Source organism: Aminobacter aganoensis (genome assembly GCF_014206975.1).
In the GTDB taxonomy this organism is placed as follows: domain Bacteria; phylum Pseudomonadota; class Alphaproteobacteria; order Rhizobiales; family Rhizobiaceae; genus Aminobacter; species Aminobacter aganoensis.
Genome location: NZ_JACHOU010000010.1, coordinates 57672 through 114852 on the forward strand (window position 1 = coordinate 57672; position 57181 = coordinate 114852).

Genomic DNA, 57181 nt, shown 5'->3' on the forward strand with positions numbered 1-57181 from the left:
ACTGCTGGTGCTGTCGATCGATCTGGTCACCGGCTTCTGCGGGGTGGCCACGCTCGGCCATGCCGCCCTCTTCGGCGCCGGCGCCTACGCCTCGGGCATCGCCGCCGTGCATTTCGGCATCACCGATCCGCTGCTGATGGTCGTCGTCGGCGCCTTCGGCGGTGCCGTAGCCGGCGTCGTCTCAGGCGCCGTCATCCTGCGCGGCCATGGGCTGGCGCAACTGGTTCTGTCCATCGCCGTCGTCCATCTGTTCCACGAGGCCGCCAACAAGGCCTCCGCCTATACCGGCGGCAGCGACGGCCTGTCCGGCATTGCGCCCGATCCGGTGTTCGGCCTATTCGCCTTCGACCTCTGGGGCCGCACGGCCTATGGTTTTGCCGTCGCGCTGGTCGTCATCGCCTTCGTCGTGCTGCGGCTGATCACCCGTTCGCCCTTCGGCATGCTCTGCCGCGGCATCAAGGAGGATCCGATCCGCATCCGCGCCATGGGCGCTTCGGTGCAGGGCACGCTGCTCAAGATGTATGTCATCTCAGGCGCCGTGGCGGGAGTCGGCGGCGCGCTCAACGCCATCTCGACCCAGGTCGTCGGCCTCGATTCGCTCAGCTTCACGCTCTCGGCCGAAGCGCTGGTGATGCTCGTCCTCGGCGGCACCGGCTCGCTCTATGGCGCGCTGATCGGCACCGTCAGTTTCATGTGGTTCGAGGATTTCGTCTCGGCCGCCAATCCGTTCCACTGGCTCACCATCGTCGGCGCGCTTCTGATCGCCGTGGTGCTGTTTGCGCCGCGTGGCCTCTATGGCACGGCGCTCGCGCTTGTCGATCGTTTCCGGAGGACGGGCAAATGACTGCGGTCTTCCAGGTCCAGAACCTCAACAAGGCGTTCGGCGGTCTTGCCGTCACGCAGGACGTGTCGATCACCATGAATCCGGGCGACCGCGTCGCCCTGATCGGCCCCAACGGCGCCGGCAAGACCACCTTCGTCAATCTCGTCACCGGCCATCTCGAACCCGATTCCGGCAAGGTCCTGCTCGGCGGCAACGATGTCACCTCGCTTAGCCCGACCTTGCGTGTCCGCCAGGGCCTCGTCCGTTCGTTCCAGGTCACGCGCCTGTTTCCCGACATGACCCCGGAGGAGCATCTGGCGCTCGCCGTCATGCAGCGCACCGGTCGCACCGGCGCGATCTTCGGCCACTACCAGGCCAAGCCCGACGTCATGGCCGAGGTCGCCGAATTGCTGCGCACACTCGGCCTCGACCACATCGCCACCCGCAAGGTCGCCGAGATCGCCTATGGCCAGCAGCGCCTTCTGGAGATCGCATTGGCATTGGCGCTCAGGCCCAAGGTGCTGCTGCTCGACGAACCGGCTGCCGGCGTGCCGCAGAGCGACACCCCGCGCATCGAGGCCGCCCTTGCCGGCCTGCCCGCCGACCTTGCCGTGCTGATGATCGAGCACGACATGGATCTCGTTTTCCGCTTCGCCAGGCGCGTCATCGTGCTCGCCGCCGGTGCCATCATCTTCGACGGCTCGCCGGCGGACGTCACCAGGGACGCCCGCGTCCGCGAAGCCTATCTCGGAAGCTACGCCAATGACCGCAGCGCCGCTTGAAGTCGCCGACCTGAGCGCCGGCTACGGCCCGACGCGGGTCCTGGAGGGCGTCAGCTTCTCCGTGCCGGCCGGCGCGCGGCTGGCCGTGCTCGGCCGCAACGGCATGGGCAAGACGACGCTGCTTGCCACCATCGCTGGCCAGACCAGGCGCTATGGCGGCTCGATCCGCCTCGGCGGCACCGATCTCAGCAGCCAGGAAAGCTCGGCCCGTGCCCGCAGCGGCCTCGGCTACGTGCCGCAGGCGCGCTGCATCTTCCCCTCCCTGACCGTCGAGGAAAACCTCTTCGTCGGCCTCAAGGGCCGCGACCGGTCGGCGATCGAGGAGGCCTACCAGATGTTCCCGCGGCTCAAGGAGCGCCGCCGGAACCTCGGCTCCCAGCTGTCCGGCGGCGAGCAGCAGATGCTGTCCACCGCCCGCACCATCCTCGGCAAGCCGACAGTGCTCTTGCTCGACGAGCCGCTGGAGGGGTTGGCCCCGGTCATCTGCGAGGAGCTGATGACCGCGTTCTCGCATCTGGCTTCCGGCGGCGAGATGACCGTTGTCCTGGTCGAGCAGCGCATCCAGAGCGCGCTTGATTTCGCCGACCACGCCATCATCCTCGAGCGTGGCCGGGTTGCCTGGTCCGGCACGCCGGCGGAGCTGTCCGCCCGGCCCGAGGTGGTGGAAAAGCTGCTCGGCGTCGGCGGCCTGCACTGAGCCGCCGGAAGGCTCCGGCTACCCGGCTGCGGCCTCCGCCGCCTCGGTCGTCGGTGTTGCCTCGCTTGGCTCCTTGATCCTGAACCAGGCGACATAGAGCGCGGGCAGGAACAACAGCGTGATCGCCGTGCCGGCCAGGATGCCGCCCATCATCGCATAGGCCATCGGCGCCCAGAACACCTCGCGCGCGATCGGGATCAGCGCCAGCGAGGCCGCTGCGGCCGTCAGCGCGATGGGGCGCATGCGGTGTTCCGATGCCTCGATCACCGCGTGCCATTTGTCGGTGCCGGCGGCGATCAGCTCCTCGATCTGCACGATCAGGATCACCGAGTTGCGGATCAGGATGCCGACCAGCGCCAGCACGCCGAGAAGCGCCACGAAGCCGAGCGGCTGTCCGGTCGGCACCAGTGCCGCCACCACGCCGATCAGCCCCAGCGGCGCCACCGCCACCACCAGGAACAGCCGCTGGAAGCTCTGCAGCTGGATCATCAGTACCGTTGCCATGATGAACAGCATGATCGGCACGACCGCGACGATCGGACCCTGGCTGTTGGCGCTTTCCTCGACCGAGCCGCCGGTCGCCACCGCATAACCCGCCGGCAGCTTGGCGGCGAAGGCCTCGACCGCCGGCTTCAGCTCGGCAACCACGGTGTCGGGTAAGGTGTTGCCGACCATGCCGGCTTTGACGGTGATCGTCGGCATCCGGCTGCGCCGCCAGATCGTCGGCTGTTCCAGCTCGTAGCGGAAGTCGGCGACGGTCGCGAGCGGGATCGCCTCGCCGTTGCCGGTCGGGATCTGCAGGTTGCGCAGCGTCTCGATCGAGCCGCGCTCGACGTCCTGGGCCCGCACCACCACATTGATCAGGTAGGTCGCGTCGCGCACCTGGGTGATCGCCACCCCGCCGACCACGCTGTTCATGGCGCTGGCGATATCCTCGGAGGTGATGCCGAGCTGGCGTGCCTTGTCCTGCAGCACCTCGACCTTCAGCACTCGCGATGGTTCGTTCCAGTCGAAGCTCGGCGCCTGCAGCTTGGCATTGGCGGAGATGACGCCCGCCAGTTGCTGCGACAGCGTCCGTACCGTCTGCACGTCGGGACCGCTGACGCGATATTGCACCGGCCGGCCCACGGGCGGGCCGAGTTCCAGCGTCTTGACGAAGGCGTCGGTGCCCACGAACTGCTCGCGCAGGATCTTCTCGATCGCCGGCTGCACCCTCTGCCGCGCCTCGAGATCCTTGGTCACGATGACCGTCTGGCCGAAATACGGGTTGGCCGGCTGCACGTCATAGGCCAGCACGAAGCGCACCGCGCCCTGGCCGATGTAGGAGCTGAAGTGGTCGATGTCGGCGTTGCCCTTGAGGGCGACGTTCTCGAACTGCTCGATCTCGGCGCGCGTCTCGGCGATCGAGCTGTTCTGCGGCAGGTTCCAGTCGACGATCAGTTCGGGCCGGTCCGACGGCGGGAAGAATTGCTGCTGCACGAAGGTCAGCCCGACCACCGACAGCGCGAACAGGACCACGGTCGCGATGATGGTCAGCCAGTGACGGCGCACCGCCCAATTGAGGATGCGGGAAAAGCCCGCGGCAACGCGCCCCGGGCGCTCGTCGTGCTTTTTCATCGTTGCCGGCAAAAGCGTGACGCCGAGCAACGGCGCAAACAGCACCGCCACGATCCACGACAGCAGCAGCGACACCGCGATGACCACGAACAGCGTGTAGGTGTATTCGCCGGCCTGGCTGCTGTTCAGTCCGATCGGCACGAAGCCGGCGACGGTCACCAGCGTGCCGGTCAGCATCGGAAACGCCGTCGAGGTGTAGACATAGGTCGCCGCTTTCCGCAGCGAGTCGCCCACCTCCAGCCGTGCCACCATCATCTCGACCGCAATCATCGCGTCGTCGACCAGCAGGCCGAGCGCGATGATCAGCGCGCCGAGCGAGATGCGTTGCAGCGAGATGCCCATATAGGCCATGACCAGGAAGGTGATCGCCAGCACCAGCGGGATCGACAGCGCCACCACGAAGCCGGCGCGCATGCCCAGGCTGATGAACGACACGGCGAGCACGATGGCCACCGCCTCGAACAGCGCCCGCGTGAAACCGGAGACGGCATGCTCGACGATGGCCGGCTGGTCGGCGACCTGGTGCACGCCGACGCCGATCGGCAGTTCGCCGGTCACCTCGTGCATCAATTCCTTCAGCGCCTCGCCGAATTCCAGCAGGTTGGCGTTGGGCTTCATGCCGATGGCCAGCCCGATCGCCGGCGCGCCATTGACCCGGAACAGCGAGGTCGGCGGGTCGACATAGCCGCGGCTGATGGTGGCGACGTCGCTCAGCCGGAAGAAGCGGTCGTTGACCCTGAGGTTGATCGCCCTCAGGCTCTCCTCCGAGGTGAACTGGCCGCCGACGCGCACCGCGATGCGCTCCGACCCGGCCTGGATCACCCCCGACGGCGCAATCGCGTTCTGCGCCTGCAGGCTGGCGACGATGGCTTGCTGGTTGAGGCCGAGCGCCGCGATCTGGCGGGTCGAGAATTCGAGGTAGATGACCTCGTCCTGCGCCCCGATCAGCTCCACCTTGCCGGCGTTCGGAATGGTCAGGATGCGGGTGCGCACTGTCTCGACATGGTCGCGCAGCTGGCGCATCGACAGCCCGTCGGCGGTAAAGGCATAGACATTGCCGAACACGTCGCCGAAGCGGTCGTTGAAGAACGGCCCCTGCACCCCTTGCGGGAAATTCGGCCTCAGGTCGTTGACCATGTTGCGGACCTGCACCCAGGTCGGCGCCACGTCGCGCGCCTTGGTCGTCGACTTGAGGTTGACGAAGATGATCGTCTGGCCGGCGGTGGTCACGCTGCGGCTGAAGTCCAGGCTTTCCAGCTCCTCGAGCTTCTTTTCGATCCGGTCGGTCACCTGCCGCGTCGTCTCGTCGACCGAGGCACCCGGCCAGTTGGCCTGGATCAGCATGGTCTTGATGGTGAAGCTCGGATCTTCCTCGCGGCCGAGGTTGAGATAGGCGAACACGCCGGCGATCGTGAAGATCAGCATGAAGTACCAGACCATCGAGCGGTGGCTCAGTGCCCAGTCGGAAAGATTGAAGCCCTTCACGCTATGCCCCCTCGTCGATCCTGACTTTCTGGCCTTCCTGGAGGCTGTGCACGCCCGCCGTCACCACGCGCATGCCCGCCTCGATGCCGCCGGCGGTGAAGCTGGCGCCGTCCTTTTCCTTGACCTCGATACCCCGCAGGCTGACGGTCGACGCTGCCTGGTCGACGACCCAGACGAAGCTCTTGCCGTCCTTCTCCAGAAGCGCCGACAGCGGCAGGTCGATCGCCTCGTCGGCCTTCGATACCGGGATCGCGGTGACCGTGGACCCCAGCCGGAAGGCTGTCGGCGGCTCGGTCAGCGCCAGCCGCACCCGTCGCGTCCGGGTCGAGGCATCGGCCTGCGGCGCGATCTCGCGGACATGCGCCTTGGTGCGCAGCGACAGCGCCGACTGCAGCGATACTTCGAATTCGGCGCCCTCCTTCAACTCGCCCGCCATCTGGTCGGGAACGTCCACCACCGCCTCGCGGGCGTCGGAGCGCGCCACAGTCACCACCATCTGTCCGGGCGACACCGTCTGCCCCACTTCGGCGCCGGTGGCGGTGACGATGCCGTCGAAGTCGGAGAACAGCCGGGCATAGCCGAGCTGTTCCTCTGCCTTGGCAAGGGCGGCGCGCGCCCGTTCGACATTGGCTGCGGCCGAATCGAGCGCCTGCTTGGCTGAATCGTAGACCGCCTGCGAGGTGTTGGATTCCTGGAGCAGGGTGCGCTGGCGTTCCTCGCTCGCCGAGGCGTTGGCAAACTGCGCCTCGGCGGTCGACAGGTCGGCGCGGGCCGACTGCATCGACAGCTCCAGCGCCAGCGGGTCGATGGCGGCGAGCGTCGTTCCCTTGGTCACCTGGTCGCCGACGCCGACATCGCGTGCCACCAGCCGCCCCAGCAGGCGGAAGGCGAGGTCGGCGGAAAATTCCGGCTGGATGGTGCCGGCGAAACCCTGCACCGTCCGTGCATGCGGCTCGACGACGACGGACAGCACCGGACGGATGACTTCGGCGGGAGGGGCCTGTTCCTGGCTGCAGCCGGCCAGTGCCAGCACGGCCATCATGGCCATTGGCAAGGGCGGCCTCACGGCGTCACCTCCACCACCTGGCCGGGGCTCAGCAACTGGCCGCCTTGCGCGACGACCGTCTGCCCCGCTTCCAGCCCCTTCGACACGACGACGACGCCGGAGGCGAACGACAGCACCTCGATCGGCACCATCGCCACCGCCTTGGTGCCGGGATCGACGGTCCACACGGCGGGCCTGCCGTTCTCCGACATCAGCGCCTGCCACGGCAGCATGATGGCCTGCTGCGGCTTGGCGGTGATCGTGCCCGTGATCGCCGCGCCGAGCGGCATTTCCGTCGGCGTGTCGGGCACCGCCACCTTGACGCGGATCGAGCCGGAAGCCGGGTCGACGGCGGGCGAGACCTCGCGCACCTGGCCCGTCGCCTCGATCCTGGGGTCGGAGATCAGGGATATCCTGACCGCCGGGGCAACCGGGGTACGGGCGACCATGGCCTCGTCGACATTGAACACCGCGTCGCGGTCGCCGTCCTCGGCGACGGTGAACACCGTCTGCGCCGCCTGAACCACCTGGCCGACCTCGATCGTCCTCGCCGTCACCACGCCGGACGCGCTGGCCTTCAGCTCCGTGTAGCCCAGGCGGTCCCGCGCATTGGCAAGCTGGCTCTGCGCGGCCTCGACCCCGTTTCGCGCCACGCGCAGCGACTGCTCCGCGAGGTCATATTCGCGCCGCGTCGTGAAGCCCTGGGCAAGCAGCGTCTTCTGCCGGTCGAACGCCGCAGATGCCTGCCGCAGCTGTGCGTCGGCGGAATCCAGGCTGGCCTGTGCCGCGCGCACGTCGGACTGCTGCTCCTGTGGGTCGAGCCTGGCCAGGACCATGTCCTTGGCCACGCGCTGGCCGACATCGACGGCTCGTTCCGAGACACGTCCGCCGACCTGGAACGACAGGCTGTTGAGCGTACGCGCGGCGATCACGCCGGTCAGCGACGTGGCCGGGGCGAAGTCGGACAGCTTCACCTCCACTGCGCGGACCACTACCGGCAGCCGTTCCGCCGCCTCCTGCTTCTGGCAGGCGGCCAGCGGCACTGAAAGGCAAAGGGCAAGAAGGACGAACGAGGAGGTCGAATGGGCGCGGGCAGGCGTTCTGCCATGCGTGCCTGACGGGTTCGGGTTCGCGGAAGTCATGTACATCCCCCAAAATCGTTCCCCCACAGGCTACGACGGAGATTGCGATCCGGCAACGGCAAGACGTGTTCCGGTCGGCTACGGGCGTCGGTCATCGTTTTGTGATCCTGCGCAGGCGCCATGGACTGGGAACCAGTACATTTCCCGAGCGTTCTGTTGGTCGCAATCAACCTCGGAGGTCGCCATGGATCGCCTGCTTTTCGACAGTCCAGTACAGATCCGCATCGGGCCGGAAAGCACCCAGCGCGAGGTCACGACCGTCAAGGGCGCTTATGAGGCGCTTGTCGACTGGCCGCATTCCAAGCGCAGCGGCCCGCTCTACCGCGAGGCGGTCGAGATCGTCTCCGCCGCGCTGGCCGGCACCCGCACGCGCGAGGCGGCCCGGCGGGCCTTCGTCGCCGCGGCCGACGAGATCGGCATTCAGGTCTGAGCCATCGCCGGCTTCCCGGCCGCGATCAGGGTCAGGCCGTGGCGAGCTTGGCCGGGGCGGGCTTGGCCTGCTGGGAGCGCTGGCTCAGCCAGACGCTGCCGAGCACCACCACCATGCCGAGGATCTGCGCTGCGCTCAGCGACTGGCCGAGCACCGACCAGCCGAGGATCACGGCGGTCATCGGGCTGAGGAAGCCAAGCGGCGACACCACCGACGGCTCCAGCTTGGCGATGCCCCGGAACCACAATATGTAGGTCAGTGCCGCGCCGATCAGGCCGAGCCAGGCGAGGCCGAGCAGGTTGGACATGGTCAGCGAAGGCAACGACGGCTCCTGCAACAGGGCGACGGGGAGGAGCAGCAGGCCGCCTGCGGTCAGCTGCCATGCGGTGAAGGTCAGCGGCGACACGGGCGGCTGCCAGCGGCGGCTGAGCACCGTGCCTGCCGCCATCGACACGGCACCGGCAAGACCGGCGGCGATGCCGATGGGATCGAGCGCCGCATTCGGCGTCAGGATCAGCAGCGCCACGCCGGCCATGCCGGCAAGCGCTGCGACGATCGCCAGGGGGCGGATCGGCGAGCCGAGCAAAGCGCGGGCAAGCAGGATGACGATCAGCGGCTGGATCGCGCCGACAGTGGCCGCGACGCCGCCCGGCAGGCGGTAGGCGGCGACGAACAGCAGCCACCAGAAGACCGAGAAGTTGAGCGCCCCGAGCACCAGCACACGGGCCCACCAGATGCCTTGTGGCAACTGCCGCACGAGCAGCAGCAGCAACAGGCCGGCGGGCAGGGCGCGCAACAGCGCCACCGTCAGCGGATAGCCGGCCGGCAGGAACTCGGTCGTCACGATATAGGTGCTGCCCCAGATGGCGGGGGCGATGGCCGTCAGCAGCAGGTCGGTGTTCCGGGACATGGGATTTATCTCCACATCAATAATCTTGATGTCAAGATATCCTATGTTCTCTTGACGTCAAGAGAATTTTTCCCGAAAGCTTGGCCATGGATCGCGTTGACGACATTCTCGCCCAGTGGAACCGCGAACGGCCCGACCTCGACGTCGCGCCGATGGGTCTGATCGGCCGCCTCAACCGTGTGTCGCAGCATCTCGGCCGCGAGATGGAAAAGACTTTTGCGGCCCACGGTCTGAACTATGCCAGCTTCGACGTTCTGGCGACGCTGCGCCGCTCCGGCCCGCCCCATGCGCTCTCGCCGGGCGATCTTTCGGCGGCGATGATGATCACCTCGGGCACCATGACCAATCGCGTCGACCAGCTGGAAAAGGCGGGTCTCGTCGAGCGCCGCCTCAACCCCGACGACCGCCGCAGCTTCATCGTCTCACTGACCGACAAGGGTTTTGCCATCATCGACGCTGCGGTCACCGACCATGTCGCGACCCAGACGCGCATCGTCGAAAAGCTCGCCCCGGAAGAGCGCGCCGTGCTGAGTGCGCTGCTCAGCAAGTTTCTTGTCGGTTTCGAGAGCGAGTGAGGCAAAGCAGGGCAAGAGCCGCAGCGTCCCCGGTATGGGCGCCAATCACCGCGCTGCCCCTCATCCCCTGCCGGGACCTTCTCCCCGTAAGGACGGGGAGAAGGAGGCTGGCCGCAATGCCTGCGCCCTCATAGGGGCAACGGGCTTTTTGAGAAGGGCGATGAAAGGCGCAACGATGACGCCCCCCTCTCCCCGTCCTTCACGGGGAGAGGGTAAGGGTGAGGGGCAGCTCCAGCTCCAGCTTCCCGGCTAAAAATTCAGGAAAACTCACCCCGCCAGCGCCTGCTCCAGGTCGGCGATCAGGTCGTCCCCGTCCTCGATGCCCGCCGACAGCCTGACCAACGAATCCGAGATCCCGATCTCGGCGCGCTTCTCCGCCGGGATCGAGCCATGCGTCATCAGCGCCGGATGCTCGATCAGGCTCTCCACCCCGCCCAGGCTTTCCGCCAGCGTGAACAGCTGCGTCCGTTCGAGGAAACGTTTTGTCCCCGCAAGGTCGCGGTCGAGGTCGACGGAGATCATGCCACCGAAATGATACATCTGCGCCTTGGCAATCGCATGCTGCGGATGGCTTTCGAGGCCGGGATAGATCACCCGCACAACGTCCTTGCGGCCTTCCAGCCAGCGCGCGATTTTTTCTCCATTGACCGAATGCCGCTCCATGCGCAGCGCGAGGGTCTTGATGCCGCGCAGCGCCAGAAAGCTGTCGAACGGCCCCGAGATCGCGCCGATGGCGTTCTGCAGGAACTTCAGCTGGTCGGCGAGGTCCTTGTTGTCGCCCACCACCACGCAGCCGCCCACCATGTCGGAATGGCCGTTGAGATATTTCGTCGTCGAATGCACGACGATGTCCATGCCGAGCTCCAGCGGCCGCTGCAGATAGGGGCTGCAGAAGGTGTTGTCGGCGACCGAAAGGATACCGTTGCGCTTGGCCAGCGCCGCCACGCCTTCGAGGTCGACGATGCGCAGCAGCGGGTTGGTTGGCGTCTCCACCCACAGCATCTTCGTCTCCGGCCGGATCGCGGCTTCCACGGCGGCGAGGTCGGTGAAGTCGACGAAGCTCACCTGCAAGCCCGCCGAGCGCTTGCGCACCCGTTCCAGCAGGCGGAACGTGCCGCCATAGATGTCGTCGGTGGCGACGATATGCGCGCCGCTGTCGAGCAGCTCGAACACCGTGCCGATCGCCGCAAGCCCCGAGGCGAACGCGAAACCGGCGGAACCGCTTTCGAGGTCGGCGATGGCGCGTTCGAAGGCAAAGCGCGTCGGGTTCTGGCTGCGGGCGTACTCGAAACCCTTGTGCACGCCCGGGCTCTGCTGGCCATAGGTCGAGGTCGCGTAGATCGGCACCATCACCGCGCCCGTCGTCGGGTCGTGGCTCTGGCCGCCATGGATGGTCCGCGTCGAAAATGCCAGCCTGTTCTTCTGCGTCGTCATTTTGTCCGCCTGAGATGGTTGATGAGGTCGACCCGGGTGATCAGCCCGACGAATTCGTCGCCGTCGAACACGATCGCCACTTCGTTGCGGTCGAAGATCGGCAGCAGCGCGTCCAGCGTCTGGTTGGCCTGCAGCGTGTGCAGGTCCTTGGCCATGGCCGTCGACACCGGCGCGTTGAAGCGGTTCCAGCGGCTGTCATAGGGTCCGTCGACCTTGGACAGGATGTCGCCCTCGTCGATGATGCCGACGAGCTTGCCGTCCTCCAGCACCGGCAGCTGCGACACGTCCCCGCGCCGCATCCGGCCATAGGCGGTGAGCAGATTGTCCTCCGGCCGACGAACACCGTGCCGCCCTCGCGATGCGAGCGCGCCACCAGGTCGCTCAAATCGCCGTGCTGCTCCTTCTCGGCCAGCCCCTGTTCGGCCAGCCAGAAGTCGTCGAACACCTTGGACAGGTATTTGTTGCCGCTGTCGCAGACGAAGGTCACCACCCGCTTCGGCGTCTTCTGCTCGCGGCAGTAGCGAAGTGCGGCCGACAGCAGCGTGCCCGACGACGATCCGGCGAGGATGCCCTCTTTGGCCAGGAGGTCCCGCACCGCCAGCATGCTCGCCTTGTCGTTGACCGAATAGGCCTTCTTGACCAGCGAAAGGTCGGCATTCGGCGGCACGAAGTCCTCGCCGATGCCTTCCACCGTCCAGCTGCCGGCCTCTTCCATCTTGCCGGTCTTGACCAGCGGCGCCAGCACGGAGCCGACGGGGTCGGCCAGCACCATCTCGGTCTTCGGGGAAACTTTTGCGAAGAACCGCCCGAGCCCGGTCAGCGTGCCGCCCGAGCCGACGCCCACCACCACCGCGTCGACGTCGCCGTCGAGCTGGTCCCAGATCTCCGGGCCGGTCGTCGTTTCATGCGCCTGAGGGTTGGCCGGGTTGGCAAACTGGTTGACGTAGAACGAGCCGGGGATTTCGGAGGCGATCTTCTCGGCCATGTCCTGGTAGTATTCGGGGTGGCCCTTGCCGACGTCCGAGCGCGTCAGCCGCACCTCGGCGCCGAGCGCCCGCAGGTGCTGGATCTTCTCGCGGCTCATCTTGTCGGGCACCACAAGGATGATGCGGTAGCCCTTGGGAATGCCGACCTGCGCCAGGCCCAGGCCGGTGTTGCCGGCGGTCGCCTCGACGATGGTGCCGCCGCGCTTCAGCTTGCCCTCGCGCTCGGCCGCCGCGATCATCGACAGCGCGATGCGGTCCTTGATCGAACCGCCGGGGTTCTGGCTTTCGAGCTTGATGAACAGCCGGCAGGGCCCGGTGTCGAATTGCGTCAGCTCGACGACCGGCGTTTCGCCGATCAAATCGAGCACGGACCTGAAGGGCGGGTGCAGGCGGCTCATGGCGGCGTCTCCCTCGTGCAGGTAGCTGAACATAGCGCATCTCGCCGGGCGGGGCATCCGCCGGATCTGGCCGCATTTACCGGCGGCAACCCCGGCGAACAAAGGCAAGCGATTTCGTTTCCGGTCGATGCCTGAGAAGGAAATTCCGTGAGAGGCCGGCGAGTTCCCTTTCGCAGGCAAACTGGTTTCGTCCTCACGCGTTGTTGACTCTCCACCTGGTGGAGCACCTACAAGGGGTCGTCATGGACGACAGGATCTACACCATCGGCGAGCTTTCGAAGCTGAGCGGCATCGCCGTTCGAAAGCTCCGTTTCTACTCCGACAGGGGACTTCTGCCCCCGACGATCAGGGCGGAGAGCGGCTACCGCATGTATTCGGGTGCCGACCTCGAACGGCTGGGCCTTATCCTCGCCTTGCGCGACGCCGGCGTCAGCCTCGCCGAAATCGGCAACATCCTGTCGAACCGCCTCGCCATCTCGGCCGTGCTGGAGCTCAGGCTCAAGGCGCTCGAGGCGGAAATCAAGTCCAAGCGCCGTGTCGCCGCCGCCCTCAGGGCGGCCATCCGGGTCCCCGACCCGACAACAGACGACCTCAGGAGAATATGGACCGTGACAAAACTCTCCCAGACCGAATTCCGCGCCGCCATCGAGCGCTTCTTTGAAGATGTGGCCTCGGAAGCCAACGTTTCGCCGGAGTGGAAGAAGCAGATGATCGACGCTTCGACACCCGACCTGCCCGACGATCCCACGCCCGAGCAGGTCGACGCCTGGACCGAACTCATGGCCTTCGTTTCGGACAAGGAATATGTCGTCGAGCTGCGCAACAGCATGTCGTCGATGTGGGATGGCGAGTTCGATCCCACAGCCTATGCCGAAGCCTCCAACGCCACCTTCGCCCGTGTTCGCGAAGCCATCGACAAGGGCGAGACGCCGGAGTCCGAAACCGGCAGGGCGATCGCCCGCGACTGGCTGGTTGGTTCGGCCAAGGCGATGAACAGGACGCCCGACAAGGCTTTCCTGGACTGGCACGACAACCAGTACCGCAAATACCACGGGCGCTCGGCCCGCTATTACGAGCTGCTCCGCATCCTCAGGGGCGACCGGCAGCCCGACACCATCAGCGAGGAATGGAGCTGGATCAACGCGGCGATGGGCGCGGCGTTCTGATCTGGCGCAGGGTCAGCATTGATCGAACACGGCCCGCTAAACGACGAAGGGCCCGCGCGGCGGGCCCTTCGTGTTCGTTTGGCTGGGTGCCTTCTGTCGTGAGCGCGTCCTCAACTCGTCGCCTGAACGAGTCGAACTGCGCTTCTTCCGAACAGTCTGCCACTTCGCTCGATTGCCAGTGCGGGAGGAGAATACGCGATGACTGCTGTCATTGCATGGATTCTGGTGTCGAGCTGTGCTTCACTTGGTCCAATCGTTGGGAACAACATGAGCACCTCAGACACGCCAATCAGAGCCGAGGCCAACAGTTCGGTGGTCGCCAGAAATTATGCCTTCATTCTTGTCGGAGGCGTCTTCTTCCCATTGTTGATTGTCGCCCATTTTATAGCTCGGAAACGTAGCCGCCAGCCGGTCGGGTTCGAGCAAAGCCACTACCAGTTTCAGTATCGGACTACTTCGGTCACGTTGATCATTCTGCTTGCTTTGTGCGTCATCTGGATACTCCTCGTATCCCGAATGAGCCCGACAACTCCGTTGGAAGCGGCGCAGTATCAAATGAAGTTCAGCTTCGTTAGCCAGATAGGCTGGTTAGGTTTCGTTTGGACGGCGATTAGGGCTATTCGTGGGATCTATCTATCGGGGGCCAATAGGACGATCCAGAACTCAAAAACGCTGTGGGTTTGGCCCAGATAGCAACGCAGCAGACATCCGTCTTCCCCATGGACCGAGGATGGGCGCGGACCTTCGAATGGCAATACCAACTGCGATGAAATCGAAATGCTGTGACGCTTATTGGCCTGCGATCCCGTCGATGGCGCCAAACAAAAAAGGGCCCGCAATGCGGGCCCTTTGCATTCGTATCAGCGAAAACTTATTCGAAGTCGCCGAGGTCGCGCACGGCACCGCGGTCGGCCGAGGTGGCGAAGGCGGCATAGGCCTTCAGCGCCTTGGTCACCTTGCGCTTGCGCACCTCCACAGGCTTCCAGCCCTTGGCGTCCTGCTCGGCGCGGCGGGTGGCGAGCGTCGCCTCGTCGACGCGCAGGCTGATGGTGCGGTTGGGGATGTCGATGTCGATGATGTCGCCCTCGCGCACCAGCCCGATCGTGCCGCCATTCGCCGCTTCCGGCGAGACGTGGCCGATCGACAGGCCAGAGGTGCCGCCCGAGAAGCGGCCGTCGGTCAGCAGCGCGCAGGCTTTGCCCAGGCCCTTCGACTTGAGGTAGCTGGTCGGGTAGAGCATTTCCTGCATGCCGGGGCCGCCCTTCGGGCCCTCGTAGCGGATCACCACCACGTCGCCGGCCTTGACCTCATTGGCGAGGATCGCCTTGACCGACGCGTCCTGGCTCTCGAACACCCGCGCCGGGCCGGAGAATTTCAGGATCGACTCGTCGACGCCGGCGGTCTTCACCACGCAGCCGTTGAGCGCGATGTTGCCCTTCAGCACGGCCAGGCCGCCATCCTTGGAAAATGCGTGCTCGGCCGAGCGGATGACGCCGTTTTCACGGTCGGTGTCGAGCTCGTCCCAGCGCCGGTCCTGGCTGAAAGCCGTCTGGGTGGGCACGCCGCCGGGTGCGGCGAGGAAGAAGTCGCGCACCGCCTGGCTCTTGGTTCGCGACGTGTCCCAATGGTCGATGGCTTCGCCGATCGTCGCCGTGTGCACGGTCGGCAGGTCGCGGTTCAGCAGGCCGGCCTTGTCGAGCTGGCCGAGGATGGCGAAAATGCCGCCGGCGCGATGCACGTCTTCCATGTGCACGTCCTGCTTGGCCGGCGCCACCTTGCACAGCACCGGCACCTTACGCGACAGCGCGTCGATGTCGTCCTGGTCGAAGTCGATCTCGCCTTCATGGGCGGAGGCCAGGATGTGCAGAACGGTGTTGGTCGACCCGCCCATGGCGATGTCGAGCGCCATGGCGTTTTCGAACGCGCCCTTCGACGCCACGCTGCGCGGCAGCACGCTCTCGTCGTTCTGCTCGTAATAGCGCTGTGCCAGGTCGACGATCAGGTGTCCTGCCTCGACGAACAGCCGCTTGCGGTCGGCATGCGTCGCCAGCGTCGAGCCGTTGCCGGGCAGCGACAGGCCGAGCGCCTCGGTCAGGCAGTTCATCGAATTGGCCGTGAACATGCCCGAGCACGAGCCGCAGGTCGGGCAGGCCGAGCGCTCGATGATCTTGACGTCCTCGTCGGATACCTTGTCGTCGGCGGCGGCGACCATGGCGTCGACCAGGTCGAGCGCCACGTTCTTGCCGCCGAGCACCACCTTGCCGGCTTCCATCGGGCCGCCCGAGACGAACACCGCGGGGATGTTGAGGCGCATGGCGGCCATCAGCATGCCGGGCGTGATCTTGTCGCAGTTGGAGATGCAGACCATGGCGTCGGCGCAGTGCGCGTTGACCATGTATTCGACGCTGTCGGCAATGATCTCGCGGCTCGGCAGCGAATAGAGCATGCCGTCATGGCCCATGGCGATGCCGTCGTCGACGGCGATGGTGTTGAACTCCTTGGCCACGCCGCCGGCCGCCTCGATCTCGCGGGCGACGAGCTGGCCGAGGTCCTTGAGGTGGACGTGGCCCGGCACGAACTGGGTGAAGGAGTTCACCACGGCGATGATCGGCTTGCCGAAATCGGTGTCTTTCATGCCGGTGGCGCGCCATAGGCCACGGGCGCCCGCCATGTTGCGGCCGTGAGTGGTGGTGCGCGAACGATAAGCAGGCATGGGGGGCTCTCTCATACAATAGATGGCTAACAGTGGGATTGAGCCACTATCGCCCCTGCGTCAACCATTTTCCGCCTGAACGCCATTCTGGCATGCCGGCAGCGGGAAGCTGCCATGCGTCCAGCGCAGCCCGGCGGCGGTTCAACCCTTGGAGCTGGCTGATTTCTTGCCCTTGCGGCCGCGCCTCAGTTCGGCGACGCCGACCGTCAGGCCCATCGCCAGCGCCATCGTCGCGGCCAGCGAGCGGAAGCCGCCGAAATCGGCCTCCGCCACCTCGAACCACACCTTGGCGAACTGCGCCAGCGGCGAGAACGCGCTGTCGGTGATGGCGATGACGGGCACGTTGTTGGCCGACAGCACACGTGCCTCCTCGACGGTCGCCGAGGCATAGGGCGAAAAGCTGATGGCGATCACCGCGTCCCTGGAGCTGGCAAACGAGATGATCTCGGGGCTCAGGCCGGAGGCGGATTCGATCAGCTGGCTGCGCACGCCGAGCTTGCCCAGCGCATAGGCGATGTAGCTTGCGACGGGATAGGAGCGGCGGCGGGCCAGGATGTAGATCGTCTCGGCGCCGTGCAGGATGTCGATGGCGCGGTCCAGCGTCTCGTCGTCGAGATTGCGCGACATCACGTCGAGCGACTTGCTGGCCGCGGCGAGGAAGCCGTCGACGATGCGGCGGTTGGAGGTGCCTTCGTCGGCATCGCCGCGCACCACGGTCAGGCGTTCTTCGTAGGAGGTCGTCCGCTCCCTCAAGCGCTCGCGAAAGACCTGCTGCAGGCTGGTGAAGCCGTCATAGCCGAGATGCTGGGCAAAGCGGATCAGCGTCGACGGCTGCACGCCCGCCGATGTGGCGATGCTGGCGGCGGTGCCGAAGGCGATCTCGTCGGGATTGTCGAGCGCATAGGCCGCCACCTGCGCGATGCGCTTGGGCAGGCTCTCGCGGCGATCGAGGATCAGCGCCCGCAATGCCTCGAAATCGCGCGGCAGTGCCTCCGAAATCGTATCCGCCATGTCGTCCATTCCGCCTCCGCCTATTCCACCATAACGCCGCGCCCACGGGCTGTCCAAATAAAATGAACTGTATGTTCCATTTTCGCCAAAATTCGACTATTCAGTCCGCCATGAGCATGATCCCGAAAAGTGGGAACCGGTCTCGTGGACCGGATCACGCTCCGACAACAAGGAATTCGCCGCATTCCGATGCCTCGGAATGCGTAGTCCTATAAACCGGGAGTGCGTGAAGTGACAGGTGTAGGTCTTATCGGAACCGGCTTCATGGGCAAGTGCCATGCGCTGGCGTGGAATTCGGTGCGCACGGTGTTCGGCGACGTGGCGAAAGTCAGGCTCGTCCATCTCGGCGAGGCCAACGCCGATCTCGCCAGGCAGCGTGCCTCCGAACTCGGCTTCGACAGGGCGTCGGGCGACTGGCGCGCCGTCGTCGCCGACCCCGAGGTCGACGTAATCTCGCTGACCACGCCCAACCAATTCCACCCCGAAATGGCCATCGCCATCCTCGAGGCCGGCAAGCACCTGTGGTGCGAAAAGCCGATGGCGCCGACGCTCGCCGAGGCCGAGGCCATGGCGGCGGCCGCCCGCAAGTCGGGCAAGACCGCAGTGCTCGGCTACAACTACATCCAGAGCCCGGCCATCCGCCACATCAGGCAATTGCTCGACGAAAAGATCATCGGCGAGGTCAACCATCTCCGCGTCGAGATGGACGAGGACTTCATGGCCGACCCCGAGGCCCCGTTCTTCTGGAAGCACGAAGCCAAGTCAGGCTACGGCGCGCTCGACGATTTCGCCGTCCATCCGCTGTCGCTGATATCGGCCCTGTTCGGCTGCGTCGGTTCGGTCATGTGCGACATGGCCAAGCCCTATCCCGACCGTCAGGTCGCCGGCGGCGGCCGCCGCGCGGTCGAGACCTACGACATCGCCTCCAGCCTGATCCACCTCCAAAACGGCGTCTCCGGCACGCTTCTGGTCAACCGCTCCGCCTGGGGCCGCAAGGGCCGCATCCAGGTCCAAATCTTCGGCTCCAAGGGGTCGATCGTCTTCGACCAGGAGCGCTTCAACGAGATCCAGCTCTACGTCACTTCGGATCGTGCGACCGAACAAGGCTACCGCACCATCCTCGCCGCTCCCGTCCACGAGCCCTACGGCAAGTTCATCCCCGCCCCCGGCCACGGCCTCGGCTTCAACGATCTGAAGACCATCGAATGCCGCGAACTCCTCGCCCGCATTGCCGGTCAACCCGCGCGCGTCATCGACTTCGACGAGGGCCTGGAGATCGAACGCACGGTGCATGCAATGGCGCGGTCGTTTGCGGAGCAGAAGTGGGTGAAGGTGAGGTAGGGCGTACGCTCTACGCCTCAGTAGCCCTCATGGTGAGCTTGTCGAACCACGAGGGCGCTAGGCATCCCATTCTGCGGGCCAGGACCCCCATGGTTCGACAGGCTCACCATGAGGGTCTCGCGGAAGCTCTTCCCCACCCCACCTGCACCACATAAAACGCCAGCAAGATCGCCGCGTTCATCTCGAGCACTTCCTCGACGGCGGCCAGCGCGCGCGAGGAAGTCGCTATGTCGATCGCCTGCGCCAGGCCGATGAAGCCGACATGCAGGAAAAGCAGTGCGTGGCCCGACAGCCAGCCCGTCGTCCCGGCCATGTTGCGCGCGATCTGGCGTGCCGCGAACAGCACCAGCCCGGCCGACAAGGCGAGCACGAGCGCCACCAGCAGCCAAGCCAGGTTGTGGCTCACCTGTTGCAGCAGGCGAAACGCCAGGATCAGCAGGTCGTGGAAGCCGTCGAGCTGTCCGCCGCCATAGAGCGGCAGCGGCTGGAGCCCGAACAGCCGCGAGCCGAAGCTGGTCTCGTCCAGGAACTCGGCGAGCCCGATCAGGCCGGCCAGGACGACCGCGAACCGCGCACCGCGCAGAATGGTAGAGGCCGCGGCGCCCAGGACGGCTGCGGCCAGGAAGATCACCGTCCCCGTCTCGACGATGCCGTCCTCCTGGAGCAGCAACTGGCGGATGCCGGGCGCAAGGATTGCTGCGAGTGCCGCCGCCGCAGTGACGGCGCCGACCAGTGCCAGCGCCGCGACGAGGAGGCGCAGCTGCCCGCGCCGTCCCGGGTCTGGCGTCGCGCCGGCCAGTGGGGAATACGCAAAGTCCGCCATGGACCTCTCCTGTCACAAATCCGTCAAGTGCCTGTCACGGTAAGCGTCATTCCGGCGAAGCAAGGGCGGCGCCGATCACTCTTGGCGACCGTCTGTGACAGGAGGCCCCCTGTAAATTGCCGCAGCGGCTCAGTCGCCCCCGACTGCGTGTTGACACCCGGCATCGAGCTTGTATCCAGTCGAACCACGGATTCGACTTTTCGTCGTCTGAGGGGGAAACATGAAACGTCTTGCCGTTGCTGCGGCTGTAGTGGTGTCAACTGCCGGGTCTGCTTTGGCGCAGGACGCAAGCCGGGTCGGCGTCGACTGGTCCGGCGTCTATGTCGGCGCGTTCGCTGGTGGCGCCAATGGCGATGCGTCATACACCAACGTGCCCGTTGGCATTCCCGATGTGGGCGCGATCGATGGCGGCCTTGCCGGCCTGAAAGCAGGCTATCGCTTCCAATACGGGCCGGCGGTGGTGGGCGTGTCCGTGGACGGAGCGCTGGCCAACGTCAAGGGCATGGTAGGCAGCTTCAATCATGCCCGGTTCAAGGTCGAATGGCTGGCAACCGCCAACGCCCAGCTTGGCCTGGCGTTCGGTCGCGCACTGGTCTACGGCACCGCCGGCGGCGCGCTGGTCGGTCTCCAGCACGACTATGACTCGGTAGCGTCCGTTGACGTTTCTTATCCCCGCCGCACGCACTCGGGCTATGCCGTCGGCGGCGGCGCCGAATATGCATTTGCGGACAAGGCCTCGATCAGTTTCGAAATCCGCCATTTTGTCCTTGAGGAGGAGACCTTTCCCCAGGTGCTCAATGTGATGGGTCACGCCGTCGATGCCAATTTCACCGCCGGCACCATCGGATTGAACGTCAGGTTCTAAGAGATCGTCGTCGCGCGCCGTGCGCATCGGCCGGCCACGCTGCGATACCGTCAAATGCTTTGCCTGGGACATCGGCGTGGCCGTCCCGCCGCAGGTGCTCCGGCCGCCGAGCTTGCCTCGTGGCGGCCTGCACTGGTATTGCCGGCCGGACCGCCTGCGCGGCGGAAAAAGGCGGAACGAACCCGATGACCAAGCTCCCCGACCTGCCGGTTTCGGCGGTCCTGCCGCACCTTGCCGAGGCCTTGTCCTCCGGCAATAGCGCGGTTCTGGTCGCCCCGCCCGGCGCCGGCAAGACCACTTTGGTGCCGCTGGCGCTGCTCGACGCGCCCTGGCGCGGCGACGGCAGGATCGTTCTGCTCGAGCCGCGCCGGCTTGCCGCCCGCGCCGCCGCGCGCCGCATGGCAGCGCTTCTCGGCGAGGAGCCCGGCGAAACCGTCGGCTACGCCATGCGCATGGAAAACAAGGTCAGTGCACGGACGCGCATCCTCGTCGTCACCGAGGGCGTTCTGGCCCGCATGATCCTCGACGATCCCGAACTGCCCGGCATATCCGCCGTTCTGTTCGACGAGTTCCACGAGCGCTCGCTGGATGGCGATTTCGGCCTCGCGCTGGCGCTCGACGTGCAGGGCGCGTTGCGCCCCGACCTCAGGCTCGTCGTCATGTCGGCGACGCTCGACGGCGCCCGCGTGGCAAAGCTCCTCGATGCAGCCCCGGTGATCGAGAGCCAGGGCCGCAGCTTCCCCATCGACATCCGCTACGACGAGCGCCCGGCCGGGGTTGCCATCGAGGACGCCATGGCCAGGGCGATCCGCACGGCACTCGCCGACGAGCCGGGCAGCGTGCTCGCTTTCCTGCCCGGCCAACGCGAGATCGAGCGCACCGCCGAACGTCTTGATGGCCGTATCAGTGCCGATGTCGACGTGGTGCCGCTTTATGGCATGCTCGACGGAAAGGCTCAGGATGCGGCGATCAGGCCGGCGCCCGCCGGTCGCCGCAAGGTCGTGCTGGCGACCGCCATCGCCGAGACCTCGATCACCATCGACGGCGTCCGTGTCGTCATCGATTCCGGCCTGTCGCGCCTGCCCAGATACGAGCCGTCGAGCGGGCTGACGCGGCTGGAGACCGTGCGCGCCTCGCGCGCCGCCGCCGACCAGCGCGCCGGCCGTGCCGGCCGCACCAGCCCCGGTGTTGCCGTGCGCTTGTGGCGCGCCGAACAGACGGCGGCACTTCCGGCATTTTCGCCGCCCGAAATCCTGGAGGCCGACCTCTCCGGCTTCGTGCTCGACTGCGCCGCCTTCGGCGTTGCCGATCCCGCCACGCTTGCCTTCCTCGATCCGCCGCCGGCGCCGGCGTTGGCCGAGGCGAGGGCATTGCTGGTCGATCTCGATGCCATCGATGCCAATGGCCGCCTGACGCCCTCCGGCCAGGCGATGCGAAAACTCGCTCTGCCCGTCCGCCTCGCCCACATGGTCGCCGAAGCGGCAGGGCAGGGTGCGGCCCTCGAGGCCGCACAGCTCGCCGTGCTGATGACCGAGCGCGGCCTCGGCGGCGACAGCGCCGACCTTGAACGCCGGCTGCAGCGCTTCCGCAACGAGCGCGCCCCCCGCGCCAACGCGGCACGGCAACTGGCCGAGCGCCTGGCGCGGGCGGCGGGGAAGAATGCCCCTCACCCTTACCCTCTCCCGGTGAATGACGGGGAGAGGGGAGCATCGACGTCGCGGCCAGCCTCCTTCTCCCCGTCGTCACGGGGAGAAGGTCCGGCAGGGGTTGAGGGGCAGCGCGAACCTGCGCGAGGGTCCGCAACGTCAGACCCGCTGACTCCCGGCGCCCTTCTCCTCTTTGCCTGGCCCGACCGTGTCGCCAAGGCGCGCGGTGAGCGCGGCCGCTTCGTGCTCGCCAATGGCAGCGGTGCCGCCGTCGATGCCGCCGATCCGCTTGCCGGCGAGCAATATCTCGTCGTCGCCGATCTCCAGGGCAAGGCACAGAACGCCCGCATCTCGTCCGCTGCCGCAGTCTCCGAAGCCGACATCCGCACGATCCTTGCGTCGCATCTGGAGCGGAAGACGCAAGCCGCCTTCGACCGGGAAAAGCGCTCCGTCCGCGTCCGCGAAACCGTTCGCATCGGCGCCGTCACCCTGTCCGAGCGCATGCTGCCGGCACCCAGGGGCGAAGAGGCCGACCGCGCCATTCTCGAAGCGCTCCGCGCCCACGGTCTCGAGCTTCTCGACTGGGGCAAGGAGGCCGAGACTCTGCGCCAGCGCCTCACCTGGCTGCACCGCGGCCTCGGCGAGCCCTGGCCCGACATGGCGGACGTAGCCTTGCTCGACCGCCTGGAGGAGTGGCTGCTGCCCTTCCTGCGCGGCGAGGCATCCTTCGCCCGCATCGGCGCCGGCGTGCTGCACGACGCGCTGCTGTCGCTCGTCCCGCACGATCTCCAGCGCAAGATCGCCTCGCTTGCCCCGACGCATTTCACCGCGCCCTCCGGCAGCCATGTGCCGATCCGCTACGATGGCGAATTCCCGGTGCTGGCCGTTCGCGTGCAGGAGCTGTTCGGCATGGACAAGCATCCCGCGATTGCCAACGGCACCGTGCCGCTCACCCTGGAGCTGCTGTCGCCGGCCCATCGCCCGATCCAGACGACGCGCGACCTGCCCGGCTTCTGGCGCGGTTCCTGGGCCGACGTCCGCTCCGACATGCGCGGCCGCTACCCCCGGCATGTCTGGCCGGACAACCCGCTGGAGGCGCAGGCGACTGCCCGCGCCAAGCCGCGCGGCACCTGAGCCCGGCCCGGCTCCGGCAGGCTGCGGCACCTTGGGTGCCGGTTTTCGGAAAAGACCGTGCACGGGCACTTGGCGCGGATGCGCCTTGCAGCGCATATAGCGGGCATGAACTCGCTGACCCGCACCCCCGACCTCCAGCACAGCCACCGGCTGCGGCTCAACACGCTCATCCGCCTGCGCTGGCTGGCGATCGTCGGCCAGAGCTTCACCGTCGTGGTGGTTGCCTACTGGCTGGAGTTCCCGCTGCCGGTCAGCCTGTGTTTCGCGCTCATCGCCAGTTCCGCCTGGCTCAACCTGTTCCTCGCCTTCCGCTATCCCGCCACCCAGCGCCTCAACCCCTTTGCCGCCTTCGCCATCCTCACCTTCGACAGCCTGCAGCTCGCCGGCCTGCTGTTCATCACCGGCGGCCTCACCAACCCGTTCTCGCTGTTGATGACCGTGCCCGTCGTCATCTCGGCGACGTCGCTGCCGCTGCGGCTGACCGCCATGCTGGCGGTTCTGGTCATCGTCATGGTCAGCCTGCTTGCCTTCTTCCACCTGCCGTTGCCCTGGTACGACGGCATCGTGCTGGCAATGCCGTTCATCTATACCTCGGGCATCTGGATCGCGGTCTGCTGCTCGATCGCCTTCACCGCCATGTATGCCTTCCGCGTCGCCGACGAGGCCCGCCTGCTCGCCAACGCGCTTGCCGCCACCGAGCTGGTGTTGCAGCGCGAGCAGCACCTGTCGGCGCTCGATGGCCTCGCCGCCGCCGCCGCCCATGAGCTGGGCACCCCGCTCGCCACCATCACCCTGGTCGCCAAGGAGATGGAGCGCGCGCTCGGCAACGATCCGAAATACGGCGAGGACGTCACCCTGCTGCGCAGCCAGAGCGAGCGCTGCCGCGAGATCCTCAAGCGCCTCACCAGCCTGTCCTCGGAGGGCGAGGAACATCTTGCCCGCCTGCCGCTGACCTCGCTGGTCGAGGAGGTCATCGCCCCGCACCGCGATTTCGGCATCTCCATCAAGCTCGACCCCGGCGAGCGCATCGGGCCCGAGCCGGTCGGCCACCGCAACCCGGGCGTCATCTACGGTCTCGGCAACCTCGTCGAAAACGCCGTCGACTTCGCCCGCAGCCGTGTCACCGTGCACTGGCGCTGGGACAGCGACACCGTCGCCTTCAGCATCATGGACGATGGCCCGGGCTTCCCGGCCGACATCATCGACCGCATCGGCGAGCCCTACATGTCGACCCGCCAGGGCGCCGAGCCCGGCGGCGGCCTCGGCCTCGGCCTGTTCATCGCCAAGACCCTGCTCGAGCGTTCCGGTGCCGAGATCAGCTTCAGCAATTCCAGCGGGCCGGGCGAGGGGGCCGTGGTCCGGATCTCGTGGCCGCGCACCGTCTTCCTCAATCCGGCCGCTGCCGGCACGACGATGTTCGACACCGCATGAGGCCTGAAGTCACGGCATTTGGGCCTGCGCCATTGGACATGACGCCTCCGCACCTATATCTGCTTGGAAAAACATAAGAACGACTGGGATCAACGATAAAAGGACAGAGGCGATGACCACCCAGGACATTGCGGCCGGATTGCCGGGCGAAGACCACTCACTGCTGCTCGTCGATGACGACAAGCCCTTTCTGACCCGCCTGGCCCGCGCCATGGAAAGCCGCGGCTTCGCCGTCGATACCGCCGAGAGCGTCGAGGAAGCGGTCGCCAAGGTCCGCGCCAATCCGCCGGCCTATGCCGTGGTCGACATGCGCCTGGGCGACGGCAACGGCCTCGATGTCGTCTCGGCCATCCGCGAGCGCCGCGAAGACACCCGCACCGTCATCCTGACCGGCTACGGCAACATCGCCACCGCCGTCACCGCCGTGAAGCTCGGTGCCATCGATTATCTCTCCAAGCCTGCCGACGCCGACGACGTCTATGCCGCGCTGACCAATTCGTCCGGAGAGCGCGCAGCTCCGCCGGAAAACCCGATGTCCGCCGACCGCGTCCGCTGGGAGCATATCCAGCGCGTCTACGAGATGTGCGAGCGCAACGTCTCGGAAACTGCACGCCGGCTCAACATGCACCGCCGCACCCTCCAGCGCATCCTCGCCAAGCGGGCGCCGAGATAAGCGAATAGCGAGCAGTGAGTGGCGAATAGTGGGCGGCGCTTGATCTTCAGGCGCCGTTTCTCGTTCTGCTATTCCCTATTCCCTATTCCCTATTCCCTATTCCCTATTCCCTATTTCCCTCTTACTCGCTTTCCCCTTCCAGCGCCGGCACCGCCACGCCCGCCAGCTCCGCCGCCAGCAGCCGGGCGGCTCCCGCGCGTGCGATGCGCAGCATCAGCGCCTTGCGTGTCGCCGCCGCGATCCGGTGCTCCGGCGCTTCGCGCATGATCTCGGCGCCATAGCCGTCGGAGAGGATGAAGCCGCACTCCTCGGGAAAGATGCCGGCCGGCACCTCCGGATGCGTGGCGAAGAAGAAGCGGTCCGAGTGCAGCCGGTATTCCGGCCATTTGCGGTCGACGCGGAAGTCCTCGATCGACGACTTGATCTCGATGATCCAGATGTCGCCCTGCCGGGTCAGCGCCACGAGGTCGGCGCGCCGTCCCGTCGCCAGCGACAGTTCGGGCAGCACATGCGCGCCCATCTGCATCAGCAGGCGCTGCACGCCGCGACGCACCAGCATGGCGCGCTCGGACTGGCGGCCATCGACGAGGGGGTTGGAAGCGACGGGGGAAATGATCGGCATGGACCAATCATTGCATCATTTGTTCACGTTTTGAACCCGCTCGCTGGATTATTCCAGACAGCATCCCGCCAGCCGGTTCCGCGCCCGGGCAAAACCCGCCATTGCCGCCTGTCGTTGAATCTGTTGGTTTTTCCCGCGATGCGTGTTGCCGAAATGCCATAACCCGGACCTTACGTTAACGAGAGCGCGGCTTTGCTGGTCCGCGCCTCTTGGCAAGCAAAATGCCCGACCGGTAAGAATGGTGGCAAAAATGAGGCCGAATCGGTCCGGATGTCGCTCTTGCTTGGGAACCCCACATGCGATTGAAGTCTCTTGCCATTGTCGCCGCCCTGGCGCTGACCACCGCACTCGCGGGCTGTTCGACCGACGGCGTCTCGCGCATGTTCTCCAACGATTATGGTGGCCGCGTCGATGCCGGCTACCAGCTGCCGACCATTCCGATCAGCAAGGTCCCGCGCCAGTTCCATCGCCAGATCGTGCGTTACGAGACGAACGAGGCTCCGGGCACGGTCATCGTCGATACCGGCCCCAAGTTCCTCTACCTCGTCCAGCCCGACGGCAAGGCGATGCGCTATGGCATCGGCGTCGGCCGCGAAGGTTTCGAATGGCAGGGCACTTCCCGCGTCGCAGCGAAGCGCGAGTGGCCGGTATGGACGCCGCCCTCGGCGATGATCAAGCGCCAGCCCGAGCTCGCCAAATGGGCCGGCGGCATGCCGGGTGGACCCAAGAACGCGCTCGGCGCCCGCGCCCTCTATCTCTACAACAAGGGTGGCGATACCGGCTACCGCCTGCATGGCACGCCGGAATGGAACTCCATCGGCAAGGCCATGTCCTCGGGCTGCATCCGCCTGATGAACCAGGACATCATCGACCTCTACAACCGCGTCGACGTCGGCGCCAAGGTCATCGTGCAATAACTGCGAACCGTCCAGGCAACACGGACGTCGCAAACGAAAAACCGGGCGCTTTGGCCCGGTTTTTTGTTGTCTGGTCTTTTCGTCCCCGCTGATGGCCAGCGGAACAGGTCTCAGGAGATCTGTTCGACCTGCTGGACCTCCGGCACGAAGTGGCGAAGCAGGTTCTGGATGCCGTGCTTCAGCGTCGCCGTCGACGACGGGCAGCCGGCGCAGGCGCCCTTCATGTGCAGGAACACGGTGCCGTTCTCGTAGCCGCGGAAGGTGATGTCGCCGCCGTCCTGGGCCACCGCCGGGCGCACGCGCGTGTCGAGCAGTTCCTTGATCGTCACCACGATCTCGGCGTCGGCCTTGTCGAAGAACTCGTTCTCGTCGTCATGATGGCCGCCGCCGCCCGCGGCCTGGCCTGCCATCACCGGGGCGCCCGACATGAAATGTTCCATGATCGAGCCGAGGATCGCCGGCTTCAGGTGCTGCCAGTCGGGGCCGTCCTTGCTGACGGTGATGAAATCGTAGCCGAAGAACACGCCGGTCACGCCCGGAATGTCGAACAGCCGGCCGGCCAGCGGCGAGGCTGCGCGCGCGCTGTCGGCATCGCGGAAATCGGCGGTGCCTTCGAGCAGGACTTCCTTGCCCGGCAGGAACTTCAGCGTCGCCGGATTGGGGGTCGCTTCGGTCTGGATGAACATGGGCGTGTCTCCGTGCCCGCGCGCGCGGGGTTGTCAGTTTGGAATAGTTCTAATTAGGCTTAAGACGGCCGACATTCAAGCCGCTGGCGCGCCTCCGCGCCAATATGTTGCGCCCAGTCTATTAGGCCAGGGGTCTATTGGGCCAGGGTCTATCAGGCCAGGCTGTCGATGTCCTCGTCGGACAGGTTGAGCGGCACCACCGTCACCGGGATCGGGAAGGCGGCGCCCTTGCCGGCGATCGAGGCGACGAGCGGGCCGGGGCCTTCCTTGCCGGCGCCTGCCGCCAGCACCAAGATAGCGATATCCTGGTCGTCTTCAATCAGCTTGTGGATCTCGTCGGCCGGCCGGCCCTCGCGCACCACCAGTTCGGGCTCGATGCCCAGCGTCTCGCGCACCTTCCCGGCCTGCGTGTCGAGTGCGCTGTTGGCCGCGGCGGTCGCCTCCTCGCGCATGATCTTTTCGACTCCCAGCCAATGCTGGAAATCGTCGGGCTCGATGACATAGAGCAGCACCAGCACGCCGTTGGTGCTCCGCGCCCGCTTGGAGGCATAGGCGACCGCGCGTTCGCATTCCGGCGTATCGTCGATGATCGCCAAGAACTTGCGCCGGTGGCCGGCTTCCTTGCTGAGGCGTTTGGAGACCATGTGCTACCCTGATGTTCGGTTGGCAATCTGCCACCGGCGCGGGCCGCCCGCAAGCAGCCGGCGCCGATGTCGTTTTTCAGTCGCCCAGCAGGCCGATGATGTTGCGCACGTCCTTCATCGTCGTTTCGGCGATCGCGCGGGCGCGGTCGCCGCCATCGCGCAGCACGGCGTCGATATGGCCGGGATCGTCCATCAGCCGGCGCATCTCGCCGGCGATCGGCGCCAGTTTCTCGACCGCCAGATCGGCCAGCGCCGGCTTGAACACGGAGAACTGCTGGCCCGAAAACTGGCGCAGCACCTCTTCCTTGGTCATGTCGGCCAGGCCGGCATAGATGCCGACGAGGTTTTCCGCCTCCGGGCGCTCCTTCAGGCCGTCGAGCTCGCTCGGCAGCGGCGCCGGATCGGTCTTGGCCTTGCGGATCTTCTTCGAGATCGTGTCGGCATCGTCGGTCAGGTTGATGCGCGACAGGTCGGAGGGGTCCGACTTCGACATCTTCTTCGAGCCGTCGCGCAGGCTCATGATGCGCGCTGCCGGCCCGCCGATGATCGGCTCGGTGATCGGGAAATAGCCGTTGACCGTCTCTTCGCCGACTTGCATCTCGACGCCGATGCCGAGATCGGCGATGCGCGCCGAGAAGTCGTTGTTGAACTTCTGGGCGATGTCGCGCGTCAGCTCCAGGTGCTGCTTCTGGTCCTCGCCGACGGGCACGTGGGTAGCGCGATAGAGCAGGATGTCGGCCGCCATCAGGCTCGGATAGGCAAGCAGGCCCAGCGAGGCGTTCTCGCGGTCCTTGCCGGCCTTGTCCTTGAACTGCGTCATCCGGTTCATCCAGCCGATGCGCGCCACGCAGTTGAAGATCCACGCCAGCTCGGCGTGCTGCAGCACGCGGGCTTGGTTGAAGACGATGTGCTTCTTGGGATCGATGCCGGATGCCAGGAACGCCGCGGTGATCGAGCGCGTCTGGCTCTCGAGGTCGTCATGGACGAGCTGTGCCGTCAGCGAATGCAGGTCGACGACGCAATAGATGCAGTCGTTGGTGTCCTGCAGGGCGACGAACTTGCGGATGGCGCCGAGGTAGTTGCCGAGGTGGAGATTGCCGGTCGGCTGGACGCCGGAGAAGATAAGCGGTTTGAAGTCGGTCATGATGGATCCCGTGGCTTGTGGAGGGCCGTTTCGCGCGCGGCGAAAATCGAGTGGCGCTTATGAACGATGGCAGGGGATCGGGCAAGGGCAGTCAGCGCGCTGGGCCAATCAACCCGAATGGCTGTCCGCGCGTCGCACCGGCTCCGCCAGCGCCGTCACTCGGGCTCGGCGGCACCAGTGGCGGCGTTGGCGCGGTTGCGCCGGATGTTGCGCCGGATCATGCCGATATCCGCCCCGCCGATGCCGAAGGCGACGCCGAAATAGATGACCATCGCGCCCGCCACCAGCACGGCCAGCGCTGCCGCCTGCGTGTAGACCGGGGCGACGGACCCGAGCCATTGCTCGGCCTCGCCGGCGGCGAACCACAGGCCGGCCGCCATGATCGCCGCGGCGATGACCAGGCGGGGGATGCGTTTCAGCAGCGCCGCGTCGCGGTCCCAGTGGCCGCGCAAGATCAGGGTTCCCAGTAGCATCGCCGCGTTGACCCAGCCGGCGATCGCGGCGGCCGCGGCGATGCCGGGCGCGCCCCAGGATGGAAACAGCGTCAGCGCCAGCGACACGTTGACCGCCACCGAGATGGCCGCGAAATACATGGGCGTGCGGGTGTCTTCGCGGGCGAAGAAGCCGGGCGTGAACGCCTTGATCAGCACGAAGGCCGGCAGGCCGAGGCCGAAGATGGCGAGGATCGCCGACACCACCGGCGTGCTGTTGGTGGCAGCAAACGCGCCGCGCTCATAGAGCACCCGCACGATCGGTTCGGAGATGACGAGCAGTGCCGCCGCCGCCGGCAGCGTCAGGAACAGCGTGAACTCGACCGAGCGGTTCTGCAGGTTGGCCGCCTCGATCAGGTTGCCCGACTTCAGCGCCCGCGACAGCTCCGGCAAAAGCACGATGGCGACCGCCACGCCGACCACGCCGAGCGGCAGCTGGTAGACCCGGTCGGCAAGGTTCAGCGACGACACCGCGCTGTCCTGGCCCGAGGCGATCGCCGTGCCGATCAGCGTGTTGATCTGGGTGATGCCGCCGGTGATCGCGGCGGGCAGGGCGAGCCACAGCAGCCGCTTGACGTTGGGCGTCAGCTTCGGCCGGCGAAAGCCGATGGCGATGCCGGCATGGCGCACGGCGATCCAGACGATGGCAAGCTGCACCAGGCCCGCCGCCAGCACGCCCCAGGCCAGTGCATAGCCCACCGTCAGCCCGTCATGGCCGCGATACCAGGCGTTGGCCAGCACGCCGACCAGGATGATGTTGAGGAACACCGGGGCGACTGCCGCCGCGAAGTAGCGGCGCAGCGAATTCAGCATGCCGCTCATCATCGCCGCCAGCGACATGCAGATGAGATAGGGGAACATGATGGTGGCGAGCGCCACCGTCAGGTCGTACTTCTCCGGGTTGTCGGCAAAGCCGGGCGCCACGACGAAGCGCACGATCAGCGGCATCGCCAGTTCCATGGCGATCGTCAGCGCCAGCAGCGCCGTGAACAGCACGCCGAACACCTCTTCCGAGAAGCGCTTGGCGCCCTCGACGCCGTTGGCCTCGATCTCCTTGGCGAACAACGGCACGAAGGCGGCGTTGAACGCGCCTTCGGCAAACAGCCGGCGGAAGGTGTTGGGAAACTGGAACGCGGCATAGAATGCGTCGGCCACTGGCCCGGTGCCGAGTGCTGCCGCCATCAGCATCTCGCGGGCAAAACCCAGCGCCCGGCTCATCAGCGTGCCCGACGCGACCGTCGCGAATTTCTTGATCAGTGACATGGGACGCGACGATGCCTTGCGGATTTGGGCGGGAGAATGGCTGCGCTCATTCCGCCGCCGCTTTGGCCTTGGCGCGATCGGCGTTCGGCCCTTCGAGCGTGGCGATCAGGCGGGCGCGGATGTTTTCGAGCCGTGTCGGGTTGTCGATCTTCTGGCCGGTCAGGTCGGTGACGTAGAAAGTGTCGATCACCTTCTCGCCGAAGGTGGTGATGTGCGCCGAGGCAATGTCGAGCGACAGGTCCGACAGCGCGCCGGTGATCTCCGACAGGAAGCCGGGACGGTCGAGGCCCACCACCTCGACCACCGAGAATCGGTTCGACAGCGTGTTGCGGATCTCGGCGCGCGGCTGGATGCGGAAGGTCTTCTGGCCGCGCTTCGGCTTGGCCCGCTTGGCGATCATCTCCGGCAGCCAGCTCTTGCCCGAAAGCACGTCCTCGATCAGCTGGCCGACGCGCTCGGCGCGGCGGCGCTCGTCCTCGTCGCGGTCGAACTCGCGGGAAATCAGGATGATGTCCAGCGCCCGCCCGTCGGAGGTGGTGAAGATCTGCGCGTCGACGATGTTGCCTCCGGCAGCCGCACAGGCCCCCGCAATGACGGACAGCAGCCGCGGATGGTCCTGCGCCAGGATGGTGATTTCGGTGACGGCCTCGAACTCGTGCGTCCGCACCATCGTCGACAGCTGCTTGCCCGCCTCGTCGGCGCCGCGAATGAAGTCCGCATGGCGCTTCTGGTCGTCGAGATCGACGGTCAGGAGGTAGTTCTCGTAGTGCAGCTTGACGTATTTCTTGCGCGCCTTCTCCGGCCAGTCGGCAAGTGCGCCGGCCAGCGTCTCGCGGGCCGCCGCCGTGCGCTCGGCCCGGGACAGCTCGGAAAAGCCGCCGGTGAGCAGCAGCTCGGTCTCGAAATACAGCGTGCGCAGCAACTGGCCCTTCCAGCCGTTCCAGACGCCGGGGCCGACGCCGCGAATGTCGCACACGGTCAGGATCAGCAGCAGCTTCAGCCGCTCCACCGACTGCACCACGTCGGCGAAGTCGTCGATGGTCTTGCGGTCGTTGAGGTCGCGCGTCTGCGCCGTCATCGACATGGCGAGATGGTTCTCCACCAGCCAGGCCACCGTCTCGGTGTCGGCGGGCGATAGCCCCATATGCGGGCCGATGCGGCGGGCGATCTTGCCGCCGGCCTCCGAATGGTCTTCCGGCCGACCCTTGGCGATGTCGTGCAGCAGCACCGCGACATACAGCACTTCGCGCTGCTTCTTCAGCCCGCCGATCAGCGAGTGGCTAAGCGGGTGGATCTTCTCGCCGTCGCCATGCTCGATCTCCGACAGCACGCCGATGCAGCGCAGCAGGTGCTCGTCCACCGTGTAGTGGTGGTACATCGAAAACTGCATCATCGCGACGATCTTGCCGAAATCGGGGATCAGCCGGCCGAGCAGCCCCGCCTCGTTCATGCGCCGCATGTTGAGCTCGGGATTGCGGTCCGAAGTCAGGATGTCGAGGAAGTAGCGGTTGGCCTCCTCGTTGCGGCGCAGGCCCTTGTCGACCAGCCCGAGCGAGCGGGTCAGCAGCTTCAGCGCGTTCGGGTGCAGCTCCAGCCCGTGCCGGTCGGCGAACCAGAAGAAGCGCAGCATGTTGACCGGGTCGCGCCGGAACACCTCGTCGTCGGCGACGTTGATGCGCTGGTTGTCGATGATGAAGTCGCTGGTCCCGGCGAGCTTGCGCCGCCGCCGCGAAAAGCCCTGCAAAAGCCCGTGGAAGCCGGGCGCGTCCTTGGCCTGTTCCTCTTCGAGGGCGGCACAGAAGATGCGGGTCAGGTCGCCCACCTCCTTGGCCACCAGGAAGTAGTCCTTCATGAAGCGCTCGACCGCCGAAAGCCCGGGCTGGGTGGTGTAGCCCAGCCGCTCGGCGATCTCGCGCTGGATGTCGAAGTGCAGCCGTTCTTCCGGCTTGCCGGTCAGGAAGTGCATGTGGCAGCGCACCGCCCACAGGAAGTCCTCGGCCTCGACGAACTGGCCGTGTTCCCCTTGTGTGAACACGCCCTTGTTGATCAGCTCGGCGCCCGTGCGCACCCGGTAATAATATTTGGCGATCCAGAACAGCGTGTGCAGGTCGCGCAGCCCGCCCTTGCCGTCCTTGATGTTGGGCTCCACCAGGTAGCGGCTCTCGCCTGATTTGGAATGGCGGGTGTCGCGCTCGGCGAGCTTTGCCTGCACGTATTCGGGCCCGGTGTCCTTCACCAGCTCCTTGTCGAAGCGCTCGATCAGCTCGTCGCAGAGCTTCTCCTCGCCCCACACGAAGCGGGCTTCGAGGATCGCCGTGCGGATGGTGATGTCGCTGCGCGAAAGCCTCAGGCACTCGTCGATGTTGCGGGTGGCATGACCGACCTTCAGCCCCATGTCCCACAGCATGTAGAGCATGTATTCGACGATCTGCTCGCCCCACGGCGTCTGCTTGTAAGGCAGCAGGAACAGCAGGTCGATGTCGGAGCCCGGGGCGAGGGTGCCGCGGCCATAGCCGCCGACGGCCACCACCGCCATGCGCTCGGCCCGCGACGGGTTCTTGGCCCGGTAGACGTGGGTGACGGCGAAGTCGTAGAGGACGCGGATCACCTCGTCCATGAGGTGCGATATGCGGATGGCGCAGGCGGTGCCGCCCTCGTCCTCCATCAGCATGCTCTCGGCGATCTTCTTGCCGGCGGCGACGCGCTCCTTGAGCATCGCCAGCACCGACGTCCTGATTGCCGGATCGGCGCCGTTGCCGTCTTCGCCGGTCAGTGCACTCAGGTCGCGGCGCAGCGCGTCCGCGTCGATCAGAAGCTCCAGGTTGAGCGGAATGTCTGTCATGTGCCTCGGCTGGCCTCGCCCTTGAGGTCGCGTCTATAGCGCGATTTTTCCGCCATGGGTATGGCCGCGCGCTGTTGCAGTTCCTGCTGATATGGGTGCGCCGGGATGCCGAGCCAGCCAGGGAACGATTGCCCCGGCGTCCTCGTTAGAGATTGTCGAACATGTGTTCGACAATGCCCGTCCCTTTTGGGGCGCGCTGGGGAACAGGGGTTTCGAACACGCCATCCCGCCGGGCTGTTGACCTTACCCGTACTGGAACCTCTAGAATCACCCCACGAGGAATGCGGAACCAGTGACATGAACGACAAGCACGACCATCACGGCCACCAGCATCAGGCGGCCAACACCAAGGCCCCGGCCGAAGGCGAAACCGTCGTGCGCGATCCGGTCTGCGGCATGACCGTCGATCCGGCCGCCGGCAAGCCGACGCTCGAACATGCCGGCCACCGTTACCATTTCTGCAGCGATTCCTGCCGCAACAAGTTCCAGGCGGCGCCGGACAGCTATGTCAGCGCCAAGGATCCGGTCTGCGGCATGGATGTCGCCCGCGACACGGCCAGGCATTTCCTCAAGCACGAGGGCTCCGGCTACTATTTCTGTTCCTCCACCTGTGAGGGCAAATTCACCGCCGAGCCGGCAAGATACCTTTCCGGCAAGCCCGCAGCGGAGCCGATGCCCAGGGACACGCAGTACACCTGCCCGATGCATCCCGAGATCATCCGCGACAAGCCAGGTTCCTGCCCGATTTGCGGCATGGCGCTCGAGCCGATGATGCCGAGCGCCGACGACGGCCCCAATCCTGAGCTGGTCGATTTCACCCGCCGCTTCTGGGTCAGCGCCGTCCTGTCCATTCCCCTGCTCGTCATCGCCATGGGACCGATGCTCGGCCTGCCGGTGCGCGACTGGATCGGCGAACCGCTGGCCTCCTGGCTCGAGCTGGCGCTGGCCACGCCGGTGGTGCTGTGGGCGGCGCTGCCCTTCTTCCATCGCGGCTTGGATTCGTTCCGCAACCGCAGCCCCAACATGTGGACGCTGATCTCGCTCGGCGTCGGCGCGGCCTATATCTATTCGGTCATCGCCACGCTGTTCCCCGACCTGTTCCCGCACCAGTTCCGCGGCCATGGCGGCTCGGTGCCGGTCTATTTCGAGGCGGCGGCGGTCATTATCGCCCTCGTCTTCCTCGGCCAGGTGCTCGAACTCAGGGCGCGCGAGCGCACCGGCTCGGCCATCCGTGCGCTGCTCGATCTCGCGCCCAAGACCGCCCGTCGCGTCGCCGACGACGGCTCCGAGGCCGAAGTGTCGCTCGACCAGGTGGTCGGCGGCGACCGCCTGCGCATCCGCCCGGGCGACAGCGTTCCCGTCGACGGCATCGTGCTCGAAGGGCGCTCCTCGGTCGATGAATCGATGATCACCGGCGAGCCGGTGCCGGTCGAGAAGACCGAAGGCGACAAGCTCACCGGCGGCACGCTCAACAAGAACGGCTCGCTCATCATGCGTGCCGAAAAGGTCGGCAGCGAAACGGTGCTGTCGCAGATCGTCGACATGGTCGCCAAGGCCCAGCGCAGCCGCGCCCCGATCCAGGGCCTCGCCGACCGCGTCTCGTTCTACTTCGTGCCCACCGTGGTCCTGATTGCCATCGTCTCCTTCATCGTCTGGGCGCTCATCGGGCCCGAGCCGAGCATGGTCTTCGCCTTCGTCTCGGCCGTCTCGGTCCTCATCATCGCCTGTCCCTGTGCGCTGGGCCTTGCCACGCCGATGTCGGTGATGACCGCCACCGGCCGCGGCGCCCAGGCCGGCGTGCTGATCAAGGACGCCGAGGCGCTGGAGCGTTTCGCCCGCGTCAGCACCCTCATCGTCGACAAGACCGGCACTTTGACCGAAGGCCGGCCGAAGCTCACCGACGTCGTCACCGCCGAGGGCGTCGAGGAAAAGGACCTGCTGTCGCTCGCCGCCGGCCTCGAGAAGGGCTCCGAGCATCCGCTCGCCGAGGCCATCGTCGAGGGTGCGGCCGAGCGTGGCGTTGCCGCGCCCGACGTCCATCACTTCGAATCGATCACCGGCAAGGGCGTCGTCGGCGCGGTTTCGGACCGTAAGGTGGCGCTTGGCAATGCCGCCCTGATGGCCGATCTCGGCATCGACTTCGGCGACCTCGCCACTCGCGCCGACGCGCTGCGCGGCGAGGGCAAGACGGCGATGTTCGTCGCCCTCGACGGCAAGCCGGCCGGCGTCGTCGCCGTCGCCGACCCGATCAAGGCTTCCGCCGCCGCCGCCATCCGCGAGCTGCACGGCCTCGGGCTGCGCATCATCATGGCGACCGGCGACAATGCCCGCACCGCCAAGGCCGTCGCCGACAAGCTCGGCATCGACGAGGTCCGCGCCGACATGCTGCCGGAGAGCAAGAAGGCGCTTGTCGACGAGCTTTGCGCCAAGGGGCAGGGCGTCGCCATGGCCGGCGACGGCGTCAACGACGCGCCGGCGCTCGCCGCCGCCGATGTCGGCATCGCCATGGGCACCGGCGCCGACGTCGCCATGGAAAGTGCCGGCATCACCCTGGTCAAGGGCGACCTCGGCGGCATCGTCCGCGCCCGCAAGCTCGCCCAGGGCACCATCCGCAACATCAAGGAGAACCTGTTCTTCGCCTTCATCTACAACGTCTTGGGTGTTCCGGTCGCGGCGGGCGTCCTATATCCGGTCCTCGGCACGCTCCTGTCGCCGATGATTGCCGCCGCCGCGATGAGCCTGTCGTCGGTGTCGGTCATTGCCAACGCGCTGCGGCTCAGGGCGATCAAGCTCTGAACCGCGGCTCCCAAGAAGGATGTTCTGTATGAACCTGATGAAGAAGATCGTGCTGTCCCTGATGGCTGCGGGCATGCTCGTCGCCGTCATGCTCGAAACCGCCTCGGCCCAGATGGACCACGGCGGCCACGCCATGGGCATGACCGCTCCCGCCACCGACAGCGCCTCCGCCCAGGCCTACAAGGCGGCCATGGACGAGATGCACAAGGCCATGCTGGCGATCGAATATTCCGGCGACGCCGATGTCGATTTCGCCCGCGGCATGATCCCGCACCATCAGGCCGCCATCGACATGGCCAAGGTCCAGATCGAGCACGGCAAGAACCCCGAGATGCGCAAGCTCGCCGAAGCGGTCATCGCCGCCCAGGAGGCCGAGATCAAGGAGATGGAAGCCTGGCTCGCCGCCAATCCGGTCAAGTAGCGCGAAACGGACTGCAGCGTCATTGCGGTAGCCAACGCCGAATGGCGCTGTAAGCTGGCGGAAACCGCCGAGGAGACCGCCATGCCATCCACGACCACGACGCTGCCCGCCGGCGAAGCCGTGCCGGTGCTCGGCCAGGGCACCTGGATGATGGGCGAGGACCGGTCCCGCGCAGCCGACGAGGTGGCGGCGCTGCGGCTCGGGCTCGACCTTGGTGTCACTTTGATCGACACGGCCGAGATGTACGGCAATGGCGGCGCCGAAAAGGTCGTCGGTGAAGCCATCGCCGGCCGCCGCCACGAGGTCTTCCTCGTCTCCAAGGTGCTGCCCTCCAACGCCTCGCGCAACGGTGTCGTCAGGGCTTGCGAAGCCAGCCTCAAGCGCATGCGCACCGACCGCATCGACCTCTATCTGCTGCATTGGCGTGGCGGCGTGCCCCTGGCCGAGACCATTGCCGTGTTCGAGGAACTGCGCCGCTCGGGCAAGATCCGCCACTGGGGCGTCTCCAATTTCGACGCCGACGACATGGAGGAGATGGAGCGGCTGCCGGCGGGCAGGAACGCCCAGGTCAACCAGGTGCTCTACAATCTCGGCCGGCGCGGCATCGAGTTCGACCTGGCGCCCTGGTGCCGCGAGCATGGCATGCCGATCATGGCCTATTCCCCCGTCGAGCAGGGCGCCCTGGCCGACGACGCAGCCCTTCAGGCCATCGCCGCCCGGCACGACGCGACGGCGGCGCAATTGGCGCTTGCCTGGGTCATGGCCCGGCCCGGCGTCATCGCCATCCCCAAGGCCACCCGGCTCGAACATGTCAGGCAGAACGCCGCCGCGCGCGACATTCGCCTCACCCCTGGCGATCTTGCCGAGCTGGACACGCTGTTCCCGCCGCCGGCGCGCAAGCGGCCGCTGGAGATGATCTGACCCCGGTCAGTTCGCCCTGACGGTGCGCATGCCATTAGCGCCGCCCTTGCCGAGCAACACTTGGCGACCCGGCGGTCAGCTCGCCAGCGGCAGGTTCGGGTTTGCGCCGCTGGCGCGGCCGAAGCCGCGCTTCTTGCCGGCGGCATAGCCGTCGTCGAAGGGCTGCGGCCGGGCGATGCCGTAGCCCTGCGCATAGTCGACGCCGATGTCGCGCAGCGCCATGGCGATGTCGTCGTTCTCGACGAATTCGGCGATCGTGCGTTTGCCCGTCACCTCGCCGATGTGCTGGATCATCTCCACCATGGCACGGTCGATGCGGTCGACGAGCATGTCCTTGACGAAGCCGCCGTCGATCTTGAGATAGTCGACCGGCAGCGCCTTGAGGTAGCTGAACGACGACATGCCCGAGCCGAAATCGTCGAGCGAGAAGCGGCAGCCATGCGCCTGCAGCGCCTTGATGAAGCGCGCGGCGCTGTCGAGGTCGGCGATGGCGCTCGTCTCGGTGATCTCGAAGCAGATCGTCGACGGCGCCACGCCGCTGCGCACGAACTGCTCCAGCACGTAGCTGACGAAGCTGTCGTCGCCGAAGCTGGCGCCGGACAGATTGATGGCGCAGATGGCGATCGGGTTGTCGGGCTGCGTCCGCTTGTGCACGGCCAGCCGCTCGAAGGCCGAGCGAACCATCCAGCGGTCGATCAGCGGCATCAGCCCGTAGCGTTCGGCCGCCGGGATGAAGGCGCCGGGCGGGATCATGTTGTTGTCGGCATCGGCCAGGCGGATCAGGAGCTCAATATGCGCGCCCGTCGTCTCGTCCGCCTGCAGCGGCACGATCTCCTGCGCGTAGATGCGGAAGCGGTTCTGTTCCAGCGCCTCGCGCAGCCGCTGCACCCAGGCCATCTCGCCCAGGCGGTGCTCCAGTTCGAGGTCGCCGATCTGCTGCAGCTGGATGCGGTTGCGGCCCTTGTCCTTGGCCATGTAGCAGGCGATGTCGACGCTGCGCAGCGTCTCTTCCAGGGTCATGCTGGCATCCGACAGGCCGACGACGCCGATGCTGACGCTGGTGCTGAAGGCGCGTCCGGCCCAGACGAAATGCAGCTCTTCCACCGCCTTGCGCAGGCGCTCTCCGGTGCACGCCGCCAGCTCGGCAGGGCAGTTCTCCATCAGCACGCCGAATTCGTCGCCGCCCAGCCGCGCCAGCAGGTCGCCCGACCGCAGGTTCTGCCGCAACGCGGTCGACACTTTTCGCAACAGTTCGTCGCCGGCGGCATGCCCGCAGGTGTCGTTGACGATCTTGAACTGGTCGAGGTCGAGATACATCAGCGCATGTGTCGATGGGCGCTTTGCCAGGCCTTCGAGCGAGGCGCTCAGCCGGGTCTCGAATTCGAAGCGGTTGGCGAGAGAGGTCAGCGTGTCGTGCCTCGCCTGCCAGGACAGTTGCGCCAGGAATTCCTGTTCCTTGGTCCGGTCGTGGAACACCAGCACCGCGCCCACCACCCGCTGCTCGACATAGAGCGGGGCGCCGACAAGCGAAATCGCCACGCTCGACAGGTCTGGCCGCACCAGCTGCTGCGGCACGCCGCTGCCGTCGATCGCCTCGCCGGCGAGAACCCGCGCCACGAAGCCGCGGTCTTCCTGGTCCGCCTCCTCGTTCATCAGGCGAAACAGCTGGTCGAGCGGCTTGCCCCTGGCGTCCGCGCCGCGCCAGTCGAGCAGCCTCTCCGCCGCCTCGTTCATGTAGTCGAGCCTGCCGTCCCGGTCGGTCGCCACCACCGCCTGGCCGATCGAGGCCAGGGTGATCTGAGCCCGCTCGCGCTCCGCGTTGAGCGCGTCCTCGAAGGCTTGGCGCTGTTGCAGCAGGTTTCCCGTCCGCCGAATGGCGAGCAGGATCAGCAAGGCGGCGGTGATCACGTTGACGCTGAGCAACAGGTTGGTGATGGCGCGCGATCCGCGTCCGAGCGATTGCGAGAACGCATCCGCCAGCGGTGCCGTGTCGCCGTTGAGGCGCTGGATCTTGCGGCTCCAGTCGGCGCGCATGTCCGGCGTGGCGCGGTTGCTGGAGATCTCCTGGTGCATCGCCTCGCCAAGCGCCGCCACCTCGAGGATCTTGGGGTCGGCGTCGATCCAGCGTTGCACCGCGTTGGACAGGTAGCTCACGTCCCTGAAATAGCGGAACAGCCAGATCATGCCCGGAATGTCTTCGGGGTGGTTGCCGGCCCGCCGGAAGCTGTCATAGGCGGCGTCGTAGTCCGGCACTGGCTGCTCCATCGCCAGCCTGGCTTGCCGGTCGGCCAGCGGCACGGCGATCGTTTGCTGGAACCGGTGATGGTAGTGTTCGTCGCCGGTGCTGGCATACATGGCCAGGCTGTAGATGGCGTCCTTCTGGCCCTTCGACCAGGCGCTTTCGCCGGCAACATAGGCGCGCACCGCCGAAAGCGTGTAGAGGCTGGCGCCGGCGATGATGGCCTGCACCAGCACCACGGCGATGAACGGCCACAGCAGCGCGAACAGCCGGAATCTGGATCTGATATCGCGTAGCCTCGTCACATGCCCCAACGAAACGAACTCGCTCTCACCTGCAGTTGTTTTCGCGTCCTCGGCGCGATGTTTCGCAAAACCTATATCGGCGGGCTTTAAGAATTCCCTTCACGGCAAGGTTTCAGGAACGTTCGGGTATATTGACCTTGCGGCAGATGTTTCCAGTATGGACAGCAGGATATTCCTGTGCGTCTGGTTGGCTGCCGGTATAGGCTGCGGCGACACCGTGTTGTTCGAGGAAAAGATGCAGAACCGGACGTACCATTGCTCGTCATCGGCCTGTTCGGTCGCGGCGCCGGCCGGGGCGCAGCCACTCTGATGGCGCCCGTCACCGTCGATCCGGCCAAGGTCCACGAATTCAAGGACTCCGGGAGCTTTTACCGCTGGCTCGGCATCCATCACGACAAGCAGGACGAGGTCTGGATCAGGATCCACAAGGTCGCTTCCGGTCTGCCCTCGATCACGCCCAAGGAAGCCATCGACGTCGTGCTGTGCTGGGGCTGGATCGACGGCGTCCGCAAGGGCCTCGACGACACAAGTTTCCTGCAGCGCTATTCGCCGCGCGGCAGGAAGGGAACCTGGAGCCAGATCAACGTCGACAACGTCGCCCGCCTCGTAGCGGAGGGCCGCATGACCGAGTACGGCATGAGGCAGGTCGAGGCGGCCAGGGCCGACGGACGCTGGGATCGTGCCTACAAGTCCGGCAAGGACATGAAGATCCCCGACGATCTCCAGGCCGCCATCGACGCCGAGCCGGCAGCAAGGGAGATGCTCGGCAAGCTCAGCGCGCAGAACCGCTTCGCGCTCGCCTTCCGCACCCACAACATGAAGACCGAGGCCGGCCGCAGGAAGAAGATCGAGACCTTCGTCGAGATGCTCAAGCGCGGCGAGACGATCTACCCGCAGAAGATGAAGTAGGTCGGCCGACGGCGAACGTCAGGCCCGATAAAGCCGCAGCGGCTTGGTTGCCTCGCGGCTGACCACGCCCCGTGCTTCGAGATCCAACTGGGCCGCCTTCAGCCACCAGCCGGCCTTGTCGCCGCCGGGAAACAGCTCTTGCGGCAACAGCGGCAGCAGTGCCGCCTTGGCTTCGGCCACCGTCAGTCCCGGTGCCTTGGCCGGCAGGACGGCCAGCAGCGCGTCGCGCATCGCCGTGTATTTGGCCTTGTCGACGCGCACGACGTGGCCGGGCGAGATCACGTTCCTGATTTCGATCTTGTCAGCTGCCTTGGACATCGAGCTCGCCCTGGACATAGTCGAGTTTGGGGGCCCTAAAACCCATCGCCGCCCAGGCCGACAGCAGCCGCCACATGAAGCGGCCGGAATGCTTGGCGTAGCTCGGCAGGCCGTCCGCGAACTCGACGCCCGGTCTGCGGTCTGCGGTCATCGTGCGCATCTCGAGCGGCGGCCGGTCGTCGGGCTGGATGCGCTCGCGATAGACCGACAGCCAGTGCCCGCCTTTGAACTCCAGGAACATCGGCGCATTGCAGCAGGCGGCCACCACGCGCCGGGTCGGCGCCGCCGGGCTCAGCCGATGCTCGCGCAGCAATTCCGCACCGCGCACGCAGCGCACCCGGTCCTTGCGGTAGAGTGCAAAGACGGTGCCGCCGTCGCTTTCCAGCACCGGCGTCCCGCCGGGCAGGTCTTCGAAAATCTTGCCCGCCTTCTGGCAGCTCGAGCAATGGCAGGCCGCCGTGACGATCGGCACCCCGCTGGCCTCGAAGCCGACCCGCCCGCATCTGCAGCTCGCGCTTCGCATCTGTGACGTGGAACCTGACATCTTCGTCGCTCCCATTGGGGTCCAGCAACTAGACTGTACCGTCCAGTTTGATTTGTCAATCGGATCGGCCTATCCTGCCGCCGGGATTGCCGATGCCAGGGAAGGGCCAGCCATGAGCGGTGCGAAAAGTCGCCAGCAGCGGACACGCGACGCCATCGTTTCGGCGGCAGCCGTGCTGTTCCTGAAGAACGGTTTCCTCGGCACCAACATGGACGAGATCGCGGCCACGGCCGACGTCTCCAAGCAGACCGTCTATGCCCATTTCCAGAGCAAGGAAGCGCTGTTCCTCGACGTCGTCAGGGGCATGACCGGCCTCGCCGGCGACGAGCACGAACAGCAGGTCGCCGAGCCCGAGGACGACCGCCCCATCGGCGACTACCTCCAGGAATTCGCCGAGCTCCAGCTCACCATCGTCATGACGCCCCGCCTGATGCAGTTGCGGCGCCTGGTCATCGGCGAGGCCGGACGCTTCCCCGAACTCGGCAAGGCGCTGCATGCGCTTGGGCCCCAGCGCTCGATCGGCCGCCTGTCGCGCGCCTTCGAGCGCTATCGCCGGCAGGGCCAGATGCAGGCCGAAGACCTCGAGGCCGCCGCCGGCTTCTTCAACTGGCTGGTCATGGGCGGCCCGGTCAACGACGCCATGCTGCTGGGCGACGGCGCGATCCTGTCGCGCCAGGCCTGCCGCAGCCACGCCCGGGAGAGCGTCCGCATCTTCCTGGCGGCGTACGCACCGCGCTAGACGCGCACGCCGCATGGCACCGGCCTATGGCCGGCACCAGGCAGGGCTCATTGCCCGGGAGCCATCAGGTCGCGCACCAGCCTGTCCTTCACCAGCCTGATCATCTCGGCATGCAGTTCCCCGCGCGGCCTGCTCGCCTCGTCGGAACAGATCGGATCGATCTCGCCCACCGACTTCAGCAGATCGGCGGCACCGTCCTTGCATTCCGGCAGGAAGCTGAAATGCGTGGCGCCGGCCACCGTCGCATAGCTGCCCTTCGGCGTCAGTTGCGCCAGCTTGTCGGAGATCACGGCCAGCGGGATGGTTTCGCCCTCGCCGAGATTGATGAAGTGCATCGGGATCGCGATCTCCGTCAGGCTCTGCGCATCATAGGCCTGGGCGAGGCCGGGATCGGCCAGCACAGCCGTCTTGATGCGGCGGTCGAGGTTTGACTGCTCGAAGCGCGCCCGCTCGATGCTGCGCAGGTCGAGCCTGTCGACCGTCACCCGCTCTTCGTCGACATAGCCTGTGCCGCCGGCAAACCAGGCGCAGTCCCATTTCTTGTAGCCGTCGCAATAGCTGGCATAGGCCTCGAGATCGGCGCGTGCGCCGGCGAGCTCCATGGCCGCGGCGCCGCCGAGCGAAAAGCCGACCACGCCGATCCTGTCGGCGTCGATGACGTTGCTCCAGGCCGGGTCCACGGTCATCGCGTCGATGACGGCCGAAAGGTCGCCGGTGCGCTGCCACAGCTTCGGCGTGTCGGCCGGCGTTGAATCCCCGCTGGTCGTGCCCGGATGGTTGGGGCCGGCAACGACGAAGCCCGCCTTGGCCAGTTCGGTGGCGAGCCAGCCCATGGCCTGCACGCGGCTGCCCGAGCCGTGCGACAAAAGCACCAGCGGATGGCGGCCCGGCACGGGCGGCGCGTCTCGCGCGGCTGGCGTACCCTTGAAAACCCTGTTGTCGCCCAGGGTCGTCGGCGTGCCGCCGGCGCCGGCCGGATACCAGACGGTCACGGCAAGGTCGCGGCCGGGCTGGGCCACGGTCCCCTCGCGCACGCCCACCTCCGAAGCGAAGCAGGCGGAAACGAAGCCGATGAGGGCAGGAATGGTGGAAAGCAGCTGGAGCATGAGAACCTCGCTCTGTTTTTCGAAACGACGAGCCAGCAATGGCGAAATCGGGCAGCCTCATCGTCCTCGATCGCGATTCAGGTCGTGCTCGATCGCGATGCAGGCCATGATCGGCCGTCTTTTCCTCAGGTGAGATTCGCCTTGATCTTCGTGCCCCTGTCCTTCGTCGCCGCGCTGTTGCTGGTCATCCTGCTCGTCGCGGCGCTGCGCGCCCGGGAAACCACCGGCGGCAACACGGCATTCCTCGTCCTCGTCGCCCTCTGCGCCGTGCAGTCGGTCGTCGTCGGCCTGCGCTGGGGCTACCATGTCGAGGCGGCGCGTTATGTCCTGCCGATCCTGGCAGCCAGCCTGCCGCCGCTGGTGCTCCTCAGTTTTCGTACCTTGCTCCAGCGCGACGATGCCGGCAGCGGCGCCGTGCGCTGGCTCCACGCCTTGCCGCCGCTGGTCATGATCGCTCTGGTGCTGTTCGTGCCCGCCCTCATCGACGTCGCGCTGATCGTGATCTTCGTCGGCTATGCGCTCGCCGTGCTGAACCTCGGGCGCAGCGGTCCCGACGCCCTTGTCGAGGCGCGCCTCGACAGCGCGGTTGCCGCCCACCGCGCGCTGGTCATCGCCGCTGCAGCGCTATGCCTGTCGGCTTTGTTCGACCTCGGCGTGCTGCTCGCCTTCGAATGGTCGATGGGGGCGAACGCCGAGATCATCGCCAGCAACGCCAACATTCTCGGCCTGTTCTTCATCGGCCTGACCGCCTTCGTCGCCTCGCGCGCCCATCCCTCGGCGCCGACCCAGCCCGGCCCACCCGAGCCGTCGCCCTCCGAGCAGGACCGCGAAATCCTCGACCGGGTCCAGCGCCTGCTCGTCGACCAGAAGCTCTATCGCGATGACAACCTCACCTTGTCGCGGCTGGCCCGCCGCGTGGGCGTGCCGGCGCGGCAGATCTCCGGCGCCGTCAACCGCCTCGCCGGCAAGAACGTCTCGCAATACATCAACGACATCAGGATCTCCGAAGCCTGCCGCCTGCTGCGCGACACCGACATGTCGGTCACCGCGGCCATGCTCGACGCCGGCTTCCAGACCAAGTCCAACTTCAACCGCGAGTTCCGCCGCGTCACCGCGCTCAGCCCGGCCTCCTGGCGCGAACAGAACCGGCCCCGGGCCGCAGCCTGAGGCGGGCTATCTTTTTTCGCGCGGTTTTATCCCCGCAGCCCGTCAAAGAACGCCGCGACCTCTTGCGCCCACGCCTCCGGCACCTCCATCGCCGCGAAATGGCCACCGCTGGTGAGCTCCGTCCAGCGCACGATGGCGTTGCCGTCTTCGCCATAGCGGCGGATGGCGACCTCGTCGCGGGCAAACACCGCCACCCCTGTCGGCACGCCCGAATTCGGCTTCGGCGACCACGCCTCCGGATCGTGCGCGTTCTCGTAATAGAGCCTTATCGACGAGGCGGCGGTGCCGGTGAACCAGTAGACCAGCACGTTGGTCAAAAACCCGTCCAGATCGACCGCGTCGGGACTGTCGCCGAAGCCGGCAAACATGTCGCCCAGCCAGGCGATCAGCCCGGCCGGCGAATCCGAAATGCCATAGGCCAGCGTCTGCGGCCGGCTCGACTGCAGTGCGTTGAAGCCGAAGCGCTCGGCCATGAACTGCTGCAGCCGCTGCAGCCTGGTTTTTTCGGCATCGCTGAACGTCGCGATCTCGGCGGGTTCGATCGGGCCGAGCGGAATGAAGCCCATCGTCGCCGCGTTCACATGCACGCCGATGACCCGTTCGGGCGCTGCCCGGCCGATGGCGGGTGCGATGATGGCACCTGCGTCGCCGCCCTGCACGCCGAAGCGCTGATAGCCGAGCCGCGTCATCAGCTCCAGCATGGCGCTGGCGATGCGCCCGTCGTTCCAGCCGGCCTCGCACGTCGGCCCGGAGAAGCCGAAGCCGGGCAGCGACGGGATGACGAGATCGAAACCGGCCGCAGTCAGCGGCGCGATCGCACCAAGGAACTCGACGAACGAGCTCGGCCAGCCATGCAGCAGAAGCAGCGGCACCGCATCCTGGGCTTGCGACGTCACATGCAGGAAATGGATCTTTTGGCCGTCGATCTCGGTGACGAACTGCGGATGGCTGTTGATCGCGGCCTCTGCGGCGCGCCAGTCGAAGCCATTGTTCAGCCGCTCGATCGCGCGGGTGACGAAGCCCGACGCCATGCCATAGCTCCAGCCCGCGCCCGGGACCTCGTTGGCGAGCCGCGTGTTGGCCAGGCGCTGCTTGAGGTCGGCCAGTTCGGCCTCTGGAATGGCGATCTTGAAGGGGGTGATGTCAGACATGTGCCGCGTCCACTTTGACTTGGTGCATCGACCCTTTCGAAAACAGCTTCCGCCATCAGGGGCCGTGCACGGGGTTGAAAGTGCATCCTTTCTAGCCGGCGGCAGGGTCCTGGGGATTGAAGATTTCCGACAGTTTCAGCGGCGCGCGGCCTGCCCGGGTGTCGTGCCCATGATCGCCTTCACCGAGCGGATCATGTGCGGCTGGTCGGCATAGCCGAGCGCGAAGGCGACGTCCGCCGCCGGCCGCCCCTGCTGCAACAGCGCCAGCGCCTTCTGGGCGCGCTCGATCTGGGTGAAGGTCTTGTAGGTGACCCCGGTCGTCTTCAGGAAATGCCGCTGCATCGTCCGCTCCGACATTGCCATCGGATGCCCTGAGACGACCGACGCGACCACCCGGTTGTCCTCGACGATACAGTTGCGCACCAGCTTGCGCACGAAGCCGTCGACGGTCTCGAAAGTCGGGATCTCCAGCACGTCCGCCCCGAGCCGGAAGCGGTCCTTGCCGATCATGTCCAGCACCACGCCCTGGTCGCGCATCACCTCGCCCGGCATCAGCGGCATGAAGCTGCTCGGCTTGAAGGCGATCGCCAGGATCTCGTCGCCGGCGGCATAGTCGTGGGTCACGGCAGCGGTGGTCAGCCCGGTGCGCAGCACGGTGGTCGTGTCGCCATTCCTGAAAACGACCACGTCCCAGCACCCGTCCGGCTGCATCTTCATCGAGCCGCCGGTCGCAAACCGCGTCCGCGTCACCGCCGCGACAAACGGCGACGACCACCCCTCCAGTGTCACGACCTCATGCATCTTTGCCGCCGCTCTTCTCGCATGAGCAGTGTCGCCGGTGTTGGCAGGGGAGGCAAGTGCAGGCAGCAAGCTGCTGCCGGCCGGCATCGTTGGGGCTATCGCCGATAGCTGTTGGCTCAAGCCGTTTCGGACGGCGGCCGCGCCTTGACACGCCTGACATGGCGGCTAGTTTCCCGCCCGCGAGGTAACGTCCTCTCCCACAAGGGGAAAGCCCATAGGGGAAAGAATGTCCGGGAACGGCCCGGCCCACTCAAGGGGCCTGTTCATGCGCCGTCTTCATCCTGTCCTCGCGCCTTGTCCTGAGACCGGCCGACACATGGCCGAGACGCTTCGGGAACTCCGGGCTGCGTATCTTGCTGCCGGGAATGGACCGCGCCTGATGATGCCAGCAGCTTCAACATGACCGGACTTGGCGCCCCTCCCTCCAGCGACGTCGCATCCCCGCCTCTCGACAGGCCACGGAGCCGCTGGCCGCTGCTGTGCTGGTTTGCCTCGTCGGCGACATTGAACGTTCCCCAGGCTTCCGCGCCGGTGGCGTTCTCGCTCGTCGCCCTGAGCGTCATGGGCGACGCACGCGGCGGTGCCGCCATGATCCTGGCCATGACCCTTGCCCAGGTCGTCGGCGCCATCCCGATCACGCGGCTCGGCAGGAACCGTTCGGCCGCCACCTTCCTCAGGCTGCTGGTCGCCTTCCGCACGCTCGCTCTGGCTGCCGTCGTCCTGTGCGCGCATTACCAGGCGCCCTTTGCCTTGCTCGTCGCCTTCGCGGCTGTGGCCGGCTTGGTCAACGGCGCGGCGTCAGGCTATCTGCGTGCGCTGCTCAATCACTTCACGCCCGCTTCGCATCTGCCGCGAACGCTCGGCATCGCCGCCACCCTCAATGAACTGACCTTCGTTCTCGGTCCGGTGCTGGCATCCGCCCTGGGCGCTGTCTCGCCGGTCTTTGCCCTGCTCGCGCTGACGCTGCTCGGCGCCATTCCGGCCCTGCTGGTGCCGCAGGCGGGCAAAAGCCATGTCGAGGACGCGCCTCATGCCGAGGGTTCGGTGCTCAGCCCGTCCATCCTGCTGTGGCTCGTCTGCGCCGCCGCGGGCTCGTCCACGGTCGCTGCCATCGAGATCGGCGCCGTAGCACTCGCGCTCAAATTCGGCTACCCGCCGACGCTGGCCATCCTGTTCACCGTGCCGCTGTGCCTGGCCTCGGTCGCCGGCGGCATCTGGGTCAGCGTGCGCAACCGCACGGTCAGCGACAGGGCCGTCGTCTTGCTGCTGGGCGTCGTGACCTTCGGCGCCGCACTCACCGCCCTCGGCCCATCGCTTGAAACCACCGTCGCCGGCGCCATCCTCATCGGACTGGTCCTGGCGCCGCTCGGCACCTACTACTCGCTCGTCCTCGACCGCCTGGCCCCGCCGCGCCGGCGGCCCGAAGTCTTCGCCCTGCTGCGCACCTCGAGCGCGCTAGGCATCATCTTCGCCAGCGCTGTCCTGACCGCTGCATCCCTGTCGAGCGCGCTGATCGTGGTGACGGCAACGATGTTCGCGGTGACGCTGACGGTCGGCGTCGCAACCCTCCGGCGCCGAACCGGAGCCGTCAATCAAGCCTGAGGGCGGGAGGCCGCGCGGCGACCGCCAAAACCGCGTCCCCGGCGGCATGGTCGTGGGTAATGGCCGAGGTGGTCAGCCCGCTGCGCAGCACTGACGTCGTGTCGCCATCCCTGAAAATGACCACGTCCCGCCGCTGCCAAACCGGGTCCGCGTCACCGCCTCGACAAACGGCGACGACTACCCTCCAGTGTCACGACCTCATGCATTATCGCCGCCGGGCTCCTCGCAAGCGCAGTGTCGCCGGAGTTGTGGGGGATGCAATGGTGGTGGAGGCGGTGGCCCGAACAACTTGGCAGATGAGCGTGGTAAAACAGACGTCTCAGGCCGCCGTTGCTCGCTGCCTCGGTTCCGCGTGACCAACGATAGAGCGTACAACTTTACCCCGCTTGATAGACTTCGATCTCCTGCGATTTTTGATTGCGACTTAGGGCAGAGAATCTACTATACCAGCGCGAATATTCATGGAATTTACGGCGCCTCTCGGTAATGCTTCGGTGTCGGATCGGTAGTCACTTGAATAAGATCAGGGTCAAGATGATCGCCCGTCACAAATCTCAGACTGAGATGCTCGTGGACCAACTGGGGTTCGACGACTGTATCGCCCCTGTCTCCTTGCCAGATCCGTTAGATGTCCGCGCGGACGTTGACATGATCTACCGCCTATACGACTTACAGAAGATTGTTCGGTTCTTCGGCCAACGGTACTGGGAGGAGGAAACGCTCGGCCTCGGATCAGTTCCCAAGAGGTATGAGCTTGAGAACGTCGCTGCCCATTCCTTCAACGTCGCGCGGTGCGTGCCACTGCTGGCGCCGCATTTTCCATGGATCGACCGCGGGCGTGCGACCGAGCTGGCGCTCGTGCATGACGAACCTGAGATCGTGACGGGCGACAAGGATCCGGTAGGCAAGGATGGGCAAGGCTTCGATACCCACGCATTCAACCCCACCCGGCGCCTCGACAAGGATCGCGAAGAACGTCATGCCCTTGACGCTCTAGCCTCCAGCATGCGCCGTTCGCTGCGCGAATCCTATCGAACCATGTTCGAGGAACTTATCGAAGCATCGAGCGAGGAGGCCCAGTTCGTAAAGGCCGTCGACAAGCTGCAGGCGCTAGTCTTCGTACGCCTTAGGAAGGGAGGCCGGATCACACCGGACCACGCGGCCTTCACCATACGGTATTCAAGGATTGGGGTTCGTCGGTTCCCGCCGCTTCAGGAGCACTTCAAGCTCGTGCTGCGGGACCTCATCGATGACGTCGCCCAGTCCAGGCCCGCCGAAATCTTGGCGTTCTGTGAAGAGGCGTTCGCGAAATTGAAAGGCGCCGATCAACTATGACATCAGCGCGGGCAAGGCGATTTGCATTGATAGGTAAGTCGGGGGCAGGGAAGTCTACGGTAGCGGAGCGGATTTCGCGGGACTACGGAATCCGGCGCATATCGACAGGCGTCATCTGTCGTAAGATCTCGCTGCTTCTGTTTGGCAACGAGGACAAGGCGTCCACGCAGCAGATTGACGATGCGCTGACTCAGATCGATCCTTCAATCTTCTTGCGGGCGGCACTGCGGGGCGCTGCACCGGAGGAGTCGATTTGCGTGGATTCGCTGCGCTTTTCCACAGACTTCCGCTTCGCGCGCGATCAAGGATTCGAGGTCATCCGGGTGACCGCGTCGGACGAGACCAGGACACACCGTCTGGCAGCCAGAGGACAGGCCTTTAATCTCGACGTCGACGGCAGACATAGATCTGAGACGGAACTCGACACGGCCGAGGCCGATTTCACAATCTACAACGACGGTGCGAAGGACGAGATCGAAGCCGCCCTCCGATCGATTTTCTCCAGGGGCGCATGAGAAGGAACCTGTTTCTTCACTTCCTGAACCGCGACACGCGCGAAATCGTCAAGCTCTACAATATCTTGGGCGACGAAAAGCATGCGCACGCGCTTCGCGGACCGATGAACGCCTGCGCCATGCTGTGCGAAGATTTCTGCGTCGCTCCTCCGGGCTTTGTAGTGGAGGACAAATACGCGTTCGAGTTGTTCGAGGTCCAGTCCGCCTATCTCGAAAAAGGACTGGTTCGTCTGCCCATGCGGGAGACAAACCTCAGCGACTTCGCCGAAAAGAAGCGGCTCGAATACTCATTCGCTCGTAACCGCTATTCAGGCCTGTACGACGATGCGCGAATGAACCTTCTCAGTTCGCACGGTGCCGCGCTCGTCCAAAGAAAGGTCCAAATAGGCCCGGCAATCGTGAATGGATTTTTGACCGGAATTGACACGCGATTGCAGGCTTGGAACGGAATCCGCCAGAACGCATCGTCGGACGTCATCGAGAACATGCGTACCGTTCCCGCGAAATTGGCTGATGATGGAAAGGCTCTCACGTGGTCAATAATTGAGCCCAACCTTGTGGGTTCTGCCTTACCTTTCCATCAGCAGATGCGCGACGCCCTACAGTACACCTACTTTCAGGAATATTGCCGGGAATTCAAGGCTATCGTACTCACCGACATTCCTCATATGCCTGTGGAGTTCCACCTACCGGCAGAGCGTTCCGTATACAGCATGCGCAGGTTCCGCAGGTTCCTTGAGCCGATGAGCGCTGATCGACTTCTGCTCGAGGCTTCCGCCGATACCATCATGAGGTTCCGCCGCGATGCGGGATTTATAGAACTGATGGATGCCTATTGCAGCTTTGCCAAGATGTTCCCAAAGGACACGGATCTCCAATACCATCTGTCGAGGGCCATAAAGAAGACACCCTTCGAGTGGTCACGGATCCCCGAAAGATTCAACCCGGCGATATCCGACCCGTCGGACGTCGAAATCGTCGAGATCGCGAGCGCTTGCGGCGAACTGGCAGCCGTTCTAACGGCGGAGCACGGACTGCCGCAGCGCGGATCTGATGAGCGACAAAAATCAAGGAAAACAACAACTGCTTCGAAAGGACGACAATTGAAGATCGCGATATTTGTGGCACTTGAGGAAGAACTCAACGTTCTTATTAAGCATTTCGGACTACCGCGGTCCGCGGAAAGTCCCGCGGCGTCGGGTAAGATCGGCGAGGTGGAAGTTGACGTCCTCTGTCCCAGAGCGATGGGCCGGGTCGCCGCTGCGGTTGAGGTCACGGGCTATCTATCGAGAAATGCTGCACCGGATCTGCTTTTCTGTGTCGGCCTGGCAGGTGGGTTTGCAGAGTCCAAGATCGAGCAAGGAGCCGTAATCTGCGCGGAGGTGGTTGTTGACCTAGCGACCCGCAAGGTCACGGACGATGAGAACGGCGGCGCCAAGTCGAAGTTCCGGCGACGGGACTTCGACTGCACTCGTGCCGTCTACGCGGTGGCGAATTCAAAAGAGTTCGATCAGAACGATTGGGCTTCGTATTCTGCCGACGAGTTCAACTGGCAAAAGGGCAGAATACCTTCTTTGTGGGAAGGTAAGATCGCCAGTGCGGACGAAGTAGTCGCCAGTGACGATCATCGAAAGAAGATGGTCGATTCTGCCGATAAGCTGTTGGGCATAGAGATGGAAGCGGGCGGTGTCTGTGCCGCGGCGGACGCCTTCAAAGTCCCTGTCTCGGTGCTTCGAGTCGTTTCCGACATGGCAGATCCGTCAAAGGCCGATGACAAATGGCGCATCACGGGTATGAAGACGCTCGCGGAGCTACTGAAACGTCTGCCTCTTGACCGTGTGATCGCAGTGGCTAAGCGATAGCCACCGCGCCATCTGCGGCGAGTTCGACGAAGCGCGACGACACACGCTCCAATGTGGAGGTGTCATTGATCTCGGCCGGGACTCGCGTCCAACGGGGAGCGCGGTTGGCTGGGAAGAAACGAACAAACTCCTCCGGCCGCTCGCACTGATACTGTACGAACAGAACGACGGAGTTGTCCCGACCTTGTGAGTCGGTGATGCGGATGCACCGCAAAGCACGTCCGGGCTGGCTCCTGGTGAGCTCATGAATCCGGCGAACCGATGCGCTCGACTGCTCGGCAATCGTCCGTCTTGCGGCCAGATCGATACCGTACGGCTCGTGGGAAAAGAGGTCCGCGTCCGACCCTCTGAGGAAGCCAAGCAGTCCGATCGCGCGGCCGCTGCCGAACTCCGAACCATCCATCGCAGCCAGGGTCAACAACCCCCTGCTCGAGCAGATCATCACGAGCAAGCGCAGATGCACCAGCCTAGAGTCCTTCTCGGCGATTCTCAGGGGCACCTGACGTCGAAACTGCTTGGCGATCGATGGGAAGTCGACGAGCCCCGTCCCGCCCTGAAGCGCCGAATCCAGTTCCTGCCGGTCCGCGCAAAGGACGTCGAACTGCTTGAGCTGATAGGATCGCTGGGGGGCGACATACTCGCTCTTGCTTCCTCCCGCTTCGAGGCGCGACGCTAGGGAAAAGCGGCCCGGTGCGGTTCTGGCAAAGAGAGACGCTCTACGATTATGTAGGATGTCCTCGCACAGACGGGCGTGAAGGGTTTTGTGCTGCGTCTTTCCAAACAGATGATCAGGCACCAGCTGAAGCCGATATGCCGCATCAAGTATCTCGCGAGCTGTCAGTGGCTGACGCGACTTGCTAAGGACGGCTTGCGACATCTTCAGGTATGAGTTCATCGGGGTCGTCGCTCTGGCGCAAAGTTCTCCAGCATGGAGCTAGCCTTACCGATCCGCGCCAGCTCTGTCACCAGACTGCTGTGCGATTGCGCAAATGGCAAACACTCTTTTGTGGTGTCATCGCAAACGGCATCCGGCTGGGCAAGCACCGCGTCGTAGAAGGCCGCGGCGCGGTCGATGTCGGAGACGCCAAGCGGATGCAGCATGCCAGTCTCCAATGCGTCCGCTTGAACTGACCTACTTCCCCGCCAGCCCCTTCAGCCGGTACAGCGCGTCCAGCGCCTCGCGCGGGGTCATTTCGTCGGGGCTCAGGCCCTTGAGCGCTTCGCTCAGCGCGTCGTTGGCGATCGGTTTGGCCGCCTCGCGCTTCACCGCGACGGAAAACAGCGGCAGGTCGTCGACGAGCTTGTTGGCTTTCCCCGAGGTTTCGCCTTCCTCGAGCTGGTGCAGCACCTCCTTGGCGCGCGCCACGACAGCGTCGGGCAGGCCGGCGAGGCGGGCCACCTGCACGCCGTAGGAGCGGTCGGCGGCACCCTTGCCGACTTCGTGCAGGAACACCACTTCGCCTTCCCACTCCTTCACCCGCATCGTCACATTGTGCAGGCGGCCGAGCTTGCCGGCGAGTGCTGTCAGCTCGTGATAGTGGGTGGCGAAGATGGCGCGGCAGCGGTTCTTCTCGTGCAGATATTCGACCGCCGCCCAGGCAATCGACAGGCCGTCGAAGGTGGCGGTGCCGCGGCCGATCTCGTCGAGGATGACGAGCGTGCGTTCGCCCGCCTGGTTGAGGATCGCCGCCGTCTCCACCATCTCGACCATGAAGGTCGAGCGCCCGCGCGCCAGATCGTCGGAGGCGCCGACACGGGAGAACAGCCGGTCGACGACGCCGATATGGGCGCGCTCGGCGGGAACGAACGACCCCATCTGGGCGAGGATGGCGATCAGCGCGTTCTGGCGCAGGAAGGTCGACTTACCGCCCATGTTCGGGCCGGTGAGCAGCCAGATGGCGCCGTTCTTGTCGTTGCCGTCGGGCGACAGCGTGCAGTCATTGGCGACGAAGGGGGCCGAAGCCGTGCGCCTCAGCGACTGCTCGACGACCGGATGGCGCCCGCCCTTGACGTCGAAGGCAAGGCTCTGGTCGACCTGCGGCCGACACCATGCCTCGCCTGCCGCAAGGGCTGCGAGGCCCGTCGAGACGTCGAGCACCGCCAGCGCGTCGGCGCCCGCGCGGATCGCATCGGCATGCGTCACCGCCTCGGCCACCAGCTGGTCGAAGGCGGCGAGTTCGATGGTCAGCGCCCGGTCGGCGGCGTTGGCGATCTTGGTCTCGAGGCCGGCGAGCTCGGTGGTGGTGAAGCGCATCGCGCTCGCCATGGTCTGGCGGTGGATGAAGCGCGCCTTGGCCTCGTCGCTGCCGTTGAGTGCTGCCTGGTTGTTGGCCGTCACCTCGATGTAGTAGCCGAGCACGTTGTTGTGGCGGATCTTGAGCGAGCGGATGCCCGTCTCCTCGATCAGGTCGCGCTCCATGCTGGCGATCACCCGCCGCGACTGGTCGCGCAGCGCCCGCATCTCGTCGAGCTCGCCATGATAGCCTGAGCGGACAAAACCGCCGTCGCGCTTGAGCAGCGGCAGCTCCTCGCCGAGCGCTGCATCGAGATGGCCGGCGAAATCGGCGGGCAGGGCAGCGACCGCGGCGATCGCCGTCGCCAGCTCCTTCGGCAATGTCGCCCCGGCAAACAGCCCGGCAATCGTCCGCGCGGCGGAAAAACCCGAGCGCAGCGCGCCAAGGTCGCGCGGGCCGCCGCGGTTGAGCGCCAGGCGCGACAGCGCGCGCGGCATGTCGGCGACGCGCTTGAGGCTGAGCCGCACCGCCTCGCTGAGCCGCGTCTCGCCCATGAAGAACGACACCGCATCCAGCCTGCCATTGATCGCGTCGGGATCGGTCAGCGGCGACATCAGCCGGTCGGCCAGAAGCCGCGCGCCGCCGCCCGTCACCGTGCGGTCGATGGCGCGGAACAGCGAGCCGTCGCGGTTGCCCGACAGCGTGCGCAACAGTTCGAGATTGGCCCGTGTCGCCGGGTCGATGAACAGGGTGGCGCCTTCCTGCTCGCGCTCGGGCCGCGACAGCGGCGGCCGCTCGGCCTTCTGCGTCTTTTCGACATAGGCGATGACGCCCGAGATCGCCGACAGTTCGGCACGCGAGAACGCGCCAAAGCTGTCCGGCGTCGCCACGTCGTAGAAACGCGCGATGCGGCTGGGCGCCGACGCCGAATCGAACAGGCTCGGCGGCTGCGGATTGACGATGCGCCCGACGAGGTCGAAGGTCGGGCGCAGCTCCTCGTCATGGAACGCCGGCTCGGCGACGATCAGCTCGCGCGGGTCGATGCGGAAGATGTCGGCGGCGAGTTTTTCAGGCGTCGTCTCCGAAACGCGGAACACACCCGTCGAGATCTCGATCCAGGCCAGCGCGAGGCTCGCTTCGCCCGCACCCTTCACCCGCCCGAGCGCCATCAGGAAGCTCGATTCCTGCGGCGCCAAGAGCTTGTCCTCGGTGATCGTGCCCGGCGTCACCAGCCGCACCACGTCGCGCTTCACCACCGACTTCGAGCCGCGCTTCTTGGCCTCGGCCGGGTCCTCGATCTGCTCGCACACCGCGACGCGATAGCCTTGCCCGATCAGCTTCTGCAGATAGTCGTCCGCCGCATGGATCGGCACCCCGCACATCGGGATGTCCTGGCCCTGGTGCTTGCCGCGCTTGGTCAGCACGATGCCGAGCGCCCGGCTCGCCTTCTCGGCGTCGTCGAAGAACAGCTCGTAGAAGTCGCCCATGCGGTAGAACAGCAGCGAATCCGGGTTCGCCGCCTTGATCTCGATGAACTGCTCCATCATCGGCGTCGGCGGCGCATGCACGGCGGCGTCGGCCGGCCCCCGGGTTTCCCCAAAGTCAGCTTCCGCGTTGATGGTCGGTCGATCGTTCACGCCAGGGCCTGCGAAAAAATGAAAACCACCCCACTGCTTGGCGGTTTACAGCGCCGATGTGTAGCCTTAATCCGGAACCCTCCACAAAAAGAATATTTCAGGGACAGGGACGCTTCTCATCATGGCCGCCAACAAGAAAACCGACAACACGGGCCCCTCCGTCAGCGCCGAGGAGGCGCTCGAGTTCCACGCCATGGGCCGCCCCGGCAAGCTGGAGGTCGTTCCCACCAAGCCAATGGCGACGCAGCGCGACCTCAGCCTCGCCTATTCGCCCGGCGTCGCCGTGCCGGTGAAGGCCATCGCCGAGGACCCGAGCCGCGCCTTCGACTACACCACCAGGGGCAACATGGTCGCCGTCATCTCCAACGGCACCGCGATCCTCGGCCTCGGCAATCTCGGCGCGCTCGCCTCCAAGCCGGTCATGGAAGGCAAGTCGGTGCTGTTCAAGCGCTTCGCCGACGTCGATTCCATCGACCTCGAGGTCGACACCGAGGACGCCGACGAATTCATCAACTGCGTGCGTTTCCTCGGGCCCTCCTTCGGCGGCATCAACCTCGAGGACATCAAGGCGCCCGAATGCTTCATCATCGAGCAGCGCCTGCGCGAGCTGATGGACATCCCCGTCTTCCATGACGACCAGCACGGCACCGCCATCATCGCCGCCGCCGGCCTGATCAACGCGCTGGAGATCACCGGCCGCGACATGAAGACCACCCGCCTCGTCTGCAACGGCGCCGGCTCCGCCGGCATCGCCTGCATCGAGCTCATCAAGGCGATGGGCTTCGCGCCCGAAAACGTCATCCTGTGCGACACCAAGGGCGTCGTCTACCAGGGCCGCACCGA

The 57181-nt window shown here is 65.9% G+C and carries 47 protein-coding genes and 1 pseudogene (2 of these 48 only partly in view); 24 read left to right on the forward strand and 24 right to left on the reverse strand.

Annotation, left to right across the window (positions count from 1 at the left end; translation table 11 throughout):
• The 3 genes in view from GGR00_RS18220 to GGR00_RS18230 are tightly spaced (each overlapping or abutting the next) and all read left to right on the forward strand, a layout consistent with a single transcriptional unit that may run on beyond the window.
• On the forward strand, positions 1 to 844 hold the 3' portion of the coding sequence (locus tag GGR00_RS18220) for a branched-chain amino acid ABC transporter permease (protein WP_184700299.1). The gene continues 167 nt to the left of window position 1, outside the view; the window shows 844 of its 1011 coding nt (coding positions 168-1011); its start codon lies off the left edge, out of view; the stop codon is at positions 842 to 844.
• Positions 841 to 1605: an ABC transporter ATP-binding protein gene (locus tag GGR00_RS18225; RefSeq protein ID WP_055972293.1), complete on the forward strand. Its 765-nt coding sequence runs from the start codon at positions 841 to 843 to the stop codon at positions 1603 to 1605. The genes GGR00_RS18220 and GGR00_RS18225 overlap by 4 nt, the downstream gene beginning before the upstream one ends.
• Complete coding sequence (locus GGR00_RS18230) at positions 1586 to 2302, forward strand: ABC transporter ATP-binding protein (RefSeq protein ID WP_184700300.1); 717 nt, start codon at positions 1586 to 1588, stop codon at positions 2300 to 2302. Before GGR00_RS18225 ends, GGR00_RS18230 begins: the two co-directional genes overlap by 20 nt.
• 18 nt (positions 2303 to 2320) lie before the next feature.
• On the opposite strand, the gene GGR00_RS18235 is transcribed toward GGR00_RS18230, so the two are convergent.
• Genes GGR00_RS18235 through GGR00_RS18245 form a run of 3 tightly spaced genes read right to left on the reverse strand, consistent with a single transcriptional unit; the run spans position 2321 to position 7591 of the window.
• Positions 2321 to 5404 (reverse strand): efflux RND transporter permease subunit, encoded by a 3084-nt coding sequence (locus GGR00_RS18235; RefSeq protein ID WP_184700301.1) that lies wholly within the window; start codon positions 5402 to 5404, stop codon positions 2321 to 2323.
• Between the two features lies 1 nt (position 5405).
• Positions 5406 to 6452 (reverse strand): efflux RND transporter periplasmic adaptor subunit, encoded by a 1047-nt coding sequence (locus tag GGR00_RS18240; protein WP_184700302.1) that lies wholly within the window; start codon positions 6450 to 6452, stop codon positions 5406 to 5408.
• A 14-nt stretch (positions 6453 to 6466) separates the two neighbouring features.
• A complete protein-coding gene (locus GGR00_RS18245; RefSeq protein WP_184700303.1) occupies positions 6467 to 7591 on the reverse strand; it encodes an efflux RND transporter periplasmic adaptor subunit in 1125 nt (374 codons plus the stop codon).
• A 184-nt stretch (positions 7592 to 7775) separates the two neighbouring features.
• Here GGR00_RS18245 and GGR00_RS18250 point away from each other — a divergent pair, with 184 nt between their 5' ends.
• A complete protein-coding gene (locus GGR00_RS18250; protein ID WP_055972277.1) occupies positions 7776 to 8021 on the forward strand; it encodes a DUF982 domain-containing protein in 246 nt (81 codons plus the stop codon).
• Positions 8022 to 8052: 31 nt separating this feature from the next.
• Here GGR00_RS18250 and GGR00_RS18255 read toward each other — a convergent pair whose 3' ends face one another.
• Complete coding sequence (locus tag GGR00_RS18255; RefSeq protein ID WP_184700304.1) at positions 8053 to 8931, reverse strand: EamA family transporter; 879 nt, start codon at positions 8929 to 8931, stop codon at positions 8053 to 8055.
• Positions 8932 to 9017: 86 nt separating this feature from the next.
• Between GGR00_RS18255 and GGR00_RS18260 the strand changes: the two genes are divergently transcribed.
• A complete protein-coding gene (locus tag GGR00_RS18260; RefSeq protein WP_055972270.1) occupies positions 9018 to 9506 on the forward strand; it encodes a MarR family winged helix-turn-helix transcriptional regulator in 489 nt (162 codons plus the stop codon).
• 267 nt (positions 9507 to 9773) lie between these two features.
• Here the strand turns inward: GGR00_RS18260 and GGR00_RS18265 are convergent, their stop codons facing one another.
• A complete protein-coding gene (locus tag GGR00_RS18265; RefSeq protein ID WP_184700305.1) occupies positions 9774 to 10940 on the reverse strand; it encodes a cystathionine gamma-synthase in 1167 nt (388 codons plus the stop codon).
• Positions 10937 to 12324: pseudogene (locus tag GGR00_RS18270) on the reverse strand (pyridoxal-phosphate dependent enzyme). Before GGR00_RS18270 ends, GGR00_RS18265 begins: the two are co-directional and overlap by 4 nt.
• 242 nt (positions 12325 to 12566) lie before the next feature.
• Here GGR00_RS18270 and GGR00_RS18275 point away from each other — a divergent pair.
• Both GGR00_RS18275 and GGR00_RS18280 read left to right on the forward strand, forming a co-directional pair.
• Positions 12567 to 13490: a MerR family transcriptional regulator gene (locus tag GGR00_RS18275; protein WP_184700306.1), complete on the forward strand. Its 924-nt coding sequence runs from the start codon at positions 12567 to 12569 to the stop codon at positions 13488 to 13490.
• 198 nt (positions 13491 to 13688) lie between these two features.
• Positions 13689 to 14183 (forward strand): hypothetical protein, encoded by a 495-nt coding sequence (locus tag GGR00_RS18280; RefSeq protein WP_156381139.1) that lies wholly within the window; start codon positions 13689 to 13691, stop codon positions 14181 to 14183.
• 178 nt (positions 14184 to 14361) lie between these two features.
• Here the strand turns inward: GGR00_RS18280 and ilvD are convergent, their stop codons facing one another.
• Complete coding sequence (gene ilvD, locus GGR00_RS18285; RefSeq protein ID WP_055972259.1) at positions 14362 to 16203, reverse strand: dihydroxy-acid dehydratase; 1842 nt, start codon at positions 16201 to 16203, stop codon at positions 14362 to 14364.
• 141 nt (positions 16204 to 16344) lie between these two features.
• Complete coding sequence (locus GGR00_RS18290; protein ID WP_184700307.1) at positions 16345 to 17223, reverse strand: MurR/RpiR family transcriptional regulator; 879 nt, start codon at positions 17221 to 17223, stop codon at positions 16345 to 16347.
• Between the two features lie 222 nt (positions 17224 to 17445).
• On the opposite strand from GGR00_RS18290, the gene GGR00_RS18295 reads away from it, so the two are divergent.
• The gene (locus GGR00_RS18295) at positions 17446 to 18555 is read left to right on the forward strand and encodes a Gfo/Idh/MocA family oxidoreductase (RefSeq protein WP_184700308.1); all 1110 of its coding nucleotides are present in this window, start codon (positions 17446 to 17448) and stop codon (positions 18553 to 18555) included.
• Between the two features lie 103 nt (positions 18556 to 18658).
• Here GGR00_RS18295 and GGR00_RS18300 read toward each other — a convergent pair whose 3' ends face one another.
• Positions 18659 to 19378 carry a hypothetical protein gene (locus tag GGR00_RS18300; protein WP_184700309.1) on the reverse strand — a complete coding sequence of 240 codons (720 nt, stop codon included), beginning with the start codon at positions 19376 to 19378 and terminating at the stop codon, positions 18659 to 18661.
• Positions 19379 to 19598: 220 nt separating this feature from the next.
• On the opposite strand from GGR00_RS18300, the gene GGR00_RS18305 reads away from it, so the two are divergent.
• From GGR00_RS18305 to GGR00_RS18320, 4 genes are all read left to right on the forward strand, one after another.
• Positions 19599 to 20243 carry an outer membrane protein gene (locus GGR00_RS18305; RefSeq protein WP_184700310.1) on the forward strand — a complete coding sequence of 215 codons (645 nt, stop codon included), beginning with the start codon at positions 19599 to 19601 and terminating at the stop codon, positions 20241 to 20243.
• A gap of 185 nt (positions 20244 to 20428) precedes the next feature.
• Entirely contained in the window at positions 20429 to 23023 is a 2595-nt protein-coding gene (gene hrpB, locus GGR00_RS18310) for an ATP-dependent helicase HrpB (protein WP_184700311.1), read from the forward strand.
• A 105-nt stretch (positions 23024 to 23128) separates the two neighbouring features.
• On the forward strand, positions 23129 to 24454 hold the full coding sequence (locus GGR00_RS18315) for an ActS/PrrB/RegB family redox-sensitive histidine kinase (RefSeq protein ID WP_055972244.1): 1326 nt from the start codon (positions 23129 to 23131) through the stop codon (positions 24452 to 24454).
• A gap of 112 nt (positions 24455 to 24566) precedes the next feature.
• Positions 24567 to 25127 (forward strand): ActR/PrrA/RegA family redox response regulator transcription factor, encoded by a 561-nt coding sequence (locus GGR00_RS18320; RefSeq protein ID WP_055972241.1) that lies wholly within the window; start codon positions 24567 to 24569, stop codon positions 25125 to 25127.
• A gap of 121 nt (positions 25128 to 25248) precedes the next feature.
• Here the strand turns inward: GGR00_RS18320 and GGR00_RS18325 are convergent, their stop codons facing one another.
• Entirely contained in the window at positions 25249 to 25749 is a 501-nt protein-coding gene (locus GGR00_RS18325) for an MmcB family DNA repair protein (protein WP_055972238.1), read from the reverse strand.
• 296 nt (positions 25750 to 26045) lie between these two features.
• Here GGR00_RS18325 and GGR00_RS18330 point away from each other — a divergent pair, with 296 nt between their 5' ends.
• Positions 26046 to 26666 (forward strand): L,D-transpeptidase, encoded by a 621-nt coding sequence (locus tag GGR00_RS18330; protein WP_055972236.1) that lies wholly within the window; start codon positions 26046 to 26048, stop codon positions 26664 to 26666.
• 110 nt (positions 26667 to 26776) lie between these two features.
• On the opposite strand, the gene GGR00_RS18335 is transcribed toward GGR00_RS18330, so the two are convergent.
• The 5 genes from GGR00_RS18335 to GGR00_RS18355 all read right to left on the reverse strand — a co-directional run bounded on the left by GGR00_RS18335 (position 26777) and on the right by GGR00_RS18355 (position 33736).
• Positions 26777 to 27352 carry a NifU family protein gene (locus GGR00_RS18335; protein WP_055972233.1) on the reverse strand — a complete coding sequence of 192 codons (576 nt, stop codon included), beginning with the start codon at positions 27350 to 27352 and terminating at the stop codon, positions 26777 to 26779.
• Positions 27353 to 27504: 152 nt separating this feature from the next.
• Positions 27505 to 27996: a universal stress protein gene (locus GGR00_RS18340; RefSeq protein ID WP_055972231.1), complete on the reverse strand. Its 492-nt coding sequence runs from the start codon at positions 27994 to 27996 to the stop codon at positions 27505 to 27507.
• 76 nt (positions 27997 to 28072) lie between these two features.
• The gene (gene trpS, locus GGR00_RS18345) at positions 28073 to 29140 is read right to left on the reverse strand and encodes a tryptophan--tRNA ligase (protein ID WP_055972228.1); all 1068 of its coding nucleotides are present in this window, start codon (positions 29138 to 29140) and stop codon (positions 28073 to 28075) included.
• 155 nt (positions 29141 to 29295) lie between these two features.
• Positions 29296 to 30894 carry a murein biosynthesis integral membrane protein MurJ gene (gene murJ / locus GGR00_RS18350; protein ID WP_184700312.1) on the reverse strand — a complete coding sequence of 533 codons (1599 nt, stop codon included), beginning with the start codon at positions 30892 to 30894 and terminating at the stop codon, positions 29296 to 29298.
• Positions 30895 to 30940: 46 nt separating this feature from the next.
• Positions 30941 to 33736, reverse strand: coding sequence for a [protein-PII] uridylyltransferase (locus GGR00_RS18355; RefSeq protein WP_184700313.1), 2796 nt, complete (start codon positions 33734 to 33736; stop codon positions 30941 to 30943).
• Positions 33737 to 34033: 297 nt separating this feature from the next.
• Here GGR00_RS18355 and GGR00_RS18360 point away from each other — a divergent pair, with 297 nt between their 5' ends.
• From GGR00_RS18360 to GGR00_RS18370, 3 genes are all read left to right on the forward strand, one after another.
• Positions 34034 to 36532: a heavy metal translocating P-type ATPase gene (locus GGR00_RS18360; protein ID WP_184700314.1), complete on the forward strand. Its 2499-nt coding sequence runs from the start codon at positions 34034 to 34036 to the stop codon at positions 36530 to 36532.
• A 28-nt stretch (positions 36533 to 36560) separates the two neighbouring features.
• A complete protein-coding gene (gene copM, locus GGR00_RS18365) occupies positions 36561 to 36953 on the forward strand; it encodes a CopM family metallochaperone (RefSeq protein WP_184700315.1) in 393 nt (130 codons plus the stop codon).
• 81 nt (positions 36954 to 37034) lie between these two features.
• The gene (locus tag GGR00_RS18370) at positions 37035 to 37874 is read left to right on the forward strand and encodes an aldo/keto reductase (protein WP_184700316.1); all 840 of its coding nucleotides are present in this window, start codon (positions 37035 to 37037) and stop codon (positions 37872 to 37874) included.
• A 75-nt stretch (positions 37875 to 37949) separates the two neighbouring features.
• Here GGR00_RS18370 and GGR00_RS18375 read toward each other — a convergent pair whose 3' ends face one another.
• The gene (locus tag GGR00_RS18375) at positions 37950 to 40418 is read right to left on the reverse strand and encodes an EAL domain-containing protein (protein WP_244487773.1); all 2469 of its coding nucleotides are present in this window, start codon (positions 40416 to 40418) and stop codon (positions 37950 to 37952) included.
• Positions 40419 to 40727: 309 nt separating this feature from the next.
• On the opposite strand from GGR00_RS18375, the gene GGR00_RS18380 reads away from it, so the two are divergent.
• On the forward strand, positions 40728 to 41327 hold the full coding sequence (locus GGR00_RS18380) for a YdeI/OmpD-associated family protein (RefSeq protein ID WP_184700365.1): 600 nt from the start codon (positions 40728 to 40730) through the stop codon (positions 41325 to 41327).
• Between the two features lie 18 nt (positions 41328 to 41345).
• Here GGR00_RS18380 and GGR00_RS18385 read toward each other — a convergent pair whose 3' ends face one another.
• Positions 41346 to 41645 carry a DUF6958 family protein gene (locus tag GGR00_RS18385; RefSeq protein ID WP_184700317.1) on the reverse strand — a complete coding sequence of 100 codons (300 nt, stop codon included), beginning with the start codon at positions 41643 to 41645 and terminating at the stop codon, positions 41346 to 41348.
• The gene (locus GGR00_RS18390) at positions 41629 to 42204 is read right to left on the reverse strand and encodes a GFA family protein (protein ID WP_484477038.1); all 576 of its coding nucleotides are present in this window, start codon (positions 42202 to 42204) and stop codon (positions 41629 to 41631) included. The genes GGR00_RS18385 and GGR00_RS18390 overlap by 17 nt, the downstream gene beginning before the upstream one ends.
• A gap of 97 nt (positions 42205 to 42301) precedes the next feature.
• On the opposite strand from GGR00_RS18390, the gene GGR00_RS18395 reads away from it, so the two are divergent.
• A complete protein-coding gene (locus GGR00_RS18395; protein ID WP_184700319.1) occupies positions 42302 to 42928 on the forward strand; it encodes a TetR/AcrR family transcriptional regulator in 627 nt (208 codons plus the stop codon).
• Between the two features lie 47 nt (positions 42929 to 42975).
• Here GGR00_RS18395 and GGR00_RS18400 read toward each other — a convergent pair whose 3' ends face one another.
• The gene (locus GGR00_RS18400; protein WP_184700320.1) at positions 42976 to 44034 is read right to left on the reverse strand and encodes an alpha/beta hydrolase family protein; all 1059 of its coding nucleotides are present in this window, start codon (positions 44032 to 44034) and stop codon (positions 42976 to 42978) included.
• Between the two features lie 150 nt (positions 44035 to 44184).
• Between GGR00_RS18400 and GGR00_RS18405 the strand changes: the two genes are divergently transcribed.
• Positions 44185 to 45201 carry a helix-turn-helix domain-containing protein gene (locus GGR00_RS18405; protein WP_343065590.1) on the forward strand — a complete coding sequence of 339 codons (1017 nt, stop codon included), beginning with the start codon at positions 44185 to 44187 and terminating at the stop codon, positions 45199 to 45201.
• A gap of 26 nt (positions 45202 to 45227) precedes the next feature.
• On the opposite strand, the gene GGR00_RS18410 is transcribed toward GGR00_RS18405, so the two are convergent.
• Together GGR00_RS18410 and GGR00_RS18415 are read right to left on the reverse strand one after the other, a co-directional pair.
• The gene (locus GGR00_RS18410; protein ID WP_184700322.1) at positions 45228 to 46352 is read right to left on the reverse strand and encodes an epoxide hydrolase family protein; all 1125 of its coding nucleotides are present in this window, start codon (positions 46350 to 46352) and stop codon (positions 45228 to 45230) included.
• 135 nt (positions 46353 to 46487) lie between these two features.
• Positions 46488 to 47153, reverse strand: coding sequence for a helix-turn-helix domain-containing protein (locus tag GGR00_RS18415; protein ID WP_184700323.1), 666 nt, complete (start codon positions 47151 to 47153; stop codon positions 46488 to 46490).
• A gap of 399 nt (positions 47154 to 47552) precedes the next feature.
• On the opposite strand from GGR00_RS18415, the gene GGR00_RS18420 reads away from it, so the two are divergent.
• The 4 genes from GGR00_RS18420 to GGR00_RS18435 all read left to right on the forward strand — a co-directional run bounded on the left by GGR00_RS18420 (position 47553) and on the right by GGR00_RS18435 (position 52467).
• On the forward strand, positions 47553 to 48755 hold the full coding sequence (locus tag GGR00_RS18420) for an MFS transporter (RefSeq protein ID WP_184700324.1): 1203 nt from the start codon (positions 47553 to 47555) through the stop codon (positions 48753 to 48755).
• 513 nt (positions 48756 to 49268) lie between these two features.
• The gene (locus tag GGR00_RS18425) at positions 49269 to 50090 is read left to right on the forward strand and encodes an HD domain-containing protein (RefSeq protein ID WP_184700325.1); all 822 of its coding nucleotides are present in this window, start codon (positions 49269 to 49271) and stop codon (positions 50088 to 50090) included.
• Positions 50087 to 50605, forward strand: a complete 519-nt coding sequence (locus GGR00_RS18430; RefSeq protein WP_184700326.1) for an AAA family ATPase — start codon at positions 50087 to 50089, stop codon at positions 50603 to 50605. Before GGR00_RS18425 ends, GGR00_RS18430 begins: the two co-directional genes overlap by 4 nt.
• Positions 50602 to 52467: a 5'-methylthioadenosine/S-adenosylhomocysteine nucleosidase family protein gene (locus GGR00_RS18435; RefSeq protein WP_184700327.1), complete on the forward strand. Its 1866-nt coding sequence runs from the start codon at positions 50602 to 50604 to the stop codon at positions 52465 to 52467. Before GGR00_RS18430 ends, GGR00_RS18435 begins: the two co-directional genes overlap by 4 nt.
• On the opposite strand, the gene GGR00_RS18440 is transcribed toward GGR00_RS18435, so the two are convergent.
• Genes GGR00_RS18440 through mutS form a run of 3 tightly spaced genes read right to left on the reverse strand, consistent with a single transcriptional unit; the run spans position 52457 to position 56248 of the window.
• On the reverse strand, positions 52457 to 53362 hold the full coding sequence (locus tag GGR00_RS18440) for an HTH domain-containing protein (protein WP_184700328.1): 906 nt from the start codon (positions 53360 to 53362) through the stop codon (positions 52457 to 52459). The two genes, GGR00_RS18435 and GGR00_RS18440, sit on opposite strands and share 11 nt — an antisense overlap.
• Positions 53359 to 53568, reverse strand: coding sequence for a hypothetical protein (locus tag GGR00_RS18445; RefSeq protein WP_184700329.1), 210 nt, complete (start codon positions 53566 to 53568; stop codon positions 53359 to 53361). The genes GGR00_RS18440 and GGR00_RS18445 overlap by 4 nt, the downstream gene beginning before the upstream one ends.
• A gap of 31 nt (positions 53569 to 53599) precedes the next feature.
• The gene (mutS, locus tag GGR00_RS18450; RefSeq protein ID WP_210315071.1) at positions 53600 to 56248 is read right to left on the reverse strand and encodes a DNA mismatch repair protein MutS; all 2649 of its coding nucleotides are present in this window, start codon (positions 56246 to 56248) and stop codon (positions 53600 to 53602) included.
• 211 nt (positions 56249 to 56459) lie between these two features.
• Here mutS and GGR00_RS18455 point away from each other — a divergent pair, with 211 nt between their 5' ends.
• A protein-coding gene (locus GGR00_RS18455; RefSeq protein WP_184700331.1) for an NADP-dependent malic enzyme crosses the window boundary here: on the forward strand, positions 56460 to 57181 show its 5' portion. Its footprint extends 1567 nt past the window's final position; 722 of the gene's 2289 nt are visible here — the first part of the coding sequence; it begins with the start codon at positions 56460 to 56462; its stop codon lies beyond the right edge, outside the window.

Coding starts and splice junctions, on each gene's coding strand:
- GGR00_RS18390 (WP_484477038.1), bottom strand. CDS start 42,204: ATGGGAGCGACGAAGATGTCAGGTTCCACGTCACAGATGCGAAGCGCG.
- GGR00_RS18230 (WP_184700300.1), top strand. CDS start 1,586: ATGACCGCAGCGCCGCTTGAAGTCGCCGACCTGAGCGCCGGCTACGGC.
- ilvD (WP_055972259.1), bottom strand. CDS start 16,203: ATGCCTGCTTATCGTTCGCGCACCACCACTCACGGCCGCAACATGGCG.
- GGR00_RS18340 (WP_055972231.1), bottom strand. CDS start 27,996: ATGGTCTCCAAACGCCTCAGCAAGGAAGCCGGCCACCGGCGCAAGTTC.
- GGR00_RS18225 (WP_055972293.1), top strand. CDS start 841: ATGACTGCGGTCTTCCAGGTCCAGAACCTCAACAAGGCGTTCGGCGGT.
- GGR00_RS18325 (WP_055972238.1), bottom strand. CDS start 25,749: ATGCCGATCATTTCCCCCGTCGCTTCCAACCCCCTCGTCGATGGCCGC.
- GGR00_RS18445 (WP_184700329.1), bottom strand. CDS start 53,568: ATGCTGCATCCGCTTGGCGTCTCCGACATCGACCGCGCCGCGGCCTTC.
- GGR00_RS18245 (WP_184700303.1), bottom strand. CDS start 7,591: ATGACTTCCGCGAACCCGAACCCGTCAGGCACGCATGGCAGAACGCCT.
- GGR00_RS18420 (WP_184700324.1), top strand. CDS start 47,553: ATGACCGGACTTGGCGCCCCTCCCTCCAGCGACGTCGCATCCCCGCCT.
- hrpB (WP_184700311.1), top strand. CDS start 20,429: ATGACCAAGCTCCCCGACCTGCCGGTTTCGGCGGTCCTGCCGCACCTT.
- GGR00_RS18380 (WP_184700365.1), top strand. CDS start 40,728: ATGGCGCCCGTCACCGTCGATCCGGCCAAGGTCCACGAATTCAAGGAC.
- GGR00_RS18360 (WP_184700314.1), top strand. CDS start 34,034: ATGAACGACAAGCACGACCATCACGGCCACCAGCATCAGGCGGCCAAC.
- GGR00_RS18430 (WP_184700326.1), top strand. CDS start 50,087: ATGACATCAGCGCGGGCAAGGCGATTTGCATTGATAGGTAAGTCGGGG.
- murJ (WP_184700312.1), bottom strand. CDS start 30,894: ATGTCACTGATCAAGAAATTCGCGACGGTCGCGTCGGGCACGCTGATG.
- GGR00_RS18415 (WP_184700323.1), bottom strand. CDS start 47,153: ATGCATGAGGTCGTGACACTGGAGGGGTGGTCGTCGCCGTTTGTCGCG.
- GGR00_RS18435 (WP_184700327.1), top strand. CDS start 50,602: ATGAGAAGGAACCTGTTTCTTCACTTCCTGAACCGCGACACGCGCGAA.
- GGR00_RS18335 (WP_055972233.1), bottom strand. CDS start 27,352: ATGTTCATCCAGACCGAAGCGACCCCCAATCCGGCGACGCTGAAGTTC.
- GGR00_RS18275 (WP_184700306.1), top strand. CDS start 12,567: ATGGACGACAGGATCTACACCATCGGCGAGCTTTCGAAGCTGAGCGGC.
- GGR00_RS18330 (WP_055972236.1), top strand. CDS start 26,046: ATGCGATTGAAGTCTCTTGCCATTGTCGCCGCCCTGGCGCTGACCACC.
- GGR00_RS18290 (WP_184700307.1), bottom strand. CDS start 17,223: ATGGACGACATGGCGGATACGATTTCGGAGGCACTGCCGCGCGATTTC.
- GGR00_RS18300 (WP_184700309.1), bottom strand. CDS start 19,378: ATGGCGGACTTTGCGTATTCCCCACTGGCCGGCGCGACGCCAGACCCG.
- trpS (WP_055972228.1), bottom strand. CDS start 29,140: ATGACCGACTTCAAACCGCTTATCTTCTCCGGCGTCCAGCCGACCGGC.
- GGR00_RS18410 (WP_184700322.1), bottom strand. CDS start 46,352: ATGTCTGACATCACCCCCTTCAAGATCGCCATTCCAGAGGCCGAACTG.
- GGR00_RS18385 (WP_184700317.1), bottom strand. CDS start 41,645: ATGTCCAAGGCAGCTGACAAGATCGAAATCAGGAACGTGATCTCGCCC.
- GGR00_RS18440 (WP_184700328.1), bottom strand. CDS start 53,362: ATGAACTCATACCTGAAGATGTCGCAAGCCGTCCTTAGCAAGTCGCGT.
- GGR00_RS18265 (WP_184700305.1), bottom strand. CDS start 10,940: ATGACGACGCAGAAGAACAGGCTGGCATTTTCGACGCGGACCATCCAT.
- GGR00_RS18395 (WP_184700319.1), top strand. CDS start 42,302: ATGAGCGGTGCGAAAAGTCGCCAGCAGCGGACACGCGACGCCATCGTT.
- mutS (WP_210315071.1), bottom strand. CDS start 56,248: ATGATGGAGCAGTTCATCGAGATCAAGGCGGCGAACCCGGATTCGCTG.
- GGR00_RS18255 (WP_184700304.1), bottom strand. CDS start 8,931: ATGTCCCGGAACACCGACCTGCTGCTGACGGCCATCGCCCCCGCCATC.
- GGR00_RS18305 (WP_184700310.1), top strand. CDS start 19,599: ATGAAACGTCTTGCCGTTGCTGCGGCTGTAGTGGTGTCAACTGCCGGG.
- GGR00_RS18260 (WP_055972270.1), top strand. CDS start 9,018: ATGGATCGCGTTGACGACATTCTCGCCCAGTGGAACCGCGAACGGCCC.
- GGR00_RS18280 (WP_156381139.1), top strand. CDS start 13,689: ATGACTGCTGTCATTGCATGGATTCTGGTGTCGAGCTGTGCTTCACTT.
- GGR00_RS18355 (WP_184700313.1), bottom strand. CDS start 33,736: ATGACAGACATTCCGCTCAACCTGGAGCTTCTGATCGACGCGGACGCG.
- GGR00_RS18240 (WP_184700302.1), bottom strand. CDS start 6,452: ATGGCCATGATGGCCGTGCTGGCACTGGCCGGCTGCAGCCAGGAACAG.
- GGR00_RS18400 (WP_184700320.1), bottom strand. CDS start 44,034: ATGCTCCAGCTGCTTTCCACCATTCCTGCCCTCATCGGCTTCGTTTCC.
- GGR00_RS18315 (WP_055972244.1), top strand. CDS start 23,129: ATGAACTCGCTGACCCGCACCCCCGACCTCCAGCACAGCCACCGGCTG.
- copM (WP_184700315.1), top strand. CDS start 36,561: ATGAACCTGATGAAGAAGATCGTGCTGTCCCTGATGGCTGCGGGCATG.
- GGR00_RS18320 (WP_055972241.1), top strand. CDS start 24,567: ATGACCACCCAGGACATTGCGGCCGGATTGCCGGGCGAAGACCACTCA.
- GGR00_RS18250 (WP_055972277.1), top strand. CDS start 7,776: ATGGATCGCCTGCTTTTCGACAGTCCAGTACAGATCCGCATCGGGCCG.
- GGR00_RS18370 (WP_184700316.1), top strand. CDS start 37,035: ATGCCATCCACGACCACGACGCTGCCCGCCGGCGAAGCCGTGCCGGTG.